At 33.0% G+C, this 45016-nt stretch carries 53 protein-coding genes, 4 tRNA genes and 1 pseudogene; 32 read left to right on the top strand and 26 right to left on the bottom strand.

Going from position 1 to position 45016, the window contains the following annotated elements:
• The 4 genes from ABDH49_08360 to ABDH49_08345 all read right to left on the bottom strand — a co-directional run.
• Positions 1 to 353 (bottom strand): chordopoxvirus fusion protein (locus tag ABDH49_08360; protein ID MEN3046967.1); only part of this gene is annotated, 353 nt, incomplete at its 3' end.
• Positions 354 to 663: 310 nt separating this feature from the next.
• Entirely contained in the window at positions 664 to 1191 is a 528-nt protein-coding gene (locus tag ABDH49_08355) for an RNA 2'-phosphotransferase (GenBank protein ID MEN3046966.1), read from the bottom strand.
• Positions 1181 to 1648, bottom strand: coding sequence for a phosphohistidine phosphatase SixA (gene sixA / locus ABDH49_08350; GenBank protein MEN3046965.1), 468 nt, complete (start codon positions 1646 to 1648; stop codon positions 1181 to 1183). The genes ABDH49_08355 and sixA overlap by 11 nt, the downstream gene beginning before the upstream one ends.
• 24 nt (positions 1649 to 1672) lie before the next feature.
• The gene (locus ABDH49_08345) at positions 1673 to 1903 is read right to left on the bottom strand and encodes an Lrp/AsnC ligand binding domain-containing protein (protein ID MEN3046964.1); all 231 of its coding nucleotides are present in this window, start codon (positions 1901 to 1903) and stop codon (positions 1673 to 1675) included.
• Between the two features lie 332 nt (positions 1904 to 2235).
• On the opposite strand from ABDH49_08345, the gene ABDH49_08340 reads away from it, so the two are divergent.
• From ABDH49_08340 to ABDH49_08295, 10 genes and pseudogenes are all read left to right on the top strand, one after another.
• The gene (locus tag ABDH49_08340) at positions 2236 to 2799 is read left to right on the top strand and encodes a hypothetical protein (protein ID MEN3046963.1); all 564 of its coding nucleotides are present in this window, start codon (positions 2236 to 2238) and stop codon (positions 2797 to 2799) included.
• Positions 2800 to 2843: 44 nt separating this feature from the next.
• Positions 2844 to 4418: pseudogene (locus ABDH49_08335) on the top strand (cbb3-type cytochrome c oxidase subunit I).
• An 11-nt stretch (positions 4419 to 4429) separates the two neighbouring features.
• Positions 4430 to 4717 (top strand): hypothetical protein, encoded by a 288-nt coding sequence (locus tag ABDH49_08330; protein ID MEN3046962.1) that lies wholly within the window; start codon positions 4430 to 4432, stop codon positions 4715 to 4717.
• Between the two features lie 462 nt (positions 4718 to 5179).
• Positions 5180 to 5383: a hypothetical protein gene (locus ABDH49_08325; protein ID MEN3046961.1), complete on the top strand. Its 204-nt coding sequence runs from the start codon at positions 5180 to 5182 to the stop codon at positions 5381 to 5383.
• A gap of 79 nt (positions 5384 to 5462) precedes the next feature.
• Complete coding sequence (gene coxB, locus ABDH49_08320; GenBank protein MEN3046960.1) at positions 5463 to 6077, top strand: cytochrome c oxidase subunit II; 615 nt, start codon at positions 5463 to 5465, stop codon at positions 6075 to 6077.
• A gap of 59 nt (positions 6078 to 6136) precedes the next feature.
• On the top strand, positions 6137 to 6313 hold the full coding sequence (locus tag ABDH49_08315; GenBank protein ID MEN3046959.1) for a hypothetical protein: 177 nt from the start codon (positions 6137 to 6139) through the stop codon (positions 6311 to 6313).
• 201 nt (positions 6314 to 6514) lie between these two features.
• Complete coding sequence (locus ABDH49_08310) at positions 6515 to 6877, top strand: UbiA family prenyltransferase (GenBank protein MEN3046958.1); 363 nt, start codon at positions 6515 to 6517, stop codon at positions 6875 to 6877.
• Positions 6878 to 6939: 62 nt separating this feature from the next.
• On the top strand, positions 6940 to 7125 hold the full coding sequence (locus ABDH49_08305; protein MEN3046957.1) for a hypothetical protein: 186 nt from the start codon (positions 6940 to 6942) through the stop codon (positions 7123 to 7125).
• 608 nt (positions 7126 to 7733) lie between these two features.
• Positions 7734 to 8156 (top strand): c-type cytochrome, encoded by a 423-nt coding sequence (locus ABDH49_08300; GenBank protein MEN3046956.1) that lies wholly within the window; start codon positions 7734 to 7736, stop codon positions 8154 to 8156.
• 50 nt (positions 8157 to 8206) lie between these two features.
• Entirely contained in the window at positions 8207 to 8422 is a 216-nt protein-coding gene (locus ABDH49_08295; GenBank protein ID MEN3046955.1) for a CDGSH iron-sulfur domain-containing protein, read from the top strand.
• Between the two features lie 434 nt (positions 8423 to 8856).
• Here ABDH49_08295 and ABDH49_08290 read toward each other — a convergent pair whose 3' ends face one another.
• Entirely contained in the window at positions 8857 to 9339 is a 483-nt protein-coding gene (locus ABDH49_08290) for a hypothetical protein (GenBank protein ID MEN3046954.1), read from the bottom strand.
• Positions 9340 to 9447: 108 nt separating this feature from the next.
• On the opposite strand from ABDH49_08290, the gene ABDH49_08285 reads away from it, so the two are divergent.
• The 6 genes from ABDH49_08285 to ABDH49_08260 are packed head-to-tail and all read left to right on the top strand — an operon-like array spanning position 9448 to position 14738.
• Positions 9448 to 11454, top strand: a complete 2007-nt coding sequence (locus ABDH49_08285; GenBank protein ID MEN3046953.1) for an elongation factor G — start codon at positions 9448 to 9450, stop codon at positions 11452 to 11454.
• A 4-nt stretch (positions 11455 to 11458) separates the two neighbouring features.
• Positions 11459 to 11854: a hypothetical protein gene (locus ABDH49_08280; GenBank protein ID MEN3046952.1), complete on the top strand. Its 396-nt coding sequence runs from the start codon at positions 11459 to 11461 to the stop codon at positions 11852 to 11854.
• A 1-nt stretch (position 11855) separates the two neighbouring features.
• The gene (locus tag ABDH49_08275) at positions 11856 to 12629 is read left to right on the top strand and encodes a DUF6754 domain-containing protein (GenBank protein ID MEN3046951.1); all 774 of its coding nucleotides are present in this window, start codon (positions 11856 to 11858) and stop codon (positions 12627 to 12629) included.
• Positions 12626 to 13237 (top strand): hypothetical protein, encoded by a 612-nt coding sequence (locus ABDH49_08270; protein ID MEN3046950.1) that lies wholly within the window; start codon positions 12626 to 12628, stop codon positions 13235 to 13237. The genes ABDH49_08275 and ABDH49_08270 overlap by 4 nt, the downstream gene beginning before the upstream one ends.
• Positions 13234 to 14055, top strand: coding sequence for a hypothetical protein (locus tag ABDH49_08265; protein MEN3046949.1), 822 nt, complete (start codon positions 13234 to 13236; stop codon positions 14053 to 14055). The genes ABDH49_08270 and ABDH49_08265 overlap by 4 nt, the downstream gene beginning before the upstream one ends.
• Complete coding sequence (locus ABDH49_08260; protein MEN3046948.1) at positions 14052 to 14738, top strand: hypothetical protein; 687 nt, start codon at positions 14052 to 14054, stop codon at positions 14736 to 14738. The genes ABDH49_08265 and ABDH49_08260 overlap by 4 nt, the downstream gene beginning before the upstream one ends.
• A gap of 15 nt (positions 14739 to 14753) precedes the next feature.
• On the opposite strand, the gene ABDH49_08255 is transcribed toward ABDH49_08260, so the two are convergent.
• From ABDH49_08255 to ABDH49_08245, 3 genes are all read right to left on the bottom strand, one after another.
• The gene (locus tag ABDH49_08255; protein MEN3046947.1) at positions 14754 to 15320 is read right to left on the bottom strand and encodes a phosphoribosyltransferase family protein; all 567 of its coding nucleotides are present in this window, start codon (positions 15318 to 15320) and stop codon (positions 14754 to 14756) included.
• A gap of 104 nt (positions 15321 to 15424) precedes the next feature.
• A complete protein-coding gene (locus ABDH49_08250; GenBank protein ID MEN3046946.1) occupies positions 15425 to 16033 on the bottom strand; it encodes a hypothetical protein in 609 nt (202 codons plus the stop codon).
• A gap of 4 nt (positions 16034 to 16037) precedes the next feature.
• On the bottom strand, positions 16038 to 16355 hold the full coding sequence (locus tag ABDH49_08245) for a hypothetical protein (protein MEN3046945.1): 318 nt from the start codon (positions 16353 to 16355) through the stop codon (positions 16038 to 16040).
• A gap of 215 nt (positions 16356 to 16570) precedes the next feature.
• Here ABDH49_08245 and ABDH49_08240 point away from each other — a divergent pair, with 215 nt between their 5' ends.
• From ABDH49_08240 to ABDH49_08225, 4 genes are all read left to right on the top strand, one after another.
• Entirely contained in the window at positions 16571 to 17827 is a 1257-nt protein-coding gene (locus tag ABDH49_08240) for a TIGR04013 family B12-binding domain/radical SAM domain-containing protein (protein ID MEN3046944.1), read from the top strand.
• Between the two features lie 50 nt (positions 17828 to 17877).
• Positions 17878 to 17950 (top strand) — tRNA-Phe (locus ABDH49_08235).
• 10 nt (positions 17951 to 17960) lie between these two features.
• Positions 17961 to 18875: a glycosyltransferase family 9 protein gene (locus ABDH49_08230; protein MEN3046943.1), complete on the top strand. Its 915-nt coding sequence runs from the start codon at positions 17961 to 17963 to the stop codon at positions 18873 to 18875.
• Between the two features lie 37 nt (positions 18876 to 18912).
• Positions 18913 to 18984 (top strand) — tRNA-Ala (locus ABDH49_08225).
• A 15-nt stretch (positions 18985 to 18999) separates the two neighbouring features.
• On the opposite strand, the gene ABDH49_08220 is transcribed toward ABDH49_08225, so the two are convergent.
• The 4 genes from ABDH49_08220 to ABDH49_08205 form a co-directional block, all read right to left on the bottom strand.
• A complete protein-coding gene (locus ABDH49_08220) occupies positions 19000 to 19698 on the bottom strand; it encodes a protein-L-isoaspartate(D-aspartate) O-methyltransferase (GenBank protein MEN3046942.1) in 699 nt (232 codons plus the stop codon).
• Positions 19691 to 20431 carry a 5'/3'-nucleotidase SurE gene (surE, locus tag ABDH49_08215; protein MEN3046941.1) on the bottom strand — a complete coding sequence of 247 codons (741 nt, stop codon included), beginning with the start codon at positions 20429 to 20431 and terminating at the stop codon, positions 19691 to 19693. Before surE ends, ABDH49_08220 begins: the two co-directional genes overlap by 8 nt.
• A gap of 51 nt (positions 20432 to 20482) precedes the next feature.
• Positions 20483 to 20905, bottom strand: a complete 423-nt coding sequence (locus tag ABDH49_08210) for a Fur family transcriptional regulator (protein MEN3046940.1) — start codon at positions 20903 to 20905, stop codon at positions 20483 to 20485.
• 71 nt (positions 20906 to 20976) lie between these two features.
• The gene (locus tag ABDH49_08205) at positions 20977 to 21603 is read right to left on the bottom strand and encodes a glycerol-3-phosphate acyltransferase (GenBank protein MEN3046939.1); all 627 of its coding nucleotides are present in this window, start codon (positions 21601 to 21603) and stop codon (positions 20977 to 20979) included.
• 147 nt (positions 21604 to 21750) lie between these two features.
• Here ABDH49_08205 and ABDH49_08200 point away from each other — a divergent pair, with 147 nt between their 5' ends.
• Genes ABDH49_08200 through ABDH49_08190 form a run of 3 tightly spaced genes read left to right on the top strand, consistent with a single transcriptional unit; the run spans position 21751 to position 25354 of the window.
• Positions 21751 to 22638, top strand: coding sequence for a hypothetical protein (locus ABDH49_08200; GenBank protein MEN3046938.1), 888 nt, complete (start codon positions 21751 to 21753; stop codon positions 22636 to 22638).
• A gap of 8 nt (positions 22639 to 22646) precedes the next feature.
• Positions 22647 to 23984, top strand: coding sequence for a glycosyltransferase family 39 protein (locus ABDH49_08195; protein MEN3046937.1), 1338 nt, complete (start codon positions 22647 to 22649; stop codon positions 23982 to 23984).
• On the top strand, positions 23981 to 25354 hold the full coding sequence (locus ABDH49_08190) for a hypothetical protein (GenBank protein MEN3046936.1): 1374 nt from the start codon (positions 23981 to 23983) through the stop codon (positions 25352 to 25354). Before ABDH49_08195 ends, ABDH49_08190 begins: the two co-directional genes overlap by 4 nt.
• 78 nt (positions 25355 to 25432) lie before the next feature.
• On the opposite strand, the gene ABDH49_08185 is transcribed toward ABDH49_08190, so the two are convergent.
• Genes ABDH49_08185 through rpmE form a run of 4 tightly spaced genes read right to left on the bottom strand, consistent with a single transcriptional unit; the run spans position 25433 to position 27084 of the window.
• Positions 25433 to 26074 carry a thermonuclease family protein gene (locus ABDH49_08185; GenBank protein MEN3046935.1) on the bottom strand — a complete coding sequence of 214 codons (642 nt, stop codon included), beginning with the start codon at positions 26072 to 26074 and terminating at the stop codon, positions 25433 to 25435.
• Entirely contained in the window at positions 26037 to 26465 is a 429-nt protein-coding gene (locus ABDH49_08180; protein MEN3046934.1) for a cobalamin B12-binding domain-containing protein, read from the bottom strand. Before ABDH49_08180 ends, ABDH49_08185 begins: the two co-directional genes overlap by 38 nt.
• Complete coding sequence (locus ABDH49_08175) at positions 26462 to 26818, bottom strand: RidA family protein (GenBank protein MEN3046933.1); 357 nt, start codon at positions 26816 to 26818, stop codon at positions 26462 to 26464. Before ABDH49_08175 ends, ABDH49_08180 begins: the two co-directional genes overlap by 4 nt.
• Positions 26815 to 27084, bottom strand: a complete 270-nt coding sequence (rpmE, locus tag ABDH49_08170; protein MEN3046932.1) for a 50S ribosomal protein L31 — start codon at positions 27082 to 27084, stop codon at positions 26815 to 26817. Before rpmE ends, ABDH49_08175 begins: the two co-directional genes overlap by 4 nt.
• 67 nt (positions 27085 to 27151) lie before the next feature.
• Between rpmE and ABDH49_08165 the strand changes: the two genes are divergently transcribed.
• A complete protein-coding gene (locus ABDH49_08165) occupies positions 27152 to 27823 on the top strand; it encodes a Crp/Fnr family transcriptional regulator (protein MEN3046931.1) in 672 nt (223 codons plus the stop codon).
• Here ABDH49_08165 and ABDH49_08160 read toward each other — a convergent pair.
• Positions 27796 to 28269, bottom strand: a complete 474-nt coding sequence (locus ABDH49_08160) for an NUDIX hydrolase (protein ID MEN3046930.1) — start codon at positions 28267 to 28269, stop codon at positions 27796 to 27798. The genes ABDH49_08165 and ABDH49_08160 overlap by 28 nt on opposite strands.
• Positions 28270 to 28319: 50 nt before the next feature.
• Here ABDH49_08160 and ABDH49_08155 point away from each other — a divergent pair, with 50 nt between their 5' ends.
• From ABDH49_08155 to ABDH49_08130, 6 genes are all read left to right on the top strand, one after another.
• Complete coding sequence (locus tag ABDH49_08155) at positions 28320 to 29858, top strand: mucoidy inhibitor MuiA family protein (GenBank protein MEN3046929.1); 1539 nt, start codon at positions 28320 to 28322, stop codon at positions 29856 to 29858.
• Between the two features lie 39 nt (positions 29859 to 29897).
• A tRNA-Gly gene (locus ABDH49_08150) sits at positions 29898 to 29969 on the top strand.
• 75 nt (positions 29970 to 30044) lie between these two features.
• Positions 30045 to 32609 carry an alanine--tRNA ligase gene (gene alaS, locus ABDH49_08145; protein MEN3046928.1) on the top strand — a complete coding sequence of 855 codons (2565 nt, stop codon included), beginning with the start codon at positions 30045 to 30047 and terminating at the stop codon, positions 32607 to 32609.
• Positions 32585 to 33259 carry an HD domain-containing protein gene (locus ABDH49_08140; GenBank protein MEN3046927.1) on the top strand — a complete coding sequence of 225 codons (675 nt, stop codon included), beginning with the start codon at positions 32585 to 32587 and terminating at the stop codon, positions 33257 to 33259. The genes alaS and ABDH49_08140 overlap by 25 nt, the downstream gene beginning before the upstream one ends.
• A gap of 50 nt (positions 33260 to 33309) precedes the next feature.
• Complete coding sequence (gene rho, locus ABDH49_08135; GenBank protein MEN3046926.1) at positions 33310 to 34575, top strand: transcription termination factor Rho; 1266 nt, start codon at positions 33310 to 33312, stop codon at positions 34573 to 34575.
• 22 nt (positions 34576 to 34597) lie between these two features.
• Positions 34598 to 34672 (top strand) — tRNA-Val (locus tag ABDH49_08130).
• 90 nt (positions 34673 to 34762) lie between these two features.
• Here the strand turns inward: ABDH49_08130 and arcC are convergent.
• From arcC to bamD, 6 genes are read right to left on the bottom strand one after another with little or no spacing between them, the layout of a single operon-like run.
• The gene (gene arcC, locus ABDH49_08125) at positions 34763 to 35698 is read right to left on the bottom strand and encodes a carbamate kinase (protein MEN3046925.1); all 936 of its coding nucleotides are present in this window, start codon (positions 35696 to 35698) and stop codon (positions 34763 to 34765) included.
• Positions 35699 to 35708: 10 nt separating this feature from the next.
• Positions 35709 to 36485 (bottom strand): acyl-ACP--UDP-N-acetylglucosamine O-acyltransferase, encoded by a 777-nt coding sequence (gene lpxA / locus ABDH49_08120; protein ID MEN3046924.1) that lies wholly within the window; start codon positions 36483 to 36485, stop codon positions 35709 to 35711.
• Positions 36485 to 37738, bottom strand: a complete 1254-nt coding sequence (fabZ, locus tag ABDH49_08115) for a 3-hydroxyacyl-ACP dehydratase FabZ (GenBank protein MEN3046923.1) — start codon at positions 37736 to 37738, stop codon at positions 36485 to 36487. The genes lpxA and fabZ overlap by 1 nt, the downstream gene beginning before the upstream one ends.
• The gene (locus ABDH49_08110; protein ID MEN3046922.1) at positions 37708 to 38619 is read right to left on the bottom strand and encodes a histone deacetylase; all 912 of its coding nucleotides are present in this window, start codon (positions 38617 to 38619) and stop codon (positions 37708 to 37710) included. Before ABDH49_08110 ends, fabZ begins: the two co-directional genes overlap by 31 nt.
• Complete coding sequence (gene nadD / locus ABDH49_08105) at positions 38616 to 39191, bottom strand: nicotinate (nicotinamide) nucleotide adenylyltransferase (GenBank protein MEN3046921.1); 576 nt, start codon at positions 39189 to 39191, stop codon at positions 38616 to 38618. Before nadD ends, ABDH49_08110 begins: the two co-directional genes overlap by 4 nt.
• Positions 39188 to 39817 carry an outer membrane protein assembly factor BamD gene (gene bamD / locus ABDH49_08100; protein ID MEN3046920.1) on the bottom strand — a complete coding sequence of 210 codons (630 nt, stop codon included), beginning with the start codon at positions 39815 to 39817 and terminating at the stop codon, positions 39188 to 39190. Before bamD ends, nadD begins: the two co-directional genes overlap by 4 nt.
• Positions 39818 to 39927: 110 nt before the next feature.
• On the opposite strand from bamD, the gene gap reads away from it, so the two are divergent.
• Both gap and ABDH49_08090 read left to right on the top strand, forming a co-directional pair.
• Entirely contained in the window at positions 39928 to 40938 is a 1011-nt protein-coding gene (gap, locus tag ABDH49_08095; GenBank protein ID MEN3046919.1) for a type I glyceraldehyde-3-phosphate dehydrogenase, read from the top strand.
• Positions 40939 to 40952: 14 nt separating this feature from the next.
• Positions 40953 to 42110 (top strand): phosphoglycerate kinase, encoded by a 1158-nt coding sequence (locus ABDH49_08090; GenBank protein ID MEN3046918.1) that lies wholly within the window; start codon positions 40953 to 40955, stop codon positions 42108 to 42110.
• A 61-nt stretch (positions 42111 to 42171) separates the two neighbouring features.
• Here the strand turns inward: ABDH49_08090 and ABDH49_08085 are convergent, their stop codons facing one another.
• From ABDH49_08085 to ABDH49_08075, 3 genes are all read right to left on the bottom strand, one after another.
• Positions 42172 to 43050, bottom strand: a complete 879-nt coding sequence (locus ABDH49_08085) for a hypothetical protein (GenBank protein MEN3046917.1) — start codon at positions 43048 to 43050, stop codon at positions 42172 to 42174.
• A gap of 20 nt (positions 43051 to 43070) precedes the next feature.
• Positions 43071 to 43394, bottom strand: a complete 324-nt coding sequence (locus tag ABDH49_08080) for a hypothetical protein (GenBank protein ID MEN3046916.1) — start codon at positions 43392 to 43394, stop codon at positions 43071 to 43073.
• Between the two features lie 49 nt (positions 43395 to 43443).
• Positions 43444 to 45016, bottom strand: a 1573-nt coding sequence (locus ABDH49_08075; protein MEN3046915.1) for a PilC/PilY family type IV pilus protein, incomplete at its 5' end; no start/stop codon positions are given.

Raw genomic sequence — 45016 nt, 5'->3', positions numbered from 1 at the left:
TTTGATATCTTTTCACACTTTCTAATAAACTTATCAATCAACTTCTTTGAAAGCTTTGACTTTGCCTCACCTATCAAAACATACTCCCTACCATCCCTTTTTACCCTTCCGTAAATATTCACCTCTATGTACTCACCATTTATAAAAATAAACTCCCTTTTAAGTTTACCAATAACTTCGATATTATATTCCCTCTTCAAAATTTCAGGAAGCCACCCTATCGCTCTATCTTCAAGAACATAACCAAAAGCATGTGATAAACCACCAAGTTCTTCCTTTGTCTTTTTATGCTCACCAATAAGCTTTCTAAGCTCCTCCTCAGTCTTTTTAATTGCCTCAGCAAGCAAGCTCATAAACCTTTCGTTCGGTTTTATTTTGCGCCTCTGCAAGCTCATTAATTCTTTCTTCTGTTCTTCTCTGCGCTTCCGTGAGTTCTGTAACAATTTTTTCAAGATTACCAACCCTCTCCTCTGTTTTCTTTTGTGCTTCTGCAAGCTTTTTTATTATACCTTTTATCTCTACAAGCTCATTATGAATTATATCTTCTTTAAATACTTGAAAAGCTTCATATATAGGAAGCCTTATATTTTCAGGAAGTTTTTCTATAATCTACTCTAAAGACCTCATATTTTAATCATAAACCACATCTATCTAAATTTTCGATCAAACACTATTTTCTACTTTTATAAATTCTGGAGGTAAAAATTCGCATAAATAGACATCACCTGCTTTAAAGAATTTTACTCCGGAATTATAGGCATCTTTTGAAAGAATTATAAGTATAATTGGACTTTTATCATGCCTTCTACCAACTCTTAGGGCCTCCTCTTTATTAACTGATAGGTGAACATATTTTCTGTTCATCGGCTTTAGCCCTTCTTTTAATATCCTCTCTAAATTTTTTCTACTTGTTCCGTGATATAGAATCTCTGGCGGTACCACCTCTTTATACTCTATCTTTATAAAACTATGTCCATAGAGAGCCCTTATTTTATTTCCCCTTATCTCAAATCTCTTTTTACCACACTTTTTTAAAAGCTCAAAAATTTCATCTTTATTTATTTTTGCTTTCTTACATAGTTCATCAATATCAGCAAAACCTTCACTATTTAAACTTATTCCAAATTTTGCTGGGTCATGCCTTAAGATATACGAGAGCTTCTTACTTAATCTTAAAAGTCTATCTCGCAATCTCCGGCGTTATAAAAAGTTTTACATAAAACTTTTTCTCTTCTCTTAAAAGGATAAGACAAGAAGAATATCTAAATTTTATAATTTCTTTATCTTGATTATTTACTATAAGTAGTGAAGTTAACTTTGAAAGATGGGGAAGATGACCAACAAGCATAATGTTACTTTCCTCTTCCCTTAACCTTTCTGCCCAAAATACTGGACTATCTAAAGGCAAGAGATTTTCACCCTGAATAATTTCCTTTGGAGGGTTTAAGATTTTAGAAAATATCTCAGCAGTTTCCCTTGCTCTTACCTTTTCACTGTGTATTATTAAATCAGGTTTTAAATTTATATTTAGGAGAAACTCTGCAACTTTTTTACTTTCCTCTTTTCCCTTTTCAGTTAAATGTCTTTCAGGATCCTCTATCTCACTTTTTGCCTCACCATGTTGAACTAAAAAAAACAGCCTCTCCATTTTAGCCAAAGTTTAACTTATTTTCTAATCCAATGCTATACAAGTAATTGTTCTCTGAACTCCGTTAATTTTTTGAATTTCATTAACTATAAGAGAACCTAAGGATTTTAAGTCATCAGCAGAAACATAAAGTATTAAATCATGAAGCCCTGTAACAAGATGTGCTTCATGGACACCTTTAATCTTCCTTACGTTTTCGAGAACTTCCATATGCTTACTTGCTTCTACATTAACAAGAATAAAAGCTTTTACCATAATAAACCTCCTTTTGAAATTTTATTACATAAAAACGATCTTTTTCAAAAAATAATAAATCTAAATTATTACCTTGATTTTTTAAAATTATTGTAGTATTATAATAAATACAAATTTTGTTCTATTCTAAATTTAGAAGATAATTAAACTATGTTTTTTATCTTGATGAATCTTTTTTCTATAGTGAAACAGTAGGAGTCGAGGAAAAGATAGAATCTTACGTTCCCCCGGAGACTCTCTTTATAGATTCAGAGGGCAAAGAGTTTACACTAAGTTATTTACTAAGTGATAAAAAACCTTTAGTTCTCATCCCTATATTTTTCAAATGTAAAATGATTTGCCCCTTAATAGTTCACGAATTTCTGAAAAATCACGAAAAAATTTCCTTTAAACCTCAAAAAGACTACTACGCTATATTTTTCAGCTTTGATCAAAATGAAAACCTAAACGATCTTAAAATTTTTGAAAGAGAACATCTTCTCTCTTTAAAAGATAATCCCTACGGCGAAGGCCTTAAAACTCTAATTTTAAAAGATTCTATAAACCTTTACAAATTAGTTGAATCTATAGGTTTTAAATTTAAGAAAGTTAACGGAGCATTTGTACACCCCTCTGTGTTTGTATTTGTTTCCCCTAATTTGAAAATTACAAGGTATATATACGGACCAAGCTTTTTGCCGCTTGAACTTGAACTTGCTATCCACGAAACCTCTGAGGGTAAACTCGGCAGTATAAGAGTTAAAGCCACAAAGTTTTGCCTTAGCTACGACCCTAAGGGAAGAAAATATGTCTTTAACTTTATTAAAGTCTTTATGATTTTCTCCATTATTTTCGTAATATCCTTTGCTATATTTTTAGCCTTTTGGGTCAAATCGGACAAAAGGAGAAATAGATGAATAACTAAAAGCCCTACTACAGCGAATTATCGAGATTCAAAGGTATCTTTGCCTGGATCTTCTCAACAGATCATAAAAGAATAGCAATACTTTATCTTGTTACTATCTCTGTATTCTTCCTAACTGCTGTTTTAATCGGTCTACTAATGAGAATTGAACTAATGAAAGCAGGCAAACAGATCTTTGACTTAAGAACATACAATCAACTTTTTACACTACATGGTGTTATGATGATATTTCTATTTGTTATACCTGTTATCCCTGCTATAATGGGAAACTTCTTTTTACCGATACTTATAGGAGCAAGGGATGTTGCCTTTCCTAAGTTAAATCTCTTGTCATGGTGGATATTCTTAACAGGCGGAATAGTAGCCCTAATATCACTCCATACAGGTAAGGGATTTGCAGATACAGGTTGGACCTTTTATGCTCCCTACAGTTTAAAAACAGGGACAAACGCCCACTTAGCTGCCCTATCTGCCTTTATAATAGGTTTTTCCTCAACTTTAACAGGTCTTAACTTTATCGCCACAATTTACAGATTAAGAGCTAAAAATTTCAAGTGGTTTAACCTGCCTCTTTTTGTTTGGGCAATATACTCAACTTCTTGGATACAAGTTATTGCCACTCCTATCGTTGGCCTTATTTTATTTTTAGTTATTATTAAAAGAATTTTTAACGTTGGTATTTTTGACCCCGCGCGTGGAGGAGATCCTCTTATGTTCCAACATATTTTCTGGATTTACTCACACCCTGCCGTATACATAATGATACTGCCTGCAATGGGTTTAATTTCAGAGATAATACCAACTTTTGTAAAAAGGAGAATATCGGGATATAAACCAATAGCTCTTTCTTCTATTGCTATCGCCTTTATAGGATATTTAGTTTGGGGGCACCATATGTTCACAAGTGGTATGGCGGATTTTGCTAGGATAATCTTTTCACTTTTGACGTTTCTTGTTGCTGTCCCTTCAGGTGTTAAAGTTTTTAATTGGGTCGCCACCTTATATAAGGGCTCCATAGATTTAAAATCTCCTTTACTTTTTGCCCTGGCCTTTATATTTCTCTTCTCAATAGGTGGTTTATCTGGGTTAATTAATGGTGCTCTTGCAACAGATTTACATATACATGACACCTATTTTGTTGTTGGTCACTTCCACTATACGATGTTTGGTGGAGTAGGCTTTGCATTTTTTTCTGCCCTTCACTACTGGTATCCTAAAATGTTTGGTAAAATGTATAATGAAAAACTTGCAAAGTTTTATTTCTTCCTCATTTTTATAGGCTTCAATTTACTTTATTTTCCCAAATTTATATTAGGTATCCAGGGTATGCCAAGAAGATACTTTGATTACTTACCTCAGTATGAACCCCTTCAGTTTATTTCAACAATTTGAGCCTTTATATTGGTTCCAGGCATTTATCTAATGGTCTTTAACTTTATCTATCATTTATTTAAGGGAGAAAAGGCACCCGATAATCCTTGGGGAGGTGTCACGCTCGAGTGGACTATACCCTCACCGCCGCCACACGAGAACTTTAATTTTGAGGTTGTTGCACCCTCTGACCCCTATGATTTTAAGAAAATAAGAGAAAAAATCTTATCTTATAATTAAGTTAACTTAAAATGGAAAAAGCCTTATCACATACGGGACACCTTCATAAAGATGTAACAGGTGCCAAGATGGGGATGTGGCTTTTTCTCTTTTCTGAACTTCTGTTTTTTGGCCCCCTATTTCTTTTTTATTCAGTTTATAGGTTCTCTTTTCCAAAAGAATTCTTAGAAGGTTCTAAGAAACTAAGTCTTGGCTTTGGACTAGTAAATACCTTAATTCTGTTAACAAGCAGTTTAACTGTCGCACTTTCTATAGCAGCTCTTGAAAGGGGTAAAAAAGGGAATCCCTCATATTTTTAGTTATTACAATAATTCTTGCTACTTTATTTCTTGTTAATAAGTATTTTGAATGGAAAGCAAAATTTATAAAGGGAATCTATCCAGGTTCACAAGCTCTTTTATCAAAGGCAAGTGGTCCTGCTGCCTTTTATAACTTATACTATGTAATAACAGGTATACATGGACTTCATGTTGTGATAGGAGTCTTTGTTTTCTTTTTTATTTTACTTATTTACATAAAGGAACCATGAATAAAAATTTTGCTTTGGGGATCTGAAATTGAAAATCTAAGAGGAAAAGAAATCGTAGGTATCTTGATAGATAAAAATGTAAAAAAATAAGTATAAACGTTAAATTAGAGGAAAATGCGCTAAATTTAAAAAGATTGATACTACAAAACTTTTCAACGCTGGTTTATACTGGCACTTTGTAGATATTGTTTGGATCTTTATTTTCCCCTTTTTATTTAATTGGTAGATAAAAATGAAAAGTAGGGAAAATGGATATTTAGTTTACTTTTTAACTTGGCTTTCTTTTGTAATACTCACTATTTTAACTGTAACTGTATCTTTTGTTGAATTCCCTATTCCCTCAATAGTTATCACTATAAAAATTGCAGGTTTTAAATCCACCCTTGTTTTACTTTTTTTATGCACCTTAAATATGAAGATAGAATTTTCAAAATAATGCTCCTATTTTCAATTTTCTCTTTCACAATTATTCTTTTACTTTTATTTTCAGATTATCCCTTTAGGTTTAATCTAAAATGAGCAACTTTACAAAAGATGTAAATAATGTCTTTCTGTTTATAGGCGGAATAGGTTTTGTCCTTCTTTTTATTATTACCTTCCTAATGATACTTTTTATTTTCAAATATAGAAGCTCTAAAAACAAGGTTGCTGAAGATGTTAAGGATAATGTTATTTTAGAGATAATATGGGTTTTTGTACCTACAGTGATTGTTCTTTTAATGTTTTACTATGGTTTTATTGTCTTTAAAAAAATGAGATATATTCATCCTGATGCGTACAAAGTTAAAGTAATTGGAAAGATGTGGTCCTGGAGTTTTGAATATGAAAATGGATTTAAGGATGATACTCTCTATCTTATTTTAAACAAACCAGCCCTGTTAGAGATGAAATCTAATGACGTAATTCACTCCCTTTACATACCGGCCTTTAGAATTAAAGAGGACCTTGTTCCAGGCTATAAAACTTACATTTCACTTATCCCAAAGGACACAGGTACCTATGATTTATTTTGTGCCGAGTACTGTGGAGATTTTCATTCCTATATGATCACTAAGGTAATTGTTTTACCTGAAGAAAAGTTTTATTCAAAAATAAAGGAGGAAGAAGAAAAAAAGAGGAAAAGCCCATAGCGGAGGAAAAAGAAGAAATTATAGCTAAGGCTAACATCTTAGAAAAGGCAAAAAAGTTAATGGATGAAAATGGTTGTTTCAGTTGTCACACAACTGATGGATCAGAATTAGCAGGACCTTCTTTTAAAAATTTGATTGGTCAAAAAGTGAAAGTTATTTCAGAGGGAAAAGAAATAGAAGTATACGTTGATGAGGATTATATTAGAGAGTCAATTCTGTATCCTGAAAAAAGTTAAGAAAGGGATACGAAAATGTAATGCCTCCCTATGAATTAAAAGATGAGGAGCTCAAGTTAATTTTTGAATTTATTAAATCTTTAAAGTGAAATTTTTAAGAGTTTATCTTAATTTAACAAAGTTTAAAGTTGCTTTACTTTCAACACTTTCAGGAATTATGGGTTATTATCTTAAAAGTAAAGATCTAAAAGAACTTTTTTAATTTTTATACCACTTTACTTTTTAGCCTCTGGTTCACTTTCTCTTAATCAGTATTTAGAGAGAGAAAAGGATAAGTTGATGAGAAGAACTTGTAACCGTCCAATTGTTAAAGGTGATATTTCACCTGAAAGTGCCCTTTTTATCTCAATTTTTCTTATATCTTTGGGGCTTATCATAATACTTTTAAAATTTAAATTTTTACCCTTTTTACTTTCTTTTTTAGCCTTTTTCATTTATATTTTTGTTTATACGCCGTTAAAGAAAGTGACTCCCTTTGCTTTTTTACCTGGTTCTATAATTGGTGCCTTACCTCCGCTTATTGGTTGGGTTTCTGCAGGGGGTACATTTTTTCTCCTACTATAGTTTCAGTTTCGTTTTACTTTTTTATGTGGCAGATGCCCCACTTTATGCTTCTTTCTTATATTATGAGTGATGACTATAAAAAAGCTGGCCTTAAAACAATAGGGGACGTTTTTAGTGAAAAGGAGGTGAAGATAATAATTTTAAACTCAGTAGCTGGAACATTGCTTTTCACTTTAAGTTTTCCTCTTTTTGGAGTTACAAGAAGTAAAAATTTTCTGCTATTTTCTATCTTTACAATTTTCCTTTAATTTTTGTTATCATTTTTACAAGATGACAGTTTCAACTGAGGTTTTCAACATTTTAAAGTTTTCTTTAATAATTGCGTACGTCTCAGTCTTTATTTCTTTTTTTGCATTTATCATCTATCTTTTGGAAAACAGGAGAATACTTTTAAACTTAATATTTGAAACTGTAATCTTTTTAATTTTAAATTTAAACTTAATCATACTTTTATATTTGTTCACGAATTATAAAAACTTTAACTTTTTTCTTTATTTAATTTCGTACCTTTCGCTCAGATTAAAAAATTTATATAACAGAAAAATACCTCATGTTCTTTTTATTATATCAATCCTCTTTTTTTCCTCTTCTATCATTGTGTACTTTTTGCCAAAAAAGCTCGAATACACTCTTTCTTTTAACAACGTTTTAAGCCTTTTTGTAATCCTTACAAAGTTTCTCTCTATTCTAATTTTCTTATATACAGCTTATTATTTTGTACCTTATTTTTTTAGTATCTTTAACAGTTTACTTTTTGGACACAATCTCATTCTCAAATCTCCTTTTAACTGAATCCTATCTCAACTTAACAGTCGCATCCTTAATATTTCTATTCATCAGTTTTCATATACTGAAATTGAGGACTAAACTTATAAAACTTTTTTACGTCCTTATTTTTCTATTTCCAACTTATACTTTAAGAGATATTTCTGCATTTATTCATATAAGTAAAGAATTTTCTTCTTTAAAACCTATAGAAGTTAAAGTTGAGGAAAAAGTAGCCTTAGTAGAGCCAAAAGAAGAAAAACAGGAAGGTAAAGTTATTTACGAAAATTACTGTGTTTCTTGTCATTACTTTAAGAGTAAAGAGGTTGGTCCACCTTTAAGGGAAGTTTTGCCTAAATATAAGGGAGATTTAGCAAGATTAAAAAATTTTATTAAAAAACCCTTTAGGGTAAATCCGGAATATCCGCCCATGCCAGAATTGGGACTCAGCGATAGGAAAATTGATCTTGTCGTAATTTATATTATGGAAGATTTAAAAAAATACACTGAATAAAACTTTTTAAATGTAAAGGGTTCAACTCCCATTTTAAAATTAACTAAGCTATGAGAATAAATTTTAAAAAGAACGGACCTCTTGTTATTAACCTTGGTAAACAAAGAAAGATTAAAATTAAAAAGGGAGAAAGTTTAGAAGAAAAAGATACAAATGTTCTTTATCTATGTAGATGCGGAAGTAGTAAAAATCAGCCTTTCTGTGACGGCTCCCATAAAGAATCTGGTTTTATCGGTGATGAAGCTGAAATCGAAATTCTGGAATGATTTTTATTTATTTCTTATAAACAAAGGTAAGACAAAATGAACATACTTTTTTAATAGGTAGAATTATTTTTGGACTCTTCCACATTTATTCTGGAATTAATCATTTCACAAATCTATCAGGATTAGCAGCATATACGGCATCAAAAAATGTTCCACTACCTCATCTTGCTGTAATAATAACCGGTATTCCACTTTTTTTTAGGCGGTCTTCCAATCCTAATTGGTTATTATCCTAAAATTGGGATCCTACTATTAGCGATCTTTTATATCCCTGTCACAATAATGATGCACAATTTTTGGACTGTTGAAGATCCCTTTGCAAGGTCTATTGAGACTATAAACTTCATGAAAAATTTTGTTATCTTAAGTTCCTGCCTAATGTTTTTAATTATAAAAGAACCATGGCCCTTCTCTATTAAGGGAAAAAAATAAATCTACGCCTCCTTTAACATCTCGCTCCACTTAAAGGCTAACCTGTCTCTTAGGGGCTTATAAACTATCTCATAAAATTTCCTCTGTGAAAGTAAAACCTCTCTATCAAAAGATTTTATGATATTTAAAGCTTCCTCAAAGAAAATATCCCATTTCCCCTTAAATTTTCTTTCTACCTGTTTCTCAAAAGTTTTTTCAGTGATAATTTCACCCCCTATTACGTAATACCTTTTACCTTCAACCTCAACACAAAAAGCCTCCTCATCTCCTATCCTATCCACTGTGATGTTTTCCCTTTTTACCTTTTTACCCCCCTTTTCCTTAAATTCACCATTTTTTAATTTAACTTTAAAACCCCTTTTAGCAGCAGCATAAAATATTGCTCTGTTTAAACCGAAACTTTTTGCCTCAACCAAAGACTTGCCGAGAAAGTAAGCCCTTGCAGCTTGTAAAGTAGCCATAACTTCAAACCGACCTATTCCCATTTTATTAACTTTTAATTTTAAGTTATAATTATTTACTCTTTTTCTGTTTAAAGTAATATAGCGAATTAGGTTCAAGCCCTTTAAAAATTATAATAAAACAAGTTCAGAATGACCAAAACTTTGCTTTTTGTTGGACACTCAGGTTGCGGCAAAACAACACTATGTGAAAGAATACTTTTCAACCAAAAGGTAACCCCAAAATTTGGTAGAACCGATGAAGGTACAAGCATCTTAGATTATGACCCAGAGGAGCAAGAAAGAAAAATCACTATAAAACTAGGAATAGCTCACTTTGAAAATAGGGGAGAAAAGATTTTTTTACTTGATTGCCCAGGCTTCATAGATTTTCAAGGAGAATTCCTATCCGGTATCCACATAACTGATATTGTATGCCTTGTTGTAAGCGCCTCAGGAGGTGTAGAAGTAGGAACTGAAATCTATGGCGAAAAAATCTTCGAAAGAAACATCCCTACAGTAGTCTTTATAACAAAGATGAAATCAGAGAATGTAAATGCAAAAGAAGTTCTAAAAGCCTTGAGAAATACATTTGAAAAAAAATTCGTTCTTCTAACTTTTCCAATAGGAGAGGCTGAAAAGTTTAGTGGCGTAAAAACAATTTTTGAAGAGGTTCCCCAGGAATGGGCTAAAGAAAAGGAAGAAACCATAGAGTCACTAGTTGAGCTCGATGAGACCCTTCTTGAAAAGTACCTTGAGAAAAGCGAAATTTCTCCATCTGAAATAAAATTTGCAATAAAAAAGGGCATAAAGGATGGTCTTATTGTACCCGTATTTTTCGGCGACTCTCTAGATGATAAGGGAGTCAATGAATTTATAAATTTTATAACAGAGTTCTTCCCATCGTATAACGAATTAAATCCAAGGAAAGGTAAAACTAAAGATGGAAAAGAAGTAGAAATAAGTCCGGTAGAAAATGGAAATTCTCTTGGTTTTGTTTTTAAGACTATAAGCGACCCCCATCTCGGAGAGATAAATTACATAAGAGTTTTGAGAGGATCTATTAAGACAGGAACAGAACTTTTGAATCCTAAAAGAGAAGTAAGAGAAAAAATAACATCCCTTTATTACATACTTGGCAAAGAAAGAAAAGAAATCAACGAGCTAAAAACAGGAGAAATAGGTGCCATAGTTAAGCTTAAGGATACGCACACGAATGATACTCTATGTTCCATAGATGATGTTATTATTTATCCTGAAATAGATTTCCCATGGAGAAGTGTACAGGTTGCTATTATTCCAAAGACTAAGCAAGACGAAGAAAAAGTTTCTGATGCTTTGAAAAAACTAGCCGCTGAAGATCCAACCTTTTCGTTCCACTATAACCCTGAATTAAAACAGACGATAGTAGAGGGCTTAGGAGAGATTCACCTTAATGTAATTGTTTCAAAGATGAAAAGAAGATATGGTGTGGAGGTAATCCAGGCAAGACCAAAAATTCCATACAGAGAAACAATTAGAAAAAAAGCAGAGGCTATGGGGAAATACGTAAAACAGTCAGGCGGTAGAGGTCAGTACGGTATATGCAATATAAGAATTGAACCTCTTCCAAGAGGAAAGGAATATGAATTTATAAACTCAATATTCGGAGGTGCCATTCCATCAAACTTTATTCCAGCAGTTGAAACAGGAATTAAAAAGGCAATGCAGAGTGGAGTTCTAGCTGGATATCCAGTTATTGACGTAAGAGTTGAACTTTATGACGGAAAATATCACCCGGTGGATTCTTCTAACCTTGCCTTTGAAATAGCAGGATCTATGGCCTTCAGAGACGCTCAGATGAACGCTGACTCGTATTTACTTGAGCCAATATATGAGGTTGAAGTTACACTTCCTGAAGAAATAATGGGTGATGTTATAAGCGATCTTAACTCAAGAAGAGGAAGAATTCTCGGTATGGAACCCGTTGGAAAGAAAAAACAGAAAATTAGAGCCTATGTGCCCCTTGTGGAACTTTATGGCTATTCAAGCTCTTTAAGATCTATCTCTAAGGGAAAAGCTGTTTATTTTGCTAAATTCAGCCACTATGATGAAGTTCCAAGGGAACTCGCACAAAAAATAATTGAGGAAGCAAGAAAAGAAAGAGAAAAAGAAACCTAATACTTTGTTTAAAAAATTTTTTTTAGTATATTTTTTACTACTTAAATCGTGTATAAGCTCTGCTAAGCTACCTCCAGATTTTGATACAAATTTAGTTATTTTCATAAATCTTATGCCTTCTCCTATTCAGTATCCTCGCAAAGTAAAGGGAAGCTTAGAAATTAAGGGCAGTTTTGATGAGGAACCTCAATTGAAAGAAATTAAGATACTCTTTGATGATTTTGAAATCAGTTTACCTTTTTCTAAAGCCAAGGAGAATACCTATCTTTTTGAAATTCCCTTCTTCCCGCTCAAGGAAGAAAAAATAAAAAAGAACTTGAAATTCAAGCTAACCTTATCTTATAAAAGAAAAATGTTTGAAATTGTGAAAGAAAACTTTGAGATAAAAAGAGTTTACTAAAATGGGAATAGATTTTGCCAAATTACCAGTTTTCTTCTCAGTTTTAATTTACGTTTTTTTCCTTCTTTATTACATTTCAAGGGCGAAAAAGGGGGAAAAGCTTTTCTTAAGGAAAATATCAGGCATTGAGGCAGTAGATGAAGCTATAGGAAGAGCTACAGAAATGGGTAGACCCATCTTATATGTACCTGGCCTTTCATCAATTGACGATGTAGCAACCATAGCTTCTTTAAACATTTTATCCAGAGTCTCAAAAAAAGCCGGTGAATACGAAACAGATATCATAGTTCCAAATAGAAATCCAGTAGTTTATACAGTAGCTAAAGAGGTAGTTAAACAGGCCTATGCCTCAATAGGAAGACCAGACCTTTTCAAAGAGGATTCAGTTTTTTATATAACTGACTCACAGTTTGGTTATGCTGCTGCAGTTTGTGGACTCATGGTTAGGGAAAGAACAAGCACTAACTTTTTTATGGGTATGTTCTGGGCTGAATCTCTTTTACTTGCAGAAACAGGTGCTTCAACAGGTGCAATTCAAATAGCTGGAACAGATGCAATTACACAACTTCCCTTTTTTGTAACTGCCTGTGATTACACTCTAATAGGAGAGGAATTCTATGCTGCAAGCGCCTACCTTTCCGGTGAACCAATTCTTGTCTCCACTATAAGATCCCAAGATGCAATGAAATCCATAATTGGCTTTCTTATTTTACTTGGAGGCTTTTTAAGCCTCATAGGAAAAGTAAGTATTATAGAGTTTTTATTCCCGAAATGAAAAAGGAAATTCCAATATTTATTGTGTTTTTCATAGGTACAATAGGTTTTTTACAATACTTTTTTATAGGCCCAATCTCTAAATCAGTATATACTCTACTTCTTGAGTGGTTCCAAGGTGTCCAGGGAATGGCAATCGTTATGGCTGTTATATCGCTTACAAAAAGACACCTTCATAATCTGAAAAGGAAAAAAGATACCTTTTACTCTCTTGTTACACTCTCTTCCCTTTATGGAATGATAATTCTCGGAGTTTTCTTTGGAATAGAAAAGGGTTCTACTTTTGATAAGATTTATGAGTATGTAATGGTACCCCTAAATGCTACAACCTTTTCTTTACTTGCCTTTTATATGGCCTCTGCTTCTTATAGAGCCTTCAGAGCAAGAAACTTAGAAAGTACACTCCTTTTACTTTCTGCTTTCATCTTAATGATAGGTTTTACCTCATTTGGTGACATGATCTCTGATAAACTTCCATCTTTTGCCCAATGGATACTGGATGTTCCTAATCTTGCTGCCCAAAGGGGAATTACTCTTGGAGTAGCCCTTGGGGTTCTTGCTACGTCCCTAAAGATCATGTTAGGAATTGAAAGGAGCTGGCTCGAATGAGTATCCCTGATAGGCTCTTAAATATACCGCGTCCTGTTATTTTTATCTTAATAGGTCTAGCTGTATTTGTGCCCTTACTTTTTAAATTTTTATTACCTCTTAAAGTGCTAAAGCCCGTGAAAGACGTTTATGATTTTATAGAAAGTTTACCTGAGGGGACACCTGTTATTTTATCTTTTGATTATTCACCTGATGTCTTGCCAGAGTGTTACCCGATGTCTTTAGCTTTAGCGAAACATTTAGCTAGAAAGAAATTAAGAATATACATTATGACGCTTTATCCGGCAGGTGCTGGGTTCGCGCTCGATGTTTATAACAAAATATTAAAAGAATTTAACTTGGTTGAAAGAAAAGATATTGTTTTTGTTGGTTACTTTCCCTCAATAGCAGCAACTATTTTAGGGATTGGAGAGGACATAAGAAACGTTTTTAAAACGGACTATTTTGGAGTGCCCTTTGATGAAATTGAGGCCTTTAGGGATGTAAAAAACTATGAAGATATAAAACTTGTTATAACGATTTCGGGGGCGGCTATTCCTGAGTCATGGATGGTTTATGCAAACGGAAGATATGGAGCTAATGTGGCTGCTGGTGTCACCGCTGTTATGGCTGCTCAACTTTACCCGTACTACAGGAGTAAGCAATTTATAGGTCTAATCGGGGGAATGAGGGGGGCAGCCGAATATGAAAAGCTATTAAACGCCCATAACCTTGCAACAAAGGGCATGAACTCTATTTCTCTTGCCAACTTTGTCATGGTTTTGCTCGTAATTTTAGGTAACATTTCGTTTTTCATCAAAAGGAGGAGAAAAAGATGAGCTTGGACCCATGGGTATGGATAAGTGCCTTTTTAACACTTGCAATTTTCTCTTTTCTATTTAAAGATAATCCAGTTTATAAATTTGCCGAACATCTCTTTGTAGGCGTATCTGCAGGCTACTATGCCTCTATTTATTGGCATAACGCTATTTTAAGGTTCATCATAAGACCACTCTCAGAAAAGTTCTCAACTCTTTACTATAAAACAGTGTGGCCTGAAATTTTACCAGATATTAGTACCATCTCTGCCTTTTTATCCTTTGTTATGTATCTTGTACCACTTGCCTTTGGACTTCTATTTTTTTCTCTTCTTTTCCCTAAATATTCTTGGCTCACAAGATACCCAATTGCCTTTCTAATGGGAATAGGTTCTGGACTTTCCCTTTATCCAACCTTTAAGGCTAGAATATTTGATCAAATCAAAGATACATTTTTACCTCAATTTTCACAGACGGTTTACTTTTTAAACTCCCTTATTATTTTTATTGGTACATTTAGTGTTTTATCTTATTTCTTCTTTTCAAGGGAGCAAAAGGGTCTTTTAAAGGTGCTTGCAAAGTTTGGTATTATTTTTATTATGATAGGTTTTGGTGCCGCCTTTGGTTATACCGTAATGGCAAGAATTTCACTTCTAATTGGAAGATTCTACTTTTTAATTCACGACTTTATCCACTTAATTTAGTAATCTTAAAAAATCCTAAATTGCCTTCCCCTTACCTCCAGGTATCTCGAGAGGTATATTATTCTTACAGAGAGGGCACTCCTGTGGTGAAAATATAGTAGCTTTCTGTTTATAGATCGCATAAAAGGGCACCTCAAAATCTTCTTCCTTTTCTCTTCGGTCTATAATTACAAGTATTCCCTTAACTTTTAAAATATTCTCACAAGCCTTTATAGTTTTAGTGATTGAACCTCCTGTGGTTATCACATCATCAACTACTATACAAGATGAGCCAGGTTCTATTAAAAAATCTCTTCTTATTACAAATTTATCATTTTCTTTTTCAACAAATACAGCTTTTTTATCCAGTAAAAGCGCAAGAATAGTAGCAATTATAGCTCCTCCTGTGAAAGGTCCTACAACTACTTCAAAGTCAATTTCTTTTAAAAAATCATATGAAAATTCAAGAATTTTTTTTAGATACGTAGGGCGAGATAGTATTCTATATTTTTCAAAATAGATGTCTGAATGATTGCCACTTGTTAAAAGAAAATGGCCCCTTTTTAAAACTCCTAGCTTTTCAAGTATTTCTTTAGGCTCCATATTGACTCCCTGTTATTTTATTTTAAAATGAAATATTATTATGCATAAAAACCTCCAGGGCTTTTGTAAATACTTCTAAATCCTCCCTAGTTTTAACGGGTACATCATAGTTTACTGTCTAATTTTTTAAATTTACAAATTTCCTCGATAAGTTTCTTTACAGCCTTTTCTTTTCCCTTAGCTTCAAGGATAAGATCTATCCTGTTATTTCTAAATTGTTCCAAAAAATCTATAAAGTCTTTTAAATTTATCCACTCGCCATGTTCACCAAACCTGTATTTACCTCTTGGTCTTGATGAAAGATGAAACCCAGGAACTCGATCTTTCCAACTCTCAAGAACCTCCCTAGGATCAAAGATAGATGGGTTAAGGCTGTGATGATAATAGTCATATACTATGGGTAGGGAAAAATCTGCAAGAAGTAAATCTTCTACTGTATAGTATCTTCCATCGTTTTCAGCCGCAAGTCTTTCTAAAAGCCATGAATTAGATCTGATAACACTCTTAAATCTTTTTAAACTCTCCTTTTTATTATCGTAGATACCACCTACATGAACTACTACAATGCCCTCTTTTCCAATTCCTAACCTATCAAGAAGCCAAAAGTGATATTCAAGCTCACGTAAAGCATGTTTTACTACCTCTTTTTTGGAGAATTCAAGACCACAAACTGACCAGGATGCATGGTAAATTCTTATGGGATAGGTCTTCAAAATCTTAGAAAACTCCTCTAACCTTTCTTCTAATAGGCTTTAACCATTCTTTTTTAAAGCTAGGGTGTGAGGCAAAGGGAATAAAGTTAGAACCAAGTCTAAATATACCACAGCCAAGAGAAAAAGATAAGTCAAGAAGACTCTTAAAATCTCTTAAATTTTCCTCAAAGGCTTTAAAGACTTTCTCAAAACTCAAACTCCTTAGTCTAAACTTCCTATTTGTAGTTATCTTATTATCCGAAGTTGAACAGAAAAAAACTATTCTTATACCCTCAAACTCAAACAATTTAGAATTAAAGGTTATCTCTTTGTCTTTCAACATTAGTATTGTCCCTCAGCATAGATAAAGTGTACGTTAAACAAAGTACTAAATAGCAATTAGATGGAAAATAGAGTTTTTAGCACGATAAATGATAAAATCTGAAGCAAAAATTGCATTTTTATGCACCTTTTTCACGTATATTATATTGCGAATAGTTCTCAGTATCAACTTATCATTTCAAAAGGATTTAGAGTTATGCTATAATTTATTCAAATTTGAAAGAGTATGCAATAATCATCTTTTATCATAAAAATAACAGAAATTCATTTAGAGCCCTTCTTGGTGCTCTTGAAAAATACAATTTAATAGACTTTTTTGACTTCTATTTCCCAAAAAATTTTGACGAACTTTTCTTAACTTTAGAAGAAAAACCAAAACTCTATAAAAACTCTTTTGTTCTGTTTTCACTGATGACCACTCAGTTTGTTGATTGGAAGGAAAAATTAGAGAAGATAAAAAATTATAACAAAGTTTTGAAAATAGCAGGAGGTCCCCATGCATCTGGCCTACCCTTATCTATGATTGACCTTTTTGACTTTTTATTTCACAAAGAAGGAGAAAGATCCCTATCTACATTTTTGAAAGAGTTTATAGAAAATAAAAGCTTTTCAAGTGTCGAGGGAGTTATATATAAAAGAAATAACAAAATTATTATAAACAAATATGAAAATCCAATTGATTTGAATGAATTTCCGGCATTTTCAAAAAAACTTAAAAAATACGGACCAATCGAAATTACAAGAGGATGTCTATTTGGATGCAAATATTGTCAAGTTTCATATTTTATGGGAAAAAAACTGAAACATAGAAAAGTAGAAATAGTTTTGGAATGGGTAGAGGAACTTTTTAAAACTGGAATGAAAGATATAAGATTTATATCACCAAACGCCTTCTCATACGGTTCCTATAAAAAAGGCGAAATAAACATAGACGAGATCTATAATCTACTAAGTGGAATAAGAAAAATTATAAAAAAAGAAGGTAGAATATTTTTTGGCACATTTCCCTCAGAGATAAGACCTGATTACGTAAACGAAGACTTAATTAAAATTGTTAAAGAATTTTGTGATAACAAAAATATGGTAATAGGATGTCAAAGCGGAAGTGAAAGAGTTCTTGAATACATAAAAAGAGAACACGATATATCCACTGTTTTAAATGCTGTTAATATTTTAAAAAAACATGGATTTGTGCCAATAATTGATTTTATTATAGGCTTTCCAGAAGAAACCATAGAGGACTTAAATAAAACACTTGAACTCTCGCAAAAACTTATGAGTCACGGTTGCATAATCCACTTTCATTACTTTATGCCTCTACCTGGAACACCCTTTTGGAAAAAAAGTGGAACATTTGTAGAAAAGTCCCTTTTCAAGAATTTTGGTAAATATACAAAAGAAGGTAAATTTTTCGGATCGATTGAAAAACAGTACAATTACTCAAAAAAAATAATAGAAATGTTCAAAGGTTAAATATTGTTGAAATTTTTTGTTTTTTAAATTATAATAAAATAAATAGAGAGGCCGGGGTAGCTCAGTCGGTAGAGCACGGGACTGAAAATCCCGGTGTCCCCAGTTCGATTCTGGGCCCCGGCACTTATAATTAGTGAATTTTCTCCTCTTCCGAACTGATAAAATCGGAGACTTAGTCCTTTCACTCAGCGTACCCCAGGGAATAAAAAGAAAATATAAAGACTCAAAAATCCTTTTCGTCTGCAACCCACTCTATAAAGAAATAATCTATAACCACCCAGATATAGACAAAATTATAGAATTTAATAACTTTAGGGAAACCTTAGACTTAATAAAAAAAGAAAAAATCGACATTTCGGTACACATTTTTCCAAGACTCAAAGAAGCTCTCCTTTCTTTTTTACTTAAAATCCCTAAAAGAATAGGAACTGCCTATAGGTGGTATTCCTTTTTGTTTAATAAAAGAGTACCCCTACACAGAAAAAAATGCGAGTTTCACGAATCCTACTATAACGTTTTATTACTTAAAAAAGCAGGCTACGATATTGAATACACAGAACCAAGACTTTACCTTAAAGAAGAAGAAATAGAGAAAGTTAAAGAAAATTTTAAGAGTTATAAAAAGCCCTTTATTATAATTCATCCGGAATCAAAGGGATCCGCACCAAACTGGAGCTACGAAAAATATAACGAACTTCTTAAAGCACTAAAAATAGACGGAACCATCTTTATCACTGGAATAACAAAAAATTTTAAATTTATAGAAAAGAAAAACATTGTTGACCTAAGGGGAAAACTAAACCTAAGAGAATTAATGGCTCTGATTTCAACAAGTAACCTAGTCTTTGCACCATCAACTGGTGTTATCCACATCGCCTCTGCCCTAAATGTCAAAACTGTTTCTATCTTTTCAGATAAAAAACCGTATACCCCCACAAGATGGGGACCACTAGGCAAATCTGAAGTTATAAAGGTAAAAGACGAGAATTTAGAAAAAATATCAGTTTATGAGGTAAAAGAAGTAATCTTATCGCAACTGAAATGTTGAAAAAAAAATTTATCTAAGTTAAAATAAAAAAACAAGAGGGGCCGTAGCTCAGTGGGAGAGCACCTGGTTTGCAACCAGGGGGTCGGGAGTTCGAATCTCCCCGGCTCCACTAATCTTTAATGGTCTAATACTCAAACTCACTAAATCCATACCTGCCAATAAGGGGAACAAAGGCACAGGGACCATAATACTCCTTTTTTAAACCTGTCTTTGTCTTTGTTACCTTAACAAGATCTTGACTAAACCTATCACCTACAGGTATTACAATAATTCCACCTGGATTTAACTGCTCTATAAATGGCTCTGGTATATCAGGAGCAGCTGCTGAACATATAATTCCATCATAGGGAGCAAAATCTAAACACCCCTCCGAACCATCCCCTACATGAAAATAAACGTTACTGACAGAAAGCTCCTTCAATTTCTCCTTGGCATAATCACAGAGATCTTTAATCCTCTCAACAGTATAAACGTATTTATTAAGCAAAGATAAAATAGCTGTCTCATAACCTGAACCTGTCCCTATCTCAAGAATATGCTTATCTTCACTAGGCTCAAGTAGCTCAACCATAAGTGCAACAATATAAGGTTGACTTATAGTCTGACCCTCAAAAAGCGGTAAAGGTGTATCATCATACGCAAAAGCCCTCACCCTCTCAGGCACAAATATATGCCTTGGAACAGCTAAAAAAGCCTTTAAGATTCTTTCATCAGTTATGCCCCTTTCCTTTATCTGCTTCTCTACCATCTCAAGCCTTAAATCAAAGAAAGGATCTTTCTCTTTACTAAATCTTTCGAGAAGTTCTTCTATTTTCTTACTCAATTATTTTTTTTAACTTTGATGCTAAATTGAAATCTAAACATTCTATAGCAAGAGGAGTCACACTTACATATCCCTCAAGAACCGCCCCAGAATCAGAATCCTCTTCATAAACCAACTCCAATCTACCACCGATCCTAAATACATTTTCTTCCACCTTTTCCACTGGATTTAAGTAATGCCTCTTCCCCAGTTTTGTAATCTTAATACCCTTTATTTCCTCAACTTTTAAATCATATAAATTAACATTTAGTAAAAAATTCTCTTTGTATAACTTGCTCTCTATTATTTTTCTTAAAAGATATTCGAGGTAATACTCTCCGCCTTCAAAAATTTTTCTTTCTCCTTTTGGTCCAACTGAAAAAGCTATTGATGGAACACCGTATAGAAAGCCTTCTCTTGCTGCTGCCACTGTTCCAGAGTACAAAGTATCTTCTCCAAGATTAAATCCATAGTTTATACCAGAAACAACAATGTCTGGTCTTCTTTTTAATAACACTTCCATTGCAATTAAAACACAATCAACAGGTGTTCCATCAACCGAGTAAAAATTCTCTTTTATTTTATTAACTTTTATACTTTTTCTCAAAGAAATAGAATGACTGGTTCCTGATTTTTCCTCTTTAGGAGCTACAACCAAAACATCACCAAACTTTGAAAGAACATTCGCTGCTCTTTTTATACCCTCTGCCTCTATTCCATCATCATTTACAAGTAAAAACCTTAAAGTATCCATTAATTATTTTATAAAAAAGACAGTGAAAATTTCCTTATTTAGAAGTTAGTACTAAGTGGACTCCTTCTTTTGACAAGATGAACAAATTCCGTAGAGGAATAAATCTCCAAACATAACTTTATTCCCGTCTACCTGTTTTGGAAATTGAATTATCTCCTTTTCAATATCATACACAGAGTTGCATTTTATACAGCAAAAATGAGTGTGAGGATCTGTTCTTAACTCAAATCTCGACTTATCTTTATCTACTTTTACCTCTCTTGCAACCCCAAGCTCTATAAAAAGTTTTAATGTATTATAAATAGTGGCTCTTGACAAAGAGGGTAATCTATCTTTGAGTGCATTATAGATTTCCTCAGCAGTGGGATGAGAAGTGCTTTCACTTAAATAATCTAAAATCATTAATCTAGACGAGGTCAAAAAGTGACCCTTCTTTTTTAATATTTCAAGCTTTTCATGCAATGTTTTCTTCATAATTTCCTCCTAAAATTCTTACATTTTTATTATAATATGAAACTTTTAATATTTCAATTTTTTAAAAATTTTTAAAATTTTACTTTTTCTGGAGCATCAAAAAGTAACCTGTTTACAAAGCTTTTTAAAAAAGGTCTACCATTTTTAACATCAGTATAAACAAACTGAACTCTCCTAAACACAACAAAAAGTAATAAAAAAATAGATAAAAAGCCTAGTTCTTTAAATTTCAAAAAAATATAAATGGAGATGAAAAAAATAAAAAAAAGAATGTATAAAGCAATCTCTCTTAAAAAAACAAGAGGTGAAAGTATCGCAAGAACAATCAAGGTCTCTTTTGGAAACAGAAAGACTAAAAACCCTAGGGAAGTAGCAATACCTCTACCCCCCTGAAATTTTAAAAAAATAGGATAACTGTGCCCAATTACTGCAAAAAAACCACAAAGAAAAGAGTGGAACTTATCAAAACCTAAAAGAAAGGGAATAAGAGATGAAAAGAATCCTTTAAGAAAATCAAGTAGGAAAGCAATAATTCCGTAAACTACCCCGACACTTCTTAAAACATTCGCACCTCCCACATTACCTGTCCCCACCTTTCTTATATCTAAACCCTTAAGTTTACTAACTATATAAGAAAAGGGAATTGACCCAACTGTATAGCCAAACAGGGAAAAAATTAAAATGTTTAAAATATCCATTTGCCCTCCCTCTTTTTCATAATATAAAAATTAACTCAAAAAATGCAAAATTAAAGTCTACTTTTTCGTCATAATCAAAAATTAGTAAAGAGAAATTTTAAATTTCTATGCATTATACTAAGATAACTTTAGATAATTTTAAGGATTATGCAGGTTTACTGGCAACAAGAAAAGCTTCCCTTAAAGCCTAACTTCTTTGGACTTAAAAAACCAAGATTTCTTGAAGTAGGTTTTGGTAAAGGTGACTTTTTAGTATACCTTTATGCTCTAGATCAAGAATCACCAATCATTGGAATTGAACTTTCAAAAAAACTTATTGATCTTGCTCTTAAGAAACTTTCCTATCCTCCAAATCTATTTCTATTTCAAGGAGACGCAAGATTTATACTTAAATACGTATTACCAACTGAGAGTTTTGAAAAAATTTTTCTACTATTTCCATTCCCATGGAAAAAAGAAAGACACAAGGAAAGAAGGATATATAGAGAAGATTTTCCAGAGACTATTTGGTATTCTTTAAAAGAAAACGGAAAATTTTATGTCTTAACAGATGAAAAATTTTTTTATGAAGAGCTTAAGGAAAGATTTTTAGAGAAAGAAATTTTTACTGAGGGGGAGTTTGAACAGAACTTATTAGAAAAGGCAATGGAAACAAAGTACGCAAGAAAGTGGAAAAAATTAGGCAAATCTTTCTATTACTCCTCTTTCAAAAAAATAGCAGAAAAAAAAGTAACCCTTGAAAAGAAAGTAAAAATCATAAATAAAATCGATCACGTAATCTTAGAAGATGAAAAGTTTTCAGAAAATTACGAAAGAAAAGAAAAAGACAAAATTTTTAAAATCAAAAGAGTTTTTCATAATAAAGATTCAAAAATTGTTGAAGTTTTTACTATGGAAGAAAACTTTGAACAGCTCATTTACTTTATAATAGAAAAAAGAAAAAACGTTATTCTAAAGCCACTGATGAGAGAAAAAATAATATTCACCGAATGGATACTCGAGAATTTGAAAAATGTCTTTCGCTTTAAACCCTAAAATTTTCTATGAAAAATTTACTCATAATAACGCAAATTTTAGTGCTTTTAATATTAAAATTCCTAATTATTTTAAAAACAGACTTAACTGAAGATGAAGCCTATTACTATACTTGGGCAAGAAAATTAAGTTTATCCTATTTTGACCATCCACCTCTTGTTGCCTATCTTATCAAAATTGGAATAACTTTATTAGGAGATAACGAGTTAGGTGTAAGAATTCCCGCCTTCTTATTAAGCCTTCTATTTTTAATAGCCTTAATTTTTGTATTCAGAGAAATTGATAAGTCAAAAATTTTGTTGGCTCTTTACATTTTTTCCCTGACACTTATTTTTAATGCTGGAGCAATAGTAATTACTCCTGACACTCCTATGGTCTTCTTCTTACTCCTTACTTTTTTATTTCTTTTAAAATCCTATGAAAACGAAAAGTGGCTTTACCTTTCAGCTGTTTTTCTTGGCCTTTCCCTTTTATCTAAGTACATATCAATTCTCTTTTTACCCTCCATAATACTATTTTTCCTCGAAAAAAGAAAACTATTCTCAAAAAAACTTGTCATCTTCCTTTTAATTTCTTTTTTAATTTTTTCTCCCTGCATAATATGGAACATACAGAACGACTTCATAAGCTTTAAATTTCAACTGCTTCACGGATACGGAAAAAAGGAAATAAATCCCTCAAATATCTTACTTTATTTATTAGATTCAGTACTTGTTTTATCATTTCCGCTTTCAATTTTAATATTCTTTTACGCATTTAAAGGTATAATCAAGGAGAAAATAAATGTGCTGACTTTTTCCTTTTTATTCCCCTATATTTTTTTCATGCTCTCTTCTCTAAAAACAAAGGCAGAGGCAAATTGGCCAATTATTTCCTATCTTTTCCTTTTAATAATTGCAATAAAATACTTAAAAGAAAGTAAGGCTTTTTACGTTCTATCATCCTTCACATTTTTAATATTAACAATTATCCATATACACACAATGAATCCGATTGTTAAATTTAAAAAGGACCCAACAAATAGACTAAGAAATTGGGAAAAACTTGCGGAAGACGTAGAATGGCTCTCTGAGAGATACGGAATAAATCAATTTTCCGCCAACACCTATCAACTCGCCTCTATTCTCTCCTTTTACCTTAAAGAAAAGCCCTACGTTTACTCTCTTAACATAAACTCAAGAGAAAATCAATTTACAATCTGGCAAAAAAACAAAAAAATACCCGATACTCTTTTCTATGTCGGAAATATTAACGAAAATTTTTATAAGCATTTTAAAGAAATAGAAAAGATAGGTGTATCAAAATCTGAATTTCGAGAATATGAATTTTATAAGTTAGTGAAATGAACATCTTTTCACTAATAATTATCTTTAACACAGAAATTAAAGAAGTTAAAATTGTTTATAAGCCTCTTTTTGAGTCGAATTTTTTTCTATATAAGATAGTAGAAAAGTTAACATTTAAACCAAAAAGTTTCAGAGTAAAAAGTCTTTTAATTAAAAACAGGGACTCAGTTGTTTTAAGCGAATCTCTGAGAAGAATTAAAAATATAGGCGTTTTTTCTGAAATTGAAAACTTTAAAAAAAGGGATACCTTAATAATCAAACTGAGGCCGCTTCTTACACTTGCCCTATTTTTTAATTTCGAAGGCGGTGGTGGTTTAAGTCAAAAAGGTATAGGATTATGGGAACATAACCTATTTGGCCTTCTACTTGATATAAGATTAAACTATATTTGGGGATACGAATATCCCTACTTTTACTTTCAAAGCTTTTACCCTGAAATCTTTAAAAACCATGATATTTCGATTTTCTTCCTAAACTCTGAACACTCTAAAACAAAATCATTATCTATCTTTCCCTATATTTCACCCTACACCTATAACAGAATCTATTTAAATTACACTCAATATTTTAAAAGAAACTTTTTATACGAAAAGGGAATTATCATTGATTCTTTTACATCAAGGGGGGAAAACTTTATGTTAGAAATTTCAAGAAGTCTTGAAAAATTTAAACTTTTTTTGCCCTCTTTAGGATATGGGTTTGCAAAATCTATTTATAACGAGTTTAATTTTTTCCATGCAGGATTTGAAATAGATAAAACAAAAACAAAAAAGACAAGATTTATTAAAAATTTTGGAGAAACAGAACACATGAAAGAAGGTTTATTTTTAAAAATCAACCTATACAAAAACATAAATAACAGAATTAAAGGCATAGAGGGGAAAATAACTTTCAATAATTTTGAAAGAAATTTCAATTCTATTAGCAGTGCAACCTACAAAAACTTCATGGAAAAGAGCTTAAATTTAAATAGTTCAAATTATTTTATAATTAAAAACTTTATAGTATTTGCAATCTTTTTAGGTTACGAAAAAATATGGGAACCATACTGTAATACTTTATGTCGTTACTTAGGGGGACTTTATGGACTTAGAGGCTACAAAGCCTTTTACTTTAGAACATCAAACTATGTGCTCAACATCAGCGAAATAAGACTTTATTTTAAAGAACTACTAGAGTTTTTTAAACCAGGTATTGTATTTTTCGTTGATAATGCCTACATAATTGATAAAAAAACATTTGCCTTTTCTTATGGAGTTGGAATAAGAATAGAGTTAACAAAAAGCTATAACCTTCCCGTACTAAGATTAGATTTAGGCTTCTCAAAGGAAGGAAAATATCTCTCTTTCGGAGAAGGTAAGAGTTTCTAATAATAAAAAAGCTTTAAATAAAAAAGAGTTCTCTCTCGACAGAGGGGCTTATAAACGCCTTCTGACTTAAATAAAGGTTTACTTGATGAATTTAACAGGATTACATAGTTTATGAGGATGATAACCTTCAAGAAGAGCCTCTTTAGAAGATTTAAAAACTACTCTGCTAAAAACCCCAATCTCGTTGACTTTTTCGCAATCCTTAGTATGAAATTCCATCCTTACAGGATCACCGAGAAATATATCTTTTTCATCGTAAAAATCCTTCCACATACCCTTTTTATTTTTTATCGCATAATCAAGAGACTTTCTAAAATTCAGAAAATACTTTAGATTCGGAGGAAACGTATATATATATGAGTAACCATTTTTTAACATGTAATTATTAACAAAAATGGTATCGTAGAAAACATAGGCCAAAATTCTACCATACATATCCTTTTTTACTATATCAAACTCTAACCTAACCTTTTTGCCAAGTATAAGCTTTTTTAGGGCCTCCTTCGCATCATCATAATAAAACCTACCTTCCTCAGGAGTATCTATACCTATAAGCCTTACTCTTTCTCCAGTATACGTAACAAACGTATCTCCATCTACTACCTCCCTAACCTCAACTTCATAAGAACAGAATAAAAGAAGGAGAAAAAGAAAGCTAAAAAGATATGTAAATCCTAAAAATTTACTCTGTTTTTTCTCTCTTTTTATCTCTCTCTTCAATCCACTCTTCAACATATTTAACGATATCCTTTAAAGGGGTGCCAGGCCCAAATAGCTCTCCAACCCCCATCTCTTTAAGCTTCTTTTTGTCCTCTTCTGGAATTATTCCACCTCCAAAAAGAAGAACATCATGTAATCCCTTTTCTTTCATTAATTTCAAAACCTTAGGAAAATAAGTCATATGAGCACCTGAAAGGATCGATAGGCCAATAACGTCTACATCCTCCTGGATAGCAGCCTCAACAATCTCCTCTGCTGTTTTATGAAGACCAGTATATATCACTTCCATTCCCGCTTCCATAAACGCTCTTGCTACAACCTTTGCTCCCCTATCATGACCATCTAAACCAGGTTTTGCTATCAAAACCCTTATCTTTCTTACTTTTTTCATCCCCTAAAAGCAATAACCTCTATTTCAACTTTAGCATTTTTAGGTAAGGCACTTACTTCTACAGTAGACCTTGCCGGATAGGGCTCCCTAAAATACTTTGAATATATCTCATTTACTTTCTGAAAATCGTTCATATCTTTTAGAAATATCGTACTTTTTACAACATTATCAAAGTTCAAATTTAAACTCTCTAATATCATCTTTATATTTTTTAAAACTAACTCTGTTTGTTCCTCTATACTCTCTGGGATTACACCCTTTTCAGGATCGATCCCTATTTGTCCAGAAATAAAAACAAAGTTTCCAACTTCCCTATAAATAGAATAGGGGCCAATAGGTTTAGGTAAACTCATTTTTTGACCTCTTCCTCCTTCTTTTTCCTTCTACTTCTTGCCGTTGTTGTTTTAGCTTCACTTTTTACCTTTTCGCCATACTTTTTTCTAAACTTTTCGACTCTTCCTTCAGTATCAACGAGCTTTTCTTTTCCTGTGAAAAAGGGATGACAATTTGAGCATATTTCAACTTTTATGAATTTTTTTGTAGAACGTGTCTCAACCCTATTTCCACAGGCACACTCAATTATTGCCGGCCCGTACTCCGGATGTATCTTCGGTTTCATCTTCTTTCAACTTAAAAAGGGATAGAACCTTTTATCCCAAAATTTTTTAAAATTATAATTTATCTATATGAAAAAGTCAACATTTTCACACAAAATAGAACTATTTAGTAAATTGAGTAAAAGAGAGCAAAGTATAATTGAAAAACTGGGAGTAAAAAAAGAATTTAAAAAGGGAGAAATAATACTTCGTGAGGGAGAAAAAGGAAGCTTTCTTTACATAATAAATTCCGGAGAAGTAAAGATTTCGCTCTTTTCTGATAAAGGGAAAGAAATAGTTATCACACACCTAAAAGAAGGAGATTTTTTTGGAGAAATAGGTTTTTTCAGTGAAGAGTACAGAACCGCAAGAGTTACAGCTATCAAAGATACGAAAGTTACAATATTTTCAAGAGATGTTCTTTTAAACAGATTAATGAAACATCCTGAAATTCTGGTTTCAATAATCAAAGAAATGGCAAATAGAATTAAAAAAACTAACGAAAAGATGAGTTCTCTACTTTTTTTAGATTTATCAGGCAAAATTGCAAGATTCTTTATAGAAAAAGCTATAAAAGAAGGAGAAAGAATTGGAGAGTACATATATATAAAAAAAGATTTCAAAATAAAGGATTTGGCCTCTCTTATCGGTTGTTCAAGAGAAAGTGTCTCAAGAATATTAAAAGAGTTTAAAAAAACTCAAACTATAAAATTTTCCTCAAAGGGAGTTTTTATTCATAAAGACGCTCTAAAATTTAAGTAATCCTTTATTATTCTTGAATGATCAAAAACAATTTTTTCAAAAGGAATATCATTTGGCTTAAAGACAAAAACTCTCTTTGCATCAGAGGAAGCCTTAGGCTTATCTTTTGTTTTAAGAAGATACACACAGGTCACAGTATGGAACCTCGGATCTCTTCCTGGATCTCCATAAACACCTAAGAGTTTTATTATTTCTGCCCTTGCTCCTGTTTCCTCCTCTATTTCTCTTAATACTGCTTTTTCAGGAGACTCTCCATAATTAACAAAACCTCCAGGAAGAGCATAACCCAGAGGCGGATTCCTCCTTTCAACAATAACTATTCCAACAAAATTATCACTTTCATCGTAAACTTCTAATATACCATCTACAGTCAAAAACGGGGTCCTCAAAGAAGGAGCTAATAACTTTATAAGCCTTGTTAAAATAGCAAAGAGAAATTTTCTCATATTTTAATTATTTTAATTGAAATAGTCACAAAAATTCCTTAAAATTTCCTATGTTCTCTTTAATTTTATTTTTATTCTTTAGGATTGAGGCGGCTGTTTTTTATCCTGAAGGTGCCTTCATAACTGAAAAATTAGAGGTAAGTCTTAAAAAGGGCCTCAACACTTTAACTTTAAAACTTTTACCAATTGTTGATACAAACTCTATAAAAGTTGAGCTAAAAGGAGCTGAAATTATAAGCACAAAATTGAAAAAGAAAACTTATCCGAAATACGGAGATTTCTTGAAACCTCTCCAAGATTCACTCGACTTTCTACAGGATACAATTGAAAAACTAAAGATAAGAAGAGAAAATTTAAAAAGGGGAGTAGAATTTATTCAAACTTTCAAATCATCTTACTCTGAAAAAGAATCTAAAGAATTTCTTGAAAGAGAAATCATTGAAAAAAACATAAATACAGCATTAAGCATAATTATTGATAAGGTAACTTCGCTAGAAAATAATATAAAAAAACTGGAGGAAAAAATAAGGGAATTTGAATTTATAAAAACAAAAATCCAAGAAAGACTCTCAAACTTTCACCCCATAGGAATTGAAGAGTTTATACTATCACTCTACATAAATTCTAAAATTGAAACCCAAACAAATTTGACGCTAAGTTACTTTATAACATCAAAAAGTGGTTATAACCTTTTATACAAGATAATTGGGCTACCTGATGAAAAAAAAGTAATAATTAACGTTCATTCAAGAGTCTTTCAATTTACTGGTAAAAATTTTGAAAATGTGAATTTATCACTATCAACACATTTTCCAAAGAGGAATGTAGAACCTACTCCTTTAAGATGGACCGTTAGAAGTGAAGTCCCACCGATTAAGGTAACTGAGCCCCTTCTACAAATAAAAGCTATTCAAGCTCCAGAGACTCTCCCAGAAATAGAAGTAGAAAAACCTGTTCAAGAAGAGGAGTTTTACACCTCCCTACATTATAACTTCCCATACAGAGCAACTATTCCTTCTGATGAAAAGGGAGTTATCCTTTTTATGAAAAATTATGAAATTCCCGTTATCTTTAATTATATATTCATACCTCGAAACTATAAGTTTGGCTTTCTCCTTGCAAAAGGCACCTTAAATACAAAAGAAATTTTAGTTGGAGGAGAGGGAAACATATTTTTAGATGAAGAGTATATAGGGAAAAAAAGAATAAGTACGATTTATCCTGGTGATACTTTAAAGTTTTATTTTGGTGAGGATCCCTTTGTAAAAGCAGAACATATTTTAGTTGAATCTGAAATTGAAAAAAGCGGAATTTTTGAAAAGAAAATAAGGAGAAAGTTTGCCTACAAAATTACCGTTAAAAATGAGAGAAAAACTGAGATAAAGGGCACACTAATAGCAGAAGTTCCTGTTTCAGACAATCCTGACATAGTAATAAACGGTATTGAATTTTCAAAAAAACCATTTAAAGAAGACAAACCACAGGGAAAATATTTTTTTGAGGTAAATTTAAAGCCAAATGAAATGTTTGAACTTTACTATCGCTTTAACATAATTCATCCGGAAGAAATCAAAAATATAATTTTTTAATTTGAAAATTTAGAAAAATAGGTTTATAATTTAGAATCTGCGGGAGTAGCTCAGCGGTAGAGCGCTACCTTGCCAAGGTAGGGGTCGCGGGTTCAAATCCCGTCTCCCGCTCTTTAAGAGAAGAATCAAGATAGGTTCAATCCCAAATTTACTCTAAGAAACTTAACTCTTTAATCCCCAAAAAAGATGTGGACCGCAGAATCACTAAGAATTAAATTCCTTAACTTCTTTAAAGAAAGAGAACATGAAATTGTACCCTCATCCTCTCTTATCCCTGAAAAGGACCCAACACTTCTTTTTACTACAGCAGGAATGGTTCAATTTAAACCTTTTTACTCTGGCACTGTTCCCCTGCCCTTTAAAAGAGCAACTTCTTGCCAAAAGTGCCTGAGAGCATCAGACCTAGATAAAGTTGGCTACACAGTAAGACATCACACCTTCTTTGAAATGCTCGGCAACTTTTCCTTTGGAGATTACTTTAAAAAGGAAGCTATCGAATGGGCCTATGAATTTGTAATAAACGTCTTAAACTTACCAAAAGAAAGACTTTATTTCAGTGTATATTTTGAAGATGAAGAAAGCTTCAACATATGGAAGTCCTTGGGAGTTAGAGAAGATAGAATATTAAAGATGGGAAAGGAAACCAATTTCTGGGGTCCTGCTGGAAAAACAGGCGCTTGCGGCCCCTCTACAGAAATATACTATGACCTCGGTGAAAATTACGGTTGTAAAAGTGCAGAATGTAAACCTGGCTGTGATTGTGATAGATATCTTGAAATATGGAACATAGTCTTTCCACAGTACGATATGCAGGAAAATGGAGAACTTAAACCACTTAAAAACAGGGGTGTTGACACAGGCATGGGACTTGAAAGAGTCTTAATGATACTTACTGAAAAAGAATCTCCCTACAAAACAGAACTGTTTGAAAAAGCAAATAGATACCTTGAAAAAGCGATGAACAGAAAATACGAAGAGTCAAAACTACTTTTTAGAATAATCCTTGACCATACAAGAGCCCTCACCTTTGCAATTGCTGATGGTGCATACCCATCAAATGAGGGAAGAGGCTATGTTTTAAGGAGAATCTTAAGAAGGGCCCTTAGATTCTCTTATAAAAACGGCATAAAAGAGCCCTTTATGTATGAACTTGTGCCCTACTTTGCCGAGGTATACGGCGAAAGATATAAAGAAGTAAAAGAGAAAAGAGAAGAAATTAGTATAATAATAAAGTCTGAGGAAGAAAGATTCCTAAATACAATTTTCAAAAATATGGTTTATCTTGATAGAGAAATTGAAAAGGCCTTAAAGAGTGATAGGACAATAAATGGAGAAGATCTTTTTAAACTTTACGATACTTACGGAATACCAATAGACTTTTTAGAAGAAGTAGCCAAGGAGGCAAAAATAAACTTGGACTTAGAGGGCTTTAGAAAAGAAATTTCTAAGGCAAGAGAAAAGGCAAAAGAAAAGGAAAAATTTAAAGAGATAAAGATTGATTGGATAAATTTGAAAGAAGATAAAAAAACAGAATTTGTTGGTTACACTCAACTTGAAATAGAGACAGAAATTATTAAGTATGGTTTTGCTGATGATAAGTTTTACGTTGTTCTTGAAAAAACCCCGTTCTACGGAGAGGCTGGCGGACAAGTAGGAGATAAGGGGAAAATCATCGGAGAAAATTTTGAAATTGAGGTTGTTGATGCCCAATGGTTTAAAGATCAAATAGTACATATTGGAAAATTAAAGGGTGAAATAAAAAGTAGTAAAGTAATAGCGAAGGTAGATAAATTAAATAGGAGGGGGATTCAAAGAGCCCATACCGCTACTCATATACTTCATTCAACATTAAGAAGAGTTTTAGGTGAATTTGTAAGACAGGAGGGTTCTCTTGTAGAAAACGATAGACTAAGGTTTGACTTTACTTATCCAAAAGCAATTGATCCATTAGTATTAAAAGAAATTGAGGATAAGGCAAACTCAGTAATTTTGGATAACAGAGAGGTAAGATGGGAATATAGAAAGTTTGATGAGGCTGTAAAAGAGGCAATAGCTCTTTTTGAGGAAAAGTATGGAGATGTGGTGAGAGTGGTTGAAATAGAGGACTACTCTAAAGAGTTATGTGGTGGTACCCACTGCGATAAAACTGGGGATATAGGTCTTTTCAAAATAATAAGGGAAGAGTCAATAAGAGCCGGAGTAAGAAGAATAGAGGCTTTAACTGGGATAAAGGCCCTTGAGTACCTGAGAAAAAAAGAAGAAATCCTTAGTAAGATTTCAGAAATATTATCAGTAGACGAAGAAAATATACCTAAGAAAATAGAGAAATTAAAGGAAGAAATCAAAGAAAGAGAAAAAGAAAGAGAAAGACTTGTAAGAAAAATTTCAATTAGTGAGGTTGATAAAATTAAAATTAAAGAAAAAGACGGAATAAAGTATGTTATTGAACACTTTGAAGATCTTGAGCCAGATATTATAAGGAAAGTTTCAGATATGCTAATGGAGAAATACGAAGATCTTTCCCTTGTATTTTTAGTTTCTTCCGGAGAAAAAATTTTCTTTTTTTCAAGAACTAAGGAAGGATCTAATTTAGACGCAAGGGAATTTGTAAAGAAGTTTGGAGATGCTGTAAGAGGCGGAGGGGGAGGCAGCAAAATAAAGGCAGAAGGAGGTGGGAAAGACAAAACAAAAATAAAAGAGGGACTTTTAATTGTAGAGAAACTTCTATGGGAAAAAGAGTTATTACTTTAAGAGATCTTCTAAAAGAAAAAAAGATATTAAAATACATTGAGGAAGCAGATAGATATATGGAAAAACTTGGTTATACAGAGCATGGGCTAAGGCATGCAAAGTATGTAGGAGAGACAGCAGGAAAAATTTTAAGGGAACTTGGATATCCTGAAAGGACTGTAGAACTTGCAGAAATAGCAGGTTTTTTACATGATATAGGGAACGTAATCCATAGGGAACACCATGCCCAATTTGGAGCTTTAATAGCCCATCAACTTTTAGCTGAACTAGGAATGCCTGTTGATGAAATAATTGAAGTATCTCAAGCTATTGCAAATCACCATGAAGAAGATGGGGTACCAACAAGTGTTTTAACTTCAGCTGTAATTATCGCTGATAAATCTGACGTACACAGAGAAAGAGTTAGAAAGGAAAAATCTAATATAAAAACCGATATTCATGATAGAGTGAATTATTCTGCTAAAAGGTCGAGTGTAATTGTTATTCCAGAAAAGAAAGTGATAAGGTTTGACATAGAAATAGATACAAAAATATCACCTGTTATGGAGTATTTTGAAATTTTCTTACAAAGAATGATTATAGCATCAATTGCCTCTAAAAATTTGGGTCAAAAATTTGAACTGTATATAAATAATACGAAAATGTTATAAACCTCATAAAAGTGTTAAGGTTCTAATCCGATTTTGATCTTTTGTGAATTATGATAGATATTGCTGAGCTAAAGCAGAAAAAAATTAATGAGCTTATTTCTATAGCGAAAGAACTAGGTATAAAGGTAACGCATTCGTTAAAGAAAGATGAATTAATAGTAGCAATAGCCCAGGAGTATGCAAAAAGAGAGGGAGCAGAATATAGAGAGGGAATAATTGAGATTCATAGTGATGGTTATGGATTTTTAAGATCCCCTAAAAATAGCTACTTGCAGGGAACAGAAGACGTCTACATTTCACAGTCACAGGTAAAAAGGTTTGGCTTAAGAACAGGAGACCTTGTTTCAGGTTATATAAAAGTGCCTATAGACGGAAGCGTTAAATTTCCTGCAATGGTTAAAGTCGAGCTTATAAACGGTCTTCCTCCTTCAGAGCTAAGAAGTCGATCTAATTTTGACGATCTTATTCCTTACTTTCCGACAAGAAAAATTAAGTTAGAGTTAGAAGACGAGGAGGACGATTTAACAAGAAGAATCATCGATCTATTTGTACCTATAGGTCATGGACAAAGGGGTTTAATAGTATCTCCACCAAGAGCAGGCAAAACTGTTATGTTACAAAAGATAGCACAGAGTATAAGAAAAAATCACCCTGACACTATTGTTATTGTTCTTTTGATAGACGAAAGGCCAGAGGAGGTAACAGATTGGAAGAGGAAGGTTGATGCTGAAGTTATATCTTCCACTTTTGATGAGCCAGCTGAGAGACATGCACAAGTTGCAAAAATAGTACTTGAAAGAGCAAAAAGGCTCGTAGAATTAAAAAAAGATGTAGTTATACTACTTGATTCCTTAACGAGATTAACAAGGGCTTATAATGTGCTTGCAGAACATTCGGGAAGAACTCTTTCAGGTGGTCTAGATGCTACCGCGTTAATAGAGCCAAGAAAATTCTTCGGTGCTGCAAGAAATATAGAGGAGGGAGGTTCTTTAACGATACTGGCTTCCTGCCTAATAGAAACAGGTTCAAGGATGGATGATGTGATTTATGAGGAATTTAAGGGAACTGGAAATATGGAAATAATTCTTGATAGAAAATTGGCAGAAAGAAGAATTTTCCCTGCAATAGATTTAAAAAGATCAGGAACAAGAAGAGAGGAGCTTTTACTTCCAACTTCTGTTCTAAATAGAGTATGGATACTAAGAAAATTAATGGCTGATATGAGCAATATAGAGTCTATGGAGTTTTTAATTCAAAAGATGAGGCTTTATAGAACTAATACTGAGTTTCTTGAGGCAATGACACAGTCTAAATAATTATCTTATAATTACATAAAGGGGGCGGGTAGTTCAGCCTGGTTAGAACGCCTGTCTCACATACAGGAGGTCCGAGGTTCAAATCCTCGCCCGCCCACTCTGAAAAAATTAGCTCAGTTAAGAACTATTCGAGCTTTCCGACCCCGCCGAGGCGGAGAGAAAGCAATTTTAACGGCTCAAGTAGGGCTCAATCAGGAATTATTTGAGTCCCCCAACTCCCCTCTAACCCTTCGATACACCTTTCAAGCGATGTAATTACCGCTCTTTTTCCTGTCTCTAAAACAAAAGAAATCGAAGCTTCCACCTTAGGTAACATACTTCCCCTTGAAAAATGCCCCTCTTTTATGTAATTCATCAACTCAGAAACCCTTACCTCCCTCAATTCTTTCTGATTTTCTTTTCTATAATTTATATAAACAAAATCTACATCTGTCAAAATCATAAAAAGATCCGCATTAACTAACCTCGCCAAAAGGGAAGAGGCTTTATCCTTATCGATAACAGCAAGTCTTGCCTTTAGCTTATTACCCTCCTTAACAACAGGTATTCCACCTCCTCCAACCGCCACAGTTACTATACCCTCTTCACTAAGTTTTTTTAATATATCTTTTTCTATTATATCTATAGGTTCGGGAGAAGGTACAGTAATTCTATAACCTCTTCCTGAGTCCTCTTTGATTGGCCAGGGAAATTTTGTTCTCAAAGACTCAGCCTCCTCTTGAGTGAAAAAAGGACCAATTGGCTTTGAAGGATCCTTAAACTCAGGGTCACCCGGTGAAACCAGAACCTGTGTCACAATTGCTACAGCTTCTTTTTCAATTTTTTCCTCCCAGAAGATCTCTTTTAATATATGAACAATCATATACCCCATCCAACCCTGAGTTTCCGCTCCGAGTATATCAAGGGGATAGGGAGGAGTTACATCCCTAGCATAAAAACTTCTTAAAAGCTCTATACCAACTTGCGGACCGTTACCATGTGTTATAAATGCACTTTTTGATTTTTTAAAAACAGGAACTAGTCTCCTTAAAGTTTTCTCCGTATTTTCAAATTGAGTTACTATGTCAGGTGACTTATCTTTTGGCAAAATCGCGTTTCCTCCCAACGCAATAACTACCTTCATATTCACCCACCTACTTTGTTATCCCCCTTTTAGAAGATTCAATAAACTTTATAATATAGGAAACATCCTCATTACCTTCAAACTCAGCTTTTAACCTTTCTAACGCCTGAGTGACATTTAAATTACTAAAAAAAAGAATTTTAAAGGCCCTTTTTATGTTATTTAGTCTCTCGCCTACTATTCCTCTTCTTTTTAAACCAACAGAATTTATCCCTTTAATTTCAGCGTCTGGTGTACCATAGCATAAAGCAAAGGGCACTATATCTTTTTTAACATGAGTCCCTCCCCCTATTATTGAATACTTTCCTATTCTCACAAACTGATGAACTAAAACGTTTGAACTTATAAAGACATAATCTTCAACCTCTACATGTCCACCAAGTTGAGCCCCATTAACAATTATAACTTCGTTACCAATTTTTGAATTATGGGCAATATGTGAATAGGCCATTAAAAAATTAAAATCTCCTATTATAGTCTTTTCCCCTTCCCCCGTAGCCCTATGTATCGTCACATACTCTCTTATTATATTGCCACTCCCTATTATAACCTCTGTATCTTCACCCTTAAACTTAACATCCTGAGGAGGATATCCAATACAACACCCCTTAAAAAGTTTATTTTCCTTCCCTATCTTTACTCTGCCCTTAATTACAACATGAGAATCAATATAGGTAAAATCCCCTATCTCGACGTCTCCCTCTATAACCGAATAGGGCCCAATATAAACGTTTTCACCAATTTTTACATTTCCTTCAATTATGGCTGTCTTATGAATAAAGCTCATTACTCAGAAATTAAAGCTGTAAAGGTTCCTTCACAGACAATACCCTCTTCTTTAAGAACAAAACCCTTAATTTTACAAACTTTTCCCTTGAATCTTAAAAGGTTCACAACCATATACAGGGTATCGCCCGGATAAACCATATTTCTAAACCTAAGATTATCTATCCCTGTAAATATTGGCAACTTATTTTTTAAATCGTATTTTTCCTTAAATTTCTCGTATATCATTATACCACCTGTTTGAACTAAGGCTTCAACAATTAAAACTCCTGGCATAATTTTCAGCTCTGGAAAGTGCCCCACAAAGAAATTTTCATTATAGCTTACATTCTTAATTCCCACAATTCTATCAGATTCAACAGATAGTATCCTATCAACTAGCAAGAAAGGATAATCATGAGGTAAAATCTTTCTAATTTCCTCTGAGTTAAGCTCATACCCAGAGCCTGAAAAAGCCTCAAGAAACGGAATAAACTCTAAAGTTTCTTTATGACCTGTACCCTCAAAAATAAATTTTCCTTTAAATCTTTTTCCTGTTAAATAAATATCACCAAGTATATCTAAGATTTTGTGTCTAGCTGGCTCATTTTCAAAAGTTACCAAATCCTTATCTATTACATCTCCGTCTTTAAAAATCAGCGCCGTTTTTTCATCTGCTCCCTTAAAATATCCTTTTTCTTTTAGCTCTTTTGCCTCTTCATAAGTTATAAAAGTCTTTGCTGAAGCTATTTCTTTAAAATAACTTTCAACATCAAATATGAAATTAAAACTATACTTTTTGTAAGGCTCATGGGTAAATCTATAATTTATCTCTAATTTATCATCTGGTAAAATAGAAATCCTTGGGCCACCAAAATTTTTTGAGTAAGGTCTTTTTATAACATAAAATTCTAAGGGATCATCTTTTTCCTCTATACCTACTTCCATTATTTTCTCAACAAAGAATTTTGCAGAGCTGTCATAAAAGGGCACTTCTTCACTCTTTACCTCAACTATACAATCATCAACACCAGAGCCATAAAGAGCTGACATCAGGTGTTCAGCGTACATCAGAGTCCTATTTTCAAAAATTAGAGATACTCCTCTTTTGTTATATACAAACTGAACTTCACTTAGCGGAAAAAACTTTCCATCTACATAAAAAACAATACCCCTTTTATCATTTGGTTTTAAGACTATCTCTGCGTGACCCCCAGTATAAAGACCCTTTCCGACAAACTTTATTACATCCTTGATTGTCTTTCTCTTTTCCATAGCAGAAACACCTTTATAGTATTTGAATGTATTTCAATCAAATCTCTGATATCTGAAGAGTACCCACCACCCAGAGTTATTACAACTTTAAAACCCCTCTCAAGAGTATATCTTCTAACAATTTCATCTCTCTTTTTTAAGCCCTCTTTAGTTAACCTTAAATTTCCAAGGAGATCCTTTTCATACGGATCAGCTCCTGCTTGATATAGGACAAGGTCAAAGGTTCTTCCCTCAAATATTTTAGAAAGTGATTCCTCTAAAACTTCCAAATACTCCTTTTCTCCAGTGCCACTCCAAAGGCCTATATCTAAGTCACTTCTCTGTTTAGGTACAGGATAGAGGTCTTCTTGATGAATTGAAAAAGTAAAAACATCCTCGTCATTTTCAAATATTTTTGCTGTACCGTTACCCTGGTGAACATCAAGATCAATAACTAAAGCCCCTTTAATTTTATTTTCTTTTTTTAATCTTTTTACTGCATAGGCAAGATCATTTATATAGCAGAACCCTTCAGCTTTATCAGCAAAGGCATGATGCCAACCACCGCCAATATGTATACCTAGCCCTTTTTCAAGAGCATCTAACGCGGCAAGATAGGTGCCCCTTGCCCCGATTAGGTAAAAATCAACAACTTCTTTATTTAAGGGGAGTTCAGAAAACATTGTCCTTCTTGTCCATCTTAAATTCTTTAAGTCATCTAAATACTCCTCAGTGTGAACAATCTTTAATTCTTCAAAGGATTCTGGTTCTGGTTCAAAGAAATCACTTTCTTTAGCAATACCCTCCTCTATTAGTTTTTCCTTAATTAATCTATACTTTTTAGTTGGGAAAACGTGAGGTCCTATGTCAATTTCGTATCTTGAAGAATAGATTAGTCTCATTTTAAGTAAAGCCTCCTTTCCTTTATATATTTTTCCACTTCAGGGTGAACCATAAGGTGTATACTTTTACCCTCCTTTATCCTAGCCCTTATCTCTTTAGATGAAATTTCAATAATTCTTGTGTCAAGAAAAATTACTTTTTCTTTAAAATTACTCAATTTTTTGATTTCGTCCCCCTGCCTTTTGCAGACCACAATTTTTGAAAGTTCAAATAGTTTCTTATATTCATACCATTTTTCAAGGTTTAAAAATTGATCTTGACCCATTATAAAATAAATTTCCTCATCTTTATTTCTTTTTTTCCACTCACTTAAAACAATAGCTGTGTAGGTTGGTGTAAAGTTAAGTTTAGATTCGAAGTCAGAGACATAAAAAGATGACCCATCTAGCATTAGCTCTACCATTTTCAATCTGTCCTCAAATTCTGCTTTCACCTCTCTATGAGGAGGTTTGTATGAAACAAGAAAATATAGTTTATCAAGTTGTAATTTTTCATAAACTTCTTGGGCAATTAAAAAGTGACCTATATGGGGTGGGTCAAAGGCTCCGCCGTATACTCCCACTTTTTTCATTTTTTGTTAATTTTTTTTCTTGCCTTTTCTGCCCATATAGTATCCGGATACTTATCAATCAGCTCTTTATAGTAAATTTCAGCTGAATAATATTTCTTTAAATTCTCATAAAGTCTTGCTATAGAGTAAATTTTTTCAGCTAAGATGTTTAAAACTATATTTTTTAATCCCATTAATTCATCACTGAATTTTGAATTAGGATATTTTTTTAAGAAATTATCTATCTTAGGTAAAACTTTTTCAAGTTCATGAGTTTCATGTAAGGGCGATGAGACTTTTAAAATTTCAACTTTTATAATATCAAATTCGGCCTCCTCCAGATGCTCCGAATTAGGAAACTGACTTAAGAGAAAATTATATTCTGACAGGGCGGTTTCAAAATTTCTCTCTAAAAAATAGGACTTTGCGATGTAAAACTGTACATCATCACTAAACTCTCTTATCTCTCCTGAAAATAAAACCTTGTTAAAATAAAATCTTGCTTTTTCATACTTACCCTTATAAAAATAGTAAATACCCTGAGCGAAATGCCTTTCAATTCCTAATTCCTCAGGCACAGTCCTCTTGAAAATCTTAAAGGAACACCCAACCAAAAGTATTAAAAGAATTAAAATAAATTTTTTCATTGTTAAAAATATTATAGGTTAACACGGTATTTTGTTTTCAAAAGAAAAGTTTTGTTATAATAAACTTCTATATAGAAACGGTTCAAATCCCAATTTAGTTTAAAACAAATATGAAGAAAAAAGTAAGAATTGCTATAAATGGTTTTGGAAGAATTGGAAGGCAAGTTCTAAAGGAGGGTTTAAAGAGGGAAAACCTTGAATTTGTAGCAATAAATGACCTTGCAGATAGTGAGTCCCTTGCCCACCTCTATAAATACGACTCAATTTTTGGAATTACAAAAGAAGAGATAAAAGTTGAAAAGGATGGCTTTTTAATTGATGGCAAAAAAATACTCACTTTCTCAGAAAAGGAACCAGCAAAACTTCCCTGGAAAAATCTTGAAATTGATTATGTAGTTGAAGCAACCGGGGTTTTTACAGATAGAACAAAAGCTCAAGCTCACATAGATGCCGGAGCAAAAAGAGTCGTAATAACTGCTCCTGGAAAAGGCACAAAACCAGACGTTACGATTGTACTTGGAATAAATGATAATATGTACGATCCTAAGAAACACTTTGTAATATCAAACGCCTCCTGTACTACAAACTGCTTTTCCTTCCTTGTAAAAGTTGTACATGAAAATTTCAAAATTCAAAAGGGAGAAATGACCACAATTCACTCTTATACAAATGATCAGAGAATACTTGATCAGATCCATAAGGACTTAAGAAGGGCAAGAGCAGCTGCTTTAAACATAATCCCAACTTCCACAGGAGCCGCTGAGGCAATAGAACTTGTTTACCCAGAATTAAAAGGTAAGTTAAAGGCTGTTGCTATAAGAGTTCCAACTCCTACTGTATCTCTATGTGACTTTACAGCAATTGTAGAAAGGGAGGTGAAAAAAGAAGAAGTAAATGAGGCCTTTAAAAAGGCTTCCCAAGAAATGCCAAAGTATCTTGAATACTGCGATAAACCCCTTGTTTCATCAGACTTTATCGGTAATCCACACTCGTGCATCTTTGATGCTACACTAACAGAAACTGTTGAAAATCTTGTTAAGGTAGCTGGTTGGTATGACAACGAATGGGGCTATTCAGTAAGAGTAGTTGACCTGCTTGAGTTTATAGCTGAAAAAGAGTAAAAGGGGAAAGTAAAATGAAAAGTTTAAATCAAATTGGTGATATAAAAGGTAAAAGAATTTTTCTTAGAGTTGACTTTAACGTGCCAATTAAGGAAGGAAAAATTCTTGACGATACCAGGATAAAGGAAACAATCCCCACAATAAAGTTCTTGATTGAAAAGGGGGGGAAGGTAATACTGGCAAGCCATCTTGGGAGGCCGAAAGGTCAAAGGAGTCCTGAATTTTCCTTGAAACCAGTTGCACAGAAACTGAAGAGACTTTTGAAGAAAGACATAAGATACACGGAAGAACTATATGGTGAAGGGGTTTTAAAGATAATAAATGAAATGAAGGAGGGAGAGGTCTTACTTATTGAAAATACAAGATTTGAAGAGGGCGAAGAGAAAGATGACATTGAACTTGCCAAGAAATGGAGGGAACTGGCGGATATATATGTAAATGAGGCCTTTGCTGCCTCTCATAGGAAGCATACTTCAGTTTACACATTGCCAAAACTCTTTGAGGAAAAGTATGCTGGCTTTTTACTTGAGAAAGAAATTAATAGTTTAAAGAAAATAACGGAGAATCCTGAGAGGCCCTTTATAGCTGTGCTTGGTGGTGCAAAGGTAGAAGATAAGATCGGAGTAATAAAGACACTCGTTAACAAATGTGATAAAGTTTTGATAGGTGGGGGAATGATGTTCACTTTCTGGAAAGCAAAGGGTAAAAGTATTGGAAAGTCAATACTTGATGAAAAATTTGTAGATGAAGTTAAAAAGCTACCTGAGGAAAAACTTGTTGTTGCAGTAGATGCAAGATACGCTGAATTACCAGAGAGTAAAAAATATAAAGAAGGTGAGGAGATACCAGAGGGTTATGCTGGTTATGATATTGGAGAAAAGACGATTCAGATGTTTAAGGAAGAAATTTCAAAGGGAAAAACGATTTTCTGGAATGGACCGATGGGTGTTTTTGAAAATAGAACTTTTGCAAAAGGAACAAACGAAATAGCTAAAAAAATTGCAGAGGTTACTTCACAGGGTGCCTTTTCTCTCTGTGGAGGTGGAGAGACAGTAACGGCTGTGAAAAAACTAAAGTTGGAAAATAAAATATCTTTTGTTTCAACAGGCGGAGGTGCCTCACTCGAGTTTATAGAAAAGGGAAGCTTACCCGGAATAGAAGTTCTTTCTTAGATTAATAAATACCCCTCTAACGATCTACTCTCGTAACAAGCAAGGGAGGGGTTATGGTTTTCTATCTTTTAATATTTAAAAGCAGGCTCTTGAGGATGTAGTTATCTTTTGTATCTGAGATCTTTACGTCTAATTTAAGCTCGTTTACTTTTTGATCGTAGGGAAAAACAAGGGTAAGTTCATTACTTTTTATTTCAAGAGGAGAAACATTTGAGCTAATTAGTTCAATGGATAGGTTTTCGTTGTCAGGGTCTTTTGCAAAGAATTTTACAAAAATTTTATTTTCTTTAATAAAAAAATCTTCTTTATAAATCTGGGGTGGAGAGTTTTGAACTAAAGTATAAAGGGAGTATGATTTATACGAACGAGATTCGTTATCTCTTGCGTAAACAAATGCTTCTACTGTGTCTCCCTCTTTTAAATTTTTTAAAGAGATTTCTAGTGAAGAATCAGCGGGGTAAAAGTTACCAATTCTCCATCGTGCAAAAAAAATAATCGTCTCTCCGTCAGGGTCATAGCCTTGTGGAATTACCTTAACTTTTTCTGTATTGGAGTATATAACTTCTGGATTAAAATAAGCACGCTCAACTACTGGTAGACTATTTGCCACATAAACAGGTTCTGTGGAATAGGGCTTTCCCTTAACCCCTTTGCTAAAAGGGACTAAAACCGCATAAATTTTATCTTTCTTTTTTACATTTTCTAATTTAAACTCTGAGCCCTCAGAAACCTTTTTATCGTTTACATACCACTCAACAATTACCTTAGCTTCCTTAGTCTCCCCTTTTAAGACATAATTTACACTTACAATATCGTTTACACACGGTTTTTTACTATTAATTTCTGCAAATTCTATTTCAAAAGGTACGCCCTTTTCTTTCTTTATTTCCTTCTTGCAGAAAACCAAGAAAATGAGAACTAAAGGAATCAGATACCTCATTTCCAGATAAAGTAATCAGTTTACAATCTCTTTATATATTCAAAGGAGATAATTTTTATCTCGTGAAATTTAATATCTTCTTCTCCGGTCACATTTAAAAGGTATTTAATAAAGACTTTTGCAGGTAGTTTTATTTCAGCTTCGTTTGATCTATTAATGAACTTTTTAGATTGAATAAGGGAAGGTAAAGTATAATCTGCTTTAAAGGGAATCATATACTCTTCAAAATAAAATAAGTTTTCCTTAACTTCATACAAAGTAAGGGTATCACTTCCTTCAACCCAATCTGCCCAAAGGGTTCCGGTAAAAAAGATTAAAAGAAAAAATATCAAAAATCTTTTCATTTTTAAAATTGTTAAAACTTTTTAAAGGGATTTGAACCTTTTTTCATTATCATCTACCCTTCCAGAAAATAACTCTTGATCTTTGTGGTGAAAAGGGAAGAGGAGATTCAGTTTCAAAGATACCACCTGTTCCAAGTTGAACAAAAACTTTTTCTCCCTCAGTACTCACATATACTGTAGGTTCTGAAGGAGCGCCAGGACCAGTAGAAATTGAAGGTAAATTTTCACCTGTAGCTAATTCTCCTACAATTGGCTTATAGTAAGCTGTTCCTGTTAAGTAATAAAGAGCATAAAGTGCACCTGTACCACCTGCTTCACAGGGTTCAAACTTAGGTTTAAAAGTAGTAAAAAGAACAATTCCGCCTATTAAAGCAGAGTTTGTAATACATCTTTCTCCATCTACAAGTCTTCTATACCAACCCTTGTATTCTGTTGAAATCCTTCGCTCAAGCTCATTAAAGGAAATCCTTACTTGACCAATAAAAACGCTATCAGGTCCAAAAACCCTTATATTCGTGACATCAAGAAGATTATTCAGATTATAGTAAGCATCCTCATCCCTTACACCTACAAGATACTGTGTTTCTAAGTAATTGGCATCTTCTCTTGTATAAAACCTACCTGTCCCAAAATAGACCCATAATCTACCCCTACTATCCATTCCTACTGAAGGTGATGAGATAATAGGTTCTCCTGCATCAAAAACTGGTACTAGTGCCCAACTGTTGGGATTGGGATCATCATTTGTTTTTATTTTATAAAGCACTCCACCATATCTGGGTAAAGTAGGATTTTCAAGTATATTTGTTCCAAAGTAAAGTACTTCTACATTATAGTCAAGATCATAGTCAACTGAAATTATATCACCTACAAATGAAGAATTAACAGGCAAGTTAAAGGTCCTAAGGATTTGCCCGGTTCTGTAATCAAGTACGTATATCTTTGGAGCTTGATTAGAATTTACATTAGATAGATTGTTAGGACCTGTTCCAACTACTAAAAACCAACTGCCTCCAACTTTACATGTGGTTGGAAATGAAGTAGTATATGATCCATCTGGTAATCTTTTTTCCCATAAAATTGTAATATTTTCAGGCTTTGTAACATCTGCTAAAAAGAAAGCAGAGGAATAAACCTTTGTTGGAGTATTATATAAAGTTCCTCCAAGTCTAAGGCCTCCTACAATTACTGTTCCCCAACCGTTTGTATGAATAGGACCAGGAGTAAATATCCTAACATCTGTGGGATAAGGTTTCAAATCTACGTAGTATACATGGCAGTAGTCATTTCTTGGTAACCACTTAAGATGAGGCAAAAGATTAAAAGGAATATAAGCAAAAATTTCATCTCCAATAGAATAACCAGCAGGATCTATCTGTAATGGTGAAAGATCATTTCCTGTTTCTGTTAGTCTCCCTGAATTAAAGGCATGGAACATCCCATCATTTGCTCCTACATAAACAACGGTCCTCCTATTCTTATAAGCTCTATAAAATTCATTATAACTGACATCTCCATAAATAAGATCATATCTTTCAGTTGGAGGTCCAACTACAAGAGGGGTTGAATAGATAATATCACCCAATTTCCAAACTCTACCATCTGGAAGAGTCCTTCTTCTT

Source organism: Candidatus Hydrothermales bacterium (assembly GCA_039630235.1).
Taxonomy (GTDB): Bacteria; Hydrothermota; Hydrothermia; order Hydrothermales; family JAJRUZ01; genus JBCNVI01.
The sequence above is the reverse complement of the archived record's forward strand: the minus strand, read 5'-3'. Positions and strand labels throughout refer to the sequence as shown.

Coding starts and splice junctions, on each gene's coding strand:
- ABDH49_08305 (MEN3046957.1), top strand. CDS start 6,940: ATGAGTGATGACTATAAAAAAGCTGGCCTTAAAACAATAGGGGACGTT.
- gap (MEN3046919.1), top strand. CDS start 39,928: ATGAAGAAAAAAGTAAGAATTGCTATAAATGGTTTTGGAAGAATTGGA.
- ABDH49_08265 (MEN3046949.1), top strand. CDS start 13,234: ATGAGTATCCCTGATAGGCTCTTAAATATACCGCGTCCTGTTATTTTT.
- ABDH49_08315 (MEN3046959.1), top strand. CDS start 6,137: ATGGATGAAAATGGTTGTTTCAGTTGTCACACAACTGATGGATCAGAA.
- bamD (MEN3046920.1), bottom strand. CDS start 39,817: ATGAAAAAATTTATTTTAATTCTTTTAATACTTTTGGTTGGGTGTTCC.
- ABDH49_08260 (MEN3046948.1), top strand. CDS start 14,052: ATGAGCTTGGACCCATGGGTATGGATAAGTGCCTTTTTAACACTTGCA.
- ABDH49_08085 (MEN3046917.1), bottom strand. CDS start 43,050: ATGAGGTATCTGATTCCTTTAGTTCTCATTTTCTTGGTTTTCTGCAAG.
- ABDH49_08255 (MEN3046947.1), bottom strand. CDS start 15,320: ATGGAGCCTAAAGAAATACTTGAAAAGCTAGGAGTTTTAAAAAGGGGC.
- ABDH49_08195 (MEN3046937.1), top strand. CDS start 22,647: ATGAAAAATTTACTCATAATAACGCAAATTTTAGTGCTTTTAATATTA.
- rpmE (MEN3046932.1), bottom strand. CDS start 27,084: ATGAAACCGAAGATACATCCGGAGTACGGGCCGGCAATAATTGAGTGT.
- ABDH49_08140 (MEN3046927.1), top strand. CDS start 32,585: ATGGGAAAAAGAGTTATTACTTTAAGAGATCTTCTAAAAGAAAAAAAG.
- ABDH49_08205 (MEN3046939.1), bottom strand. CDS start 21,603: ATGGATATTTTAAACATTTTAATTTTTTCCCTGTTTGGCTATACAGTT.
- rho (MEN3046926.1), top strand. CDS start 33,310: ATGATAGATATTGCTGAGCTAAAGCAGAAAAAAATTAATGAGCTTATT.
- sixA (MEN3046965.1), bottom strand. CDS start 1,648: ATGGAGAGGCTGTTTTTTTTAGTTCAACATGGTGAGGCAAAAAGTGAG.
- ABDH49_08290 (MEN3046954.1), bottom strand. CDS start 9,339: ATGGGAATAGGTCGGTTTGAAGTTATGGCTACTTTACAAGCTGCAAGG.
- ABDH49_08345 (MEN3046964.1), bottom strand. CDS start 1,903: ATGGTAAAAGCTTTTATTCTTGTTAATGTAGAAGCAAGTAAGCATATG.
- ABDH49_08245 (MEN3046945.1), bottom strand. CDS start 16,355: ATGTTGAAAGACAAAGAGATAACCTTTAATTCTAAATTGTTTGAGTTT.
- nadD (MEN3046921.1), bottom strand. CDS start 39,191: ATGAAAAAAGTGGGAGTATACGGCGGAGCCTTTGACCCACCCCATATA.
- ABDH49_08190 (MEN3046936.1), top strand. CDS start 23,981: ATGAACATCTTTTCACTAATAATTATCTTTAACACAGAAATTAAAGAA.
- arcC (MEN3046925.1), bottom strand. CDS start 35,698: ATGAAGGTAGTTATTGCGTTGGGAGGAAACGCGATTTTGCCAAAAGAT.
- ABDH49_08110 (MEN3046922.1), bottom strand. CDS start 38,619: ATGAGACTAATCTATTCTTCAAGATACGAAATTGACATAGGACCTCAC.
- alaS (MEN3046928.1), top strand. CDS start 30,045: ATGTGGACCGCAGAATCACTAAGAATTAAATTCCTTAACTTCTTTAAA.
- ABDH49_08155 (MEN3046929.1), top strand. CDS start 28,320: ATGTTCTCTTTAATTTTATTTTTATTCTTTAGGATTGAGGCGGCTGTT.
- ABDH49_08090 (MEN3046918.1), top strand. CDS start 40,953: ATGAAAAGTTTAAATCAAATTGGTGATATAAAAGGTAAAAGAATTTTT.
- ABDH49_08330 (MEN3046962.1), top strand. CDS start 4,430: ATGGAAAAAGCCTTATCACATACGGGACACCTTCATAAAGATGTAACA.
- ABDH49_08275 (MEN3046951.1), top strand. CDS start 11,856: ATGGGAATAGATTTTGCCAAATTACCAGTTTTCTTCTCAGTTTTAATT.
- ABDH49_08080 (MEN3046916.1), bottom strand. CDS start 43,394: ATGAAAAGATTTTTGATATTTTTTCTTTTAATCTTTTTTACCGGAACC.
- ABDH49_08295 (MEN3046955.1), top strand. CDS start 8,207: ATGAGAATAAATTTTAAAAAGAACGGACCTCTTGTTATTAACCTTGGT.
- ABDH49_08200 (MEN3046938.1), top strand. CDS start 21,751: ATGCAGGTTTACTGGCAACAAGAAAAGCTTCCCTTAAAGCCTAACTTC.
- ABDH49_08180 (MEN3046934.1), bottom strand. CDS start 26,465: ATGAAAAAAGTAAGAAAGATAAGGGTTTTGATAGCAAAACCTGGTTTA.
- fabZ (MEN3046923.1), bottom strand. CDS start 37,738: ATGGAAAAGAGAAAGACAATCAAGGATGTAATAAAGTTTGTCGGAAAG.
- lpxA (MEN3046924.1), bottom strand. CDS start 36,485: ATGAGCTTTATTCATAAGACAGCCATAATTGAAGGAAATGTAAAAATT.
- ABDH49_08175 (MEN3046933.1), bottom strand. CDS start 26,818: ATGAGTTTACCTAAACCTATTGGCCCCTATTCTATTTATAGGGAAGTT.
- ABDH49_08340 (MEN3046963.1), top strand. CDS start 2,236: ATGATTTGCCCCTTAATAGTTCACGAATTTCTGAAAAATCACGAAAAA.
- coxB (MEN3046960.1), top strand. CDS start 5,463: ATGAGCAACTTTACAAAAGATGTAAATAATGTCTTTCTGTTTATAGGC.
- surE (MEN3046941.1), bottom strand. CDS start 20,431: ATGGATACTTTAAGGTTTTTACTTGTAAATGATGATGGAATAGAGGCA.
- ABDH49_08165 (MEN3046931.1), top strand. CDS start 27,152: ATGAAAAAGTCAACATTTTCACACAAAATAGAACTATTTAGTAAATTG.
- ABDH49_08270 (MEN3046950.1), top strand. CDS start 12,626: ATGAAAAAGGAAATTCCAATATTTATTGTGTTTTTCATAGGTACAATA.
- ABDH49_08325 (MEN3046961.1), top strand. CDS start 5,180: ATGAAAAGTAGGGAAAATGGATATTTAGTTTACTTTTTAACTTGGCTT.
- ABDH49_08210 (MEN3046940.1), bottom strand. CDS start 20,905: ATGAAGAAAACATTGCATGAAAAGCTTGAAATATTAAAAAAGAAGGGT.
- ABDH49_08285 (MEN3046953.1), top strand. CDS start 9,448: ATGACCAAAACTTTGCTTTTTGTTGGACACTCAGGTTGCGGCAAAACA.
- ABDH49_08160 (MEN3046930.1), bottom strand. CDS start 28,269: ATGAGAAAATTTCTCTTTGCTATTTTAACAAGGCTTATAAAGTTATTA.